Genomic DNA, 55467 nt, shown 5'->3' with positions numbered 1-55467 from the left:
GAAGCCTTGCCCGACAGCGCGGTGGTCGATGCCGAGCGTGCACGTTTGGCTGGACCTGACCGCAATGCCATGGGCTCGGTGCTCGGCGCCTTGTGCGAGGAGCTGGTGCGGGTCAAGGAGCGCCTCGACCTGTTCGTGCGCAGCGACCGCCAACACACCAACGACCTCGATGCCTTGCTGGCGCCACTGCGCCAGATCGCCGACACCTTGGCGGTGCTGGGCTTTGGCCAGCCGCGTAAGGTCATCATCGATCAGCTTGCGGTGGTGCTGAGCCTGGTGCAGGGCCAGCGCGAACCCAATGACGCGGTGTTGATGGATGTTGCCGGCGCCTTGCTCTACGTCGAGGCCACGCTGGCGGGCATGGTGGGCACCGTCGAGCCGGAAAGCCGTGAAGAAAGCCGCCTGCCTACCACCGACCTGACCCAGATTCATCAATTGGTGATCCGCGAATCCTGCCAATGCTTGCGTCAGGCCAAAGAGCTGGTGATCGATTGCCTTGAGGCCGATTGGGACCGCCAGCGCCTGGAGTCGCTGCCCGAGCTGCTCAGCCAGGTGCGCGGCGCGTTGGCGATGATTCCGCTGCCACGCGCGGCGAGCTTGATGCGTGGTTGCACCCACTATGTCGATGAACAGTTGATGACCAGCGCTGCGCCGCCGCCCGAAGCGCAGCTGGCGCATTTCGCCGACGTGGTCAGCAGCCTCGAATACTACCTGGAACGCATGCTCCAGGACCCCGACGCCGCCGGCGAACGCGTGCTGGAGCTGGCCACCCAAGGCCTGGCTGCACTCGGCTACCTGCCGGTCGAAAAGCCTTGGCGCCAAGCGCTGGTCGCGCCGGATGGGGCATTGTCGAGCGAGAGCGCGCCGAGCCAGTCCCAGTTCGATGCATTGGCCAGCCCCACGTCGCGCCTGAACCCACCCGCCCAGCACCGCCCCGGCAGCCTGCTGCCGCCGCCGGCCGGTGAAGCCTCCATCGACGATGAGCTGCGCGAAGTCTTCCTCGAAGAAACCGACGAAGTCCTCGACGTGTTGCATCGCTACTTGCCCAACAGCGCGGATAAAACCGCCCAAAGCGAGATGCGGCGTGCCTTCCACACGCTCAAAGGCAGCGGCCGGATGGTCCGCGCCCTGGTACTGGCCGAGCTGGCCTGGGCGGTGGAAAACCTGCTTAACCGCGTGCTCGAACGCAGCGTGGCGCTCGACGCCGAGGTGCAACACGTGCTGGATGAAGCCGTGGCCTTGCTGCCGGAGCTGATCGCCGACTTTGCGGCCGACGACCAACGCCAGCGCGACGAAGTCGACGCCCTGGCGGCCCGTGCCCACGCCTTGGCCAGCGGCACTCAACCGGTCGCAGAGCCCCATGACCCGATGTTGCTGGAGATCTTTCGCAACGAAGCCCAGAGCCACCTGGAAAGCCTCAACCACTTTCTGCAACAGGCCGCCGAGCATGTGCCGCTGCAAGTCAGCGATGAACTGCAACGTGCCCTGCACACCCTCAAGGGCAGCGCCTACATGGCCGGCGTGTTGCCGATGGCCGAACTGGCGCGACCGCTCGATCACCTGACCCGCGAATACAAGGCCCACCGCCTGCCGCTGGACCTGGATGAAGTGGAACTGCTGCTGGAAGCCGAAGGCCTGTTCCAGCGCGGGTTGCGTCAGCTGGACAGTGATCCGCTGGTGCCGATCAAGGGCGCGCCGGATTTGATCAGCCGCACGCAAAGCCTGCTCGACCAACAGCTGCAAGCCTTGCTCGACGCGCCCAACACCGGGCTGCGCATCAAGCGCGACCCGCAACTGATCAGCAACTTCCTGGCCCAGGGCATGGACATCCTGCTGGACGCCGAAAGCCTGCTGCGCCGCTGGCAGCAACACCCCGGCGAACGCCAGGAGCTGACCGCGCTGCTGGACGAATTGACCACCCTGGGCGAGGGCGCGCACCTCGCCGACCTGCACGCCATCGACGAACTCTGCGAAGCCTTGCTCGACCTCTATGGCGCTGTGGAAGAGAGCAGCCTGGCGGTCAGCGAACGGTTTTTCCATGAGGCCGAACAGGCCCATGAAGCGCTGATCAACATGCTCGACCAGCTGGCGGCCGGCCAGGAAATCAACCCGGCGCCGGCGCGGGTAGACGCCCTGCGCGAACTGCTGGATGAAGCCCTCGACCCGTCCGCCACCGGCCTGATCAAAAGCGACGGCGGGCGCGCCCCGAGCATTTCAGAACTGGGCGCCGCCACGGCCCGGTTGGGCCAGGACACGGCGATGGACGACGAGATCGTCGAGATTTTCCTGGAAGAGGCAGTGGACATCCTCGACAGTGCCGGGCAGTCGCTTAAACGCTGGCTGCTGGAACCGGACAGCGCGGCGCCGTTGTCGTCGTTGCAGCGTGACCTGCACACCCTCAAGGGCGGCGCGCGCATGGCCGAAATCGGCCCGATTGGCGACCTCGCCCATGAGCTGGAATGCCTGTACGAAGGCCTGGTGGACCGCCGCTACAGTTACTCGACCGAACTGTCCCAAGTATTGATGGCCAGCCATGAGCGGCTGGCCTTGCAGCTCGATCAATTGCAAGACCACCAACCCCTGAGCGACTCCAGTGATTTGATCGCTCAGTTGCGCGCGTTGCGCCAGAACAACGCGCCCGCCACTGCGCCCACAGAACCTGAAACCGCAGCGGCTGATCCCGAGTTGCTGGATATCTTCCTCGAAGAAGCCGCCGACATTCTCGACAGTTCAAGCAGCGCGTTGCTGCGTTGGCAGGCCGAGCCGAGCAATCGCCAGGAGGTGGAAACCTTGCTGCGCGACTTGCACACCCTCAAGGGCGGCGCGCGCATGGTCGAAATCGGGCCGATTGGCGATTTGGCCCATGAACTGGAGTTTCTCTACGAAGGCTTGTCTGCCGGTTTGCTCGCGCCGTCGCCGGAACTGTTCGCCTTGCTGCAAGGCTGCCATGACCGCCTGGCGCAGATGATCGACGCGGTGGCGGGCGGTTTGCCGGTGGGGTCGGTGGATAAACTCATCGAGCGCATCAGAAGCCTGGTGCACCCCGGTGATGAGCCGCTGGCGCCCGTAGCCTTGCCGGCCGGCAAGGCGGACGCGGCGGTGGACCCCGGCGCCGACATGGTGAAAATTTCCGCCGACTTGCTTGATGATCTGGTCAACCTAGCCGGTGAAACCTCGATCTTCCGTGGCCGTATCGAGCAGCAAGTCAATGACGCGCGTATCGCGCTCAACGAAGTCGAAACCACCATCGAGCGCATGCGTGACCAACTGCGCCGCCTCGACACCGAAACCCAGGGCCGCATTCTCAGTCGTCAGCAGGCCGAGGCCGAGCGCCTGGGTTATGAAGAGTTCGACCCGCTGGAAATGGACCGTCATTCGCAACTGCAGCAGTTGTCGCGTGCGCTGTCCGAATCGGCCTCCGACCTGCTGGACCTCAAGGAAACCCTCGACCGTCGCAACGGGGATGCACACAACCTGTTGCAGCAACAGGCGCGCATCAACACCGAGTTGCAGGAAGGCCTGATGCGCACGCGCATGGTGCCGTTCGAACGCATGCTGCCGCGCCTCAAGCGCATCGTGCGCCAGGTGGCGGAGGAGTTGGGCAAGGACGTTGAATTCGTGGTCGGCAATGCCGAAGGCGAGATGGACCGCAACGTGCTGGAACGCATGGTGGCGCCGCTGGAGCATATGCTGCGCAATGCCGTCGACCATGGCCTGGAGTCCCGCGAGGCGCGCGTATTGGCCGGTAAACCCGAGAAGGGCCGGATCAGCCTGGACCTGACCCACGAAGGCGGCGATATCGTCTTCGACATGCGCGATGACGGTGCCGGTGTGCCCCTGGACGCGGTGCGGCGCAAAGCGATCAAGCGCGGCCTGCTCGCACCTGATCAAGACATGAGCGACCGCGACGTGTTGCAGTTTATCCTGCAGCCGGGCTTTTCCACCGCCGAAAAAATCACCCAGATTTCCGGGCGCGGCGTGGGCATGGACGTGGTGCACGAAGAAGTGCGCCAGCTCGGTGGCTCGATGTTCATCGACTCGACGCCGGGTGCGGGCGTGCACTTTCGCATTCGCCTGCCGTTTACCGTGTCGGTCAATCGCGCGCTGATGGTGCAATGCGCGGACGACCAATATGCGATCCCGCTCAACACCATCGAAGGCCTGGTGCGCGTGCTGCCCCACGAGCTGGCCGGGCACTATCAGCAAGACCCGCCGCGCTATGAATACGCTGGTCAGCGCTATGAGTTGTTCTACCTCGGCGACCTGCTGCACACCGTCGCCCGGCCGAAACTGCTCGGCCAATACCAGCCAGTGCCGGTGTTGCTGGTGCAATGCAACGAGCGACGCGTGGCGGTGCACGTGGACGCCATGGCCGGTACGCGCGAGATCGTGGTCAAGGGCCTGGGGCCGCAGTTTGCCGGGGTGCAGGGTTTGTCCGGCGCGACCATCCTCGGTGATGGCCGTGTGGTGCTGATCATCGACTTGCTCGCGCACATCCGTGCACGCCAGCCAGCGTTGCCGGCGCAGTCGGTGGACGCGCCACTGGTCCTCAACGACCCGCTGAAAAAGCGCCCGCTGCTGGTGCTGGTGGTGGACGACTCGGTCACCGTGCGCAAAGTCACCAGCCGCCTGCTGGAGCGCAACGGCATGAACGTGCTCACCGCCAAAGACGGCATCGACGCCATCGCGCTGCTCGAAGAACACACCCCGGACCTGATGCTGCTCGACATCGAAATGCCGCGCATGGACGGCTTCGAAGTGGCGATTCAGGTGCGCAACGATCCCCGGCTGATGCGCCTGCCGATCATCATGATCACCTCACGCACCGGCCAGAAGCACCGCGATCGCGCCATGGCCATCGGCGTCAACGACTACCTCGGCAAGCCGTACCAAGAGTCGGTGCTGCTGGAAAGCATCGCCTACTGGAGCAAGTCCCATGCTTGACCACCGCACCAGCCAACTCACCGGTCTGCTGCTGCCCCTGGCCGACCGCCACTTGGTGCTGCCCAACGTCGCCATCGCCGAACTGATCGACTTCCAACGCGGCGAACCCGCCAGCGACGCGCCGCCGTGGTACCTGCGGCAAGTGACATGGCGCGATCGGCAATTGCCGCTGATCAGCTTTGAAGCCGTGTGCGGTGAAGCCAGCGTGACCGGCGAGCGCTCGCGGATTGTGGTGCTGAACGCGCTGGGCGGGCGGCCGACGTTGAAGTTTATTGCGATGGTGATTCAGGGGATTCCACGTTCGTACAAGTTGGATAGTCAGCTGAGTTATGTCGACGTGCCGCTGTGCCCGCTGGAACTGGCGGCGGTGCAGGTGGGCGAGCATGTGGCGAAAGTGCCGGATTTGATGGGGCTTGAAGCGTTGTTGGTCGAGTCCGGCCTCGCCTGAGCGTAATCCTTGAGAAGCCCCAATGTGGGAGCTGGCTTGCCTGCCATGGCGGAGTGTCAGTCACTGCATCAACAACTGACCCACCGCCATCGCAGGCAAGCCAGCTCCCACACTGAATTGTGTTCAATCGCGCAAACCGCTCAGTCGCCTCTTATGCTTTTTATCGTTTTCGGCGCGAACAGTGGATGTGTTATCAAATTCAATCAAACGTTAGGGTTTTCGTGACAAAAAATTGTCGTTGATGATCGTACCTTATCGCCATTTCGGATCTGCTAATGATGAGGGTTGATCGCTCACATGTCGGAATGGGATGGAGTTGCTGTAGGCGAGTTCTGCATTTGGATTAAGCGGGTTTTCAGGCCTGAGTGGAGTGGCTAGCTTCTGCGCTCCTCACTGCCTGCAAGGATCTGCAAATGGCCGTACCGTTAATGCCGCCCGGTGTTTCAATTTTTGAAAACATTGCGATATCTCGATGCAAACGTACTCATCTCAAACCGGGCTCGGCATTCGCCTATTCCTGGTTTTATTCTCAGGTCAGGGCTGCTGGCCCATGGAACTACAAGAGGCGAGGGCGCGAGTATGAGGCTTTTGGTAACTTTAATTACGGCGCTACGGGTACGGTGCTGGGCATTCCCGAGCATGTGTTGTTGCGAGCTGCTGGTGTGGCTCAAACCGCCGCAAAAACCACCCTTCCGGATTTTGGAACATGGTGGGGCGGTGAGCCTTTTGGTGATGACCCACGGGACCAATATTGGATAAGAAAAGGTATTGAATATGCAATTTCGCAAGGCCACTAAGCGCCTCATACCGTTTCTGCGTAATTGCCTGCTTGTGGTCTGCCTGATCTATATCGGGGGCGGTTGGATCCTGTCGCCGGGAACACCGGTCCTGGATGAAGTGGTGTTGAAGCATTCCTTGGGTAACGGCACCTCGATCTATGGTGCGCGAGACGGCCAGGGCGGTGCGACCGTAGGATTTTCCTACAGGTACTACGTCCATGAGGACTTGGGGAGTGATCAGGAAATACTCACCGCATTAGTATCTGCACATCCTTTTCTGAAAACCAAAGAGCCCGATGTTCAAGTGAGTGAGGAAGGCGGCGCGCTGCACCTGATTATTCAGGGGAGGGTGTATGAGTACCACAGCTATGCGCTGGAGGGACTTGGAACGGTCAAGGTGATGATGGCTTTGTGACGGGCCAGTCTTCGGATTTTTCCTGCAAGATTTCGGGCTGTGCATGAACTTGTTGTGGGTAGTCATGGCGGCTAGTCTTCGTCCCGTCATCGAAAAAACGGTGACACGGACGTGCAAGTCCGAGAAATCTGTTTAGGCGTTCAAGACGCCTAGATTCAAAGGCGTTCCTCAATGATTCGTTTAGGAACCGCACATCATGTCGAATTCGTCCTCGTCCAATATTTTCACCGTTAACCCCGATCAAAACACCGAAGCTCTACTGGTCAACGCCAGCGAAACTTTGTCCTCGCTTAACGCCATGACCTGCAATCTGGCCTTCAACCTGGACACCTCCCAGCGCGCAATCATGCTCGGCATTCAGCAAATGGCCGAGTTGAGTCAGTTGCTGGTCGATAGAGCGCTGGAACAAGTCAGCCCTGCACAGGAAGGTTAAATCGGTCCCTGTTTGGGACCGCTATCTAACAACCACCACCGAACAAATGTGGGAGCGGGCTTGCTCGCGAATGCAGGGTGTCAGTCGGTAAATGTGTAACTGACCCACCGCATTCGCGAGCAAGCCCGCTCCCACATTTTGAGCTTCATTCGGCTCGAATCCAGTATTTGCTGATTGAACATTTCCAATATCCCATCCCCTTAAAACTTGATCGTTCCCAAAAAGGGACCTATCGTTCCCTTTTTGGGACTCTTTGGCCGTTGCCATGCAAACCTTGCCGCTCAGTACTGCACTCTTCACCAACACCCAGCAGAAAGTGCTGGGCCTGCTTTTCGGCAAGCCCGATCAAAGTTTCTTCACCAATGAAATCGCGCGCTGGGCCCAGGTGGGCAAGGGCAGCCTTACCCGCGAGCTGGAGCGGTTGCAGCTGGCGGGCATCTTGAGCATGACGCGCCAAGGCAATCAGACCCACTACCAAGCCAACCCCCAATGCCCGATTTACTCGGAGTTGTTGGCTATCGTGCGCAAGACCCTGAGCCTCGACGAACCCTTGCGTAATGCATTGGCACCGTTCGCGGAGCAGATAACTTGGGCCTTTATCTACGGCTCAATCGCCAAGGGTGAGGCGCACTCATCCAGTGACATAGATCTGATGCTGATCGGCGAAAGCCTCAACTACAGTGAAGTCATGGAGCAGCTCATGCCGCTGGAAGAGCAACTGGGCCGCACCATCAATCCGACGCTTTACACCCCTCAAGACTGGATCGGCAAATGGAATGCCGGGAACAGTTTTGTGCAGCGGGTAGTGCAGCAGGACAAGATCAATCTGATCGGGGGCAACCCCCTGGAATCCATGGATGGACAGCAAGGCAAATCTGGAGAACCTGCAACGTAGCGGTGGCTTGAAGGCTGAGGCGCCGGATCGCAAGGAGTGTGATGGGCTGATGCGCTCGGCGCGGGATCGGTTAAGGGATGCGGGTAACCCACAGCTATCGTTTGCCAGTCGTTTCGACTTGGCCTACAACGCCGCCCACGCCATCGCGCTTACGGCCTTGCGCCTGCAAGGGTATCGTTCTGACAAACGCTATCTGGTCTTTCAATGTCTGATTCACTCCGCCGAGGTGAGCAGGGTGCAGGTGAGGTTACTGGCGTTATGTCATGAGCGCCGAAACCTGGCGGAATATGAAGGGTATATGGATGAGGACGAGGCGTTGCTGGGGCAGTTGATGGATGGTGCGACAGTACTGCTGAATGAAGTGGAAAACTTGTTGGCTGACCGTTGGTGACAATGATGCGATTTCCCTGAACACCACCGAACAAATGTGGGAGCGGGCTTGCCCGCGAATGCGGTGGGTCAGTTACTTATGTACCGACTGACACCCTGCATTCGCGAGCAAGCCCGCTCCCACATTTTGATCTTCATTTGGTCCTAGCTCAGCGATTGCTGACGATCCATTACTCCAGCCGTAACGATCCGCCTTCGGGCTTGATTGATACCCCCCACGTTCACTCCTAAGGTACAGCCCACGACAGCAAACCCCGTGGAGCGACCATGACTACAACCATCACCCCCGACTCGCGCTGGACGCGGCGGCGCGACGAGAAGCAGCGGCGCCTCGGGCTGGTCAAAAAGTACGCAGACGGGGCGGTGTTGCCCGGTGACAGAATCGTCGAGGCGCTGGAAGCGCTGATCCTCCCCGGCGACCGCGTGGTGCTGGAGGGCAACAACCAGAAGCAGGCCGACTTCCTCTCGCGCTCCCTGGCCAAGGCCGACCCGGCCAAGCTCCACGATTTGCACATGATCATGCCCAGCGTCGGGCGTTCCGAGCATTTGGACCTGTTTGAAAAGGGCATCGCGCGCAAGCTGGATTTCTCCTTTGCCGGCACCCAATCCCTGCGCATCAGCCAGTTGCTGGAAGACGGCCTGCTGGAAATCGGCGCGATCCACACCTACATCGAACTCTATGCGCGGCTGGTGGTGGACCTGATCCCCAACGTCGTGCTCTCGGCCGGTTTCATGGCCGACCGCGCCGGTAACATTTACACCGGTGCCAGCACCGAAGACACCCCGGCGTTGATCGAGCCGGCAGCATTCAGCGATGGCATCGTCATCGTGCAGGTCAACCAGTTGGTGGATGACGTCACCGATTTGCCCCGCGTCGACATCCCCGCAAGCTGGGTGGATTTTGTGGTGGTGGCCGACAAGCCTTTCTACATCGAGCCGCTGTTCACCCGCGACCCGCGCCATATCAAGCCGGTGCATGTGCTGATGGCGATGATGGCGATCCGTGGCATCTACGAAAAACACAATGTGCAGTCGCTCAACCACGGCATCGGTTTCAATACGGCCGCCATCGAATTGATCCTGCCGACCTACGGCGAGTCCCTCGGCCTCAAAGGCAAAATCTGCCGCAACTGGACCCTCAACCCGCACCCAACCTTGATCCCTGCCATCGAAAGCGGCTGGGTGGAAAGCGTGCATTGCTTCGGCACCGAACTGGGCATGGAGAACTACATTGCCGCCCGCCCGGATGTGTTCTTCACCGGCCGCGACGGCTCGATGCGCTCCAACCGCATGTTCTGCCAACTCGCCGGCCAGTACGCGGTGGACCTGTTTATCGGCGCCACCCTGCAAGTGGATGGCGACGGGCATTCCTCCACCGTGACCCGTGGCCGCCTTGCCGGGTTTGGTGGTGCGCCGAACATGGGCCACGACCCACGCGGTCGTCGGCATGGCACGCCAGCCTGGCTGGATATGCGCCACGACGACGCGCCGGAAGCCTTGCTCGAACGCGGCAAAAAACTCGTGGTGCAGATGGTCGAAACCTTTCAGGAGGGCGGCAAACCGACCTTTGTCGAGACCCTCGACGCGGTGGAAGTGGCGCGCAAAAGCGGCATGCCGCTGGCGCCGATCATGATCTACGGCGACGACGTCACCCACTTGCTCACCGAAGAAGGCATCGCCTACCTGTACAAGGCGCGTTCGCTGGAAGAGCGCCAGGCGATGATCGCCGCCGTCGCTGGCGTCACCGCCATCGGCCTGCGCCACAACCCCAAGGACACCGCGCGCATGCGCCGCGAAGGCCTGATTGCCTTGCCCGAAGACCTCGGCATCCGCCGCACCGACGCCACCCGCGAGCTGTTGGCCGCCAAGAGCGTGGCCGACTTGGTGGAGTGGTCCGGTGGCCTGTACAACCCGCCCGCCAAATTCAGGAGCTGGTAAATGCGCGCCCTCAAATTGCATGAACTCAGCCTGGCTGATCGCTTGGCAGACATGGCCGTCGACGCATTGATAGATGAGGCGGACTTGTCGCCCAAACCCGCCTTGGTGGACCGTCGCGGCAATGGCGCCCACAGCGATTTGCACCTGGGCCTGATGCACGCTTCGGCGCTGTCGCTGTGGCCGATGTTCAAGGAGATGGCGGAAGCCGCGCTTGAGTTCGGTGAAGTCGGTTTGCCCTTGCGCGAAGCCCTCGGGCGCATTGGCCGTGAAGGCGAGCAGGCGATGCTCACCACCACCAATGGCGTGAACACCCATCGCGGCGCGATCTGGGCGCTCGGTTTGCTCACTGCTGGGGCGGCGCTGGAACCACGCAGCGTCACGCTGACGGCGGCCAAGTTGGCCCTGCTCAACGACCGCTACGCCCCACAGCCGATGAGCCACGGCGCCCAGGTTGCACAACGCTACGGCGCACGCGGTGCCCGTGAAGAAGCGCAACTGGGCTTCCCGTCCGTGATGCAACGTGGCCTGCCGCAACTGCACAAGAGCCGCCAGCAAAACGCTGGCGAACAGAACGCCCGCCTGGACGCCTTGCTCGCCATCATGACCAACCTCGCCGACACCTGCGTGCTCTACCGCGCCGGCACCGAAGGCTTGCACGCCATGCAACGCGGCGCTCAAGCCGTACTGGACGCAGGCGGCAGCGCGACCCTCACCGGTCGCCGCCAATTGCACGAACTCGACGACCAATTACTGGCCCTGAATGCCTCCCCCGGCGGCGCCGCCGACCTGTTGGCCGCCTGCCTGTTTATCGACCGCCTCGACGGAGCGTTTTGATGGAAACCTTATCCTTTGAATTCCCCGCCGGGCAGCCGCCCAAAGGCCGTGCGCTGGTGGGTTGCGTCGGCTCCGGCGACCTGGAAGTGCTGCTGGAGCCGGGCACGCCCGGCACGCTGACCATCCAGGTGCAGACCTCGGTGAATGGCGCCGAACAACGCTGGCAGCATCTGTTCGAGCGGATCTTTCAGGAGCACACGCCACCCGCTTTGAAGATTGATATCCACGACTTCGGCGCCACGCCCGGCGTGGTGCGTTTGCGCCTGGAGCAAGGCTTCGAGGAGATCGGCCATGACTGACTTGCTCAGCAAACACAGCTTCGTGGAACTCGGTGCGCGGCAGCGGGCCAAGGCCTTGCTGGACGCCGGCACGTATCGCGAACTGATCGACCCCTTCCAGCGCGTGATGTCGCCGTGGCTCAGCCGCCAGGGCGTGGTGCCCCAGGCCGATGACGGCGTGGTGATCGCCAAAGGCAGCATCGCCGGAAGGCCGGTGGTGGTGGCCGCTATCGAAGGCAACTTCCAGGGCGGTAGCCTCGGTGAAGTCGGCGGCGCAAAAATGGCCGGTGCGCTGGAATTGGCGGCCGAAGACAACCGCAAGGGCATCCCGACCGGCGCGGTGCTGTTGCTGGAAACCGGCGGCGTGCGCCTGCAGGAAGCCAACCTTGGCCTCGCGGCGATTGCCGATATCCACGCGGCGATTGTCGACCTGCGCCAGTACCAGCCGGTAATCGGCGTGGTGGCGGGCAGTGTCGGCTGCTTTGGCGGCATGTCCATCGCCGCTGGGCTGTGCAGTTACCTCGTCGTCACCCGCGAAGCACGCCTGGGCCTGAATGGTCCGCAAGTGATCGAGCAGGAAGCCGGGCTGGACGAATACGACTCCCGCGACCGCCCGTTTATCTGGAGCCTCACGGGCGGCGAGCAGCGTTTCAACAGCGGCTTGGCCGACCGCTACGTGGCGGACGATGTGGCGCAGATCCAACAGACCGTTACCGAGCTGCTGCAACAAGGCTTGCCCACACAACAACGCAGCCGTCAGGTCGATTTCTACCTGGCGCGCCTGGCCGAGCTGGATGCTACGCCGCAGATCGACGCGGCGACGGTGCGCGACCTGTATCAAGGAGATCGCTCATGAGAGGCCTGCAGTGGTTCAACGCATTGAGTGCCGGCGCCACACCTGTGGATGGTTTGCCGGCCTCGCTGAAAGTCGCCGACGGCGTATTGGGTGAGCAAGCCGTGCGCTTCATCGCCGTGGTCACCGACGCGCACAACCGTTTCCCGCGGGCGCGCAATGGTGAGGTCGGCCTGCTCGAAGGCTGGGGCCTGGCCAAGGCCGTGGACGATGCCATCGCGCGCGGTGACAAGCGCCCGATCATCGCCATCGTCGATGTGCCCAGCCAAGCCTATGGGCGCCGTGAAGAAGCCCTCGGCATCCATCAGGCCCTGGCCGCCGCCGCCGACAGCTACGCCCGCGCGCGGTTGGCCGGCCACCCGGTGATTGCGCTGCTGGTGGGCAAGGCCATGTCCGGCGCGTTCCTCGCCCACGGCTACCAGGCCAACCGCCTGATTGCTCTGCGCGACCCCGGCGTGATGGTGCATGCGATGGGCAAGGCCTCGGCGGCGCGGGTGACCCTGCGCAGTGTCGAAGAGCTGGAAGCCCTGGCCGCCAGCGTGCCGCCGATGGCCTACGACATCGACAGTTATGCCAGCCTTGGTTTGCTCTGGGAGACGCTGTCGGTCAGCCAAATTGAACACCCTACGGCGGACGATGTGGTGCGCGTCAGTGATTGCCTGCTGCACGCCATCAACGATGTCGCGGGCCCCGATTTAAAAGGACGCCTGGGCGCCACCCACCGTGCCGCCTCCAGCCACGTACGCCAACTGCTGCGGGAGCAATGGTGAACGCTCACGATTTGCTTTGGGGTATGGCCCCGGCGCATCTGCCCGCCGACGCGCCGGCTTGGGTGGTGGAGGCGATCAACGCCGGCCATCCGGTGGTGGTGCGTCGCGCCATCGCCGAGCCGGGCCAGGTGGCCGTCGGCGTGCGCGGGCGTTTGCGTGAGCAGCGGTTTGCGACGGTGATGCCCATCGCGGCGGTGCAGCGGCGAGTAGTGCCCGAGGCACTGTGCGCTGTGACCTCATCACGGGATTTACCGGCGTTGCGCGCGCTCGATCTACTACGACCCGTGTTAGCGCAGCAGGCGTGGGGCGTCACCGGCAGCGCAGGTTTCGAGTTGGCCAGCGGAATTGAAGCGCTGCATGCGCAGAGCGACCTGGATTTGATCCTGCGCACGCCCCAGCGGCTGGAGCGCGGTGATGCCGAGGACTTGCTGGCGATTCTGGACACCGCGCCATGCGCCGTGGACCTGCAACTGCAAACCCCGTTTGGCGCCGTCGCCTTACGCGAATGGTCGGGTGGTTCACGCCGTGTGCTGCTCAAAACCTGCAGCGGCGCGCACCTTGTGCTCGACCCGTGGCAGGCCGTGGCATGAGCAGCCTTCTGGTGTTTCCGGGGCAGGGCGCCCAGCGTACGGGCATGCTTCGCGCGCTGGCGGCCGACGTTCTGGAAGAAGCCAGTGATGCCTTGGGTGAAGACGTTCGCCTGCTCGATTCGGCGCAAGCCTTGGCGAGTACGCGCGCTGTTCAACTGTGCCTGCTGATTGTCGGCGTGGCCCATGCCCGTCAGCTGCAACACGCGCCCGATTATGTGGCGGGCCTGTCCATCGGTGCCTACCCGGCGGCCGTTATCGCGGGCGCCCTGGGGTTTGCCGACGCGGTAAAACTGGTCAGCCTGCGCGGCGAGCTGATGCAACACGCTTATCCCCAAGGCTACGGGATGACCGCAATCATCGGCCCTGAGTTATCCACAGTCGAAAAAATACTGAGCGAAATCCACAGCCCGCAAACGCCGGTGTACCTGGCCAACATCAACGCCGACAACCAAACCGTCATTGCTGGCAGCGATGAAGCGATGAAGCGCGTCGCGGCGCGCATCAAGGGCAACGGCGTCGCCAAGCGCCTGGCCGTCAGCGTGCCGTCCCATTGCGCGCTGCTGGAGGCGCCTGCCCAGGCGCTGGCGCAAGCATTCGTTGCGCTCAAGGCGCCGCGCATTACTTACCTGAGCAGCACCCGCGCGCGGCCGATTCACAACCCCGAGCAACTGCGCGACGACCTGGCCTTCAACATGTGCCGCATCGTCGATTGGCGCGGCACCGTGCAAAGCGCCTACGAGCGTGGCGTGCGCCTGCAAATCGAGCTGCCGCCGGGCGCGGTGCTCACTGGCCTGTCACGCCGCGTGTTCGAGCAGGGCACGGTGATCGCCTGCGAAGGCGCGCGCCCGGACACCTTGCAGGCCCTGCTGCAAGAGGAGGAGCGCCGCCACCGATAAAGCACCACCCAAGGCTTTCGAAGCACAAAAACAACAATTTCGATGAAGCACTTTGAGGACAACAACGATGATTATTTATGGTGTGGCCTTGTTGGCGATCTGCATGTTGGCGGGTGTGATCCTCGGCGACATGCTCGGCGTGTTGCTGGGCGTCAAATCCAATGTGGGCGGAGTCGGGATCGCCATGATCCTGCTGATCTGCGCGCGCTTGTGGATGCAAAAACACGGTGGCATGACCAAAGACTGCGAAATGGGCGTGGGCTTTTGGGGCGCCATGTACATCCCGGTGGTGGTGGCGATGGCCGCGCAACAAAACGTCGTGACCGCGCTGCACGGCGGCCCGGTCGCGGTGCTGGCGGCCATCGGTTCGGTGGTGGTCTGCGGCTGCACCATTGCGCTGATCAGCCGCACGCACAAGGGCGAACCCTTGCCCGCCGAAGAGCCGCTGATCGCTGCTGCGGGAGGTCGCTGATATGTGGCCTCTGATCGAAAAAGGTTTGGAAAATAACAGCCTGGTCACCGCGTTTGCCTTTGTCGGTGTGGTGATGTGGGTTTCCGTGGTGCTGTCCAAGCGCCTGACGTTCGGGCGCGTTCATGGCTCGGCGATTGCCATCGTGATCGGGCTGGTGTTGGCCTGGGTCGGCGGCACGCTCACCGGCGGGCAAAAAGGCCTGGCGGACATGGCGCTGTTCTCCGGCATCGGCTTGATGGGCGGCGCGATGCTGCGCGATTTCGCCATTGTTGCCACCGCGTTTGAAGTGCAAGCCACCGAAGCGCGCAAAGCCGGGCTGATCGGTGTGATTGCGTTGCTGCTCGGCACCATCCTGCCGTTTATTGTCGGCGCGAGCATGGCCTGGGCGTTTGGCTATCGCGATGCGATCAGCATGACCACCATCGGCGCGGGCGCCGTGACCTACATCGTTGGCCCTGTGACCGGTGCGGCGATTGGCGCGACCTCGGATGTGATGGCGCTGTCGATTGCCACGGGGCTGATCAAGGCGATTCTGGTGATGGTCGGCACGCCGGTGGCGGCGCGCTGGATGGGCCTGGATAACCCGCGCTCGGCGATGGTGTTTGGTGGGCTGGCCGGCACGGTGAGTGGGGTCACGGCGGGGTTGGCGGCGACGGATCGGCGGTTGGTGCCGTATGGGGCGTTGACGGCTACTTTCCATACCGGGCTGGGGTGTTTGCTTGGGCCTTCGTTGTTGTACTTCATTGTGCGCGGGATCGTTGGCTAACCCCGTAATTCAAGTTGATTGGTCTGGCCTCTTCGCGAGCAAGCCCGCTCCCACATTTGGAATGCATTTCAAATGTGGGAGCGGGCTTGCTCGCGAAAGCGGTTTGTCAGGTTGGCACCTGGCGGTTGGCATACATCCGACACTCCGCCAACAACGCCAGCAAATTCGGATCACGCTCCTTGGCCTTCAAAAACACCACGCCAATGTGCTGCTGCAAGCGGTAGCGTGATTGCAGGGGTATCAGCTTCACACGGTTCTCATACACCGCCGCAATCCGCCCCGGCAGCAGTGCATAACCCACGCCCGAACTGACCATGCTCAACAGCGTGAAGATGTCATTGACCTGCATCGCCACCTTCGGCTCAAACCCCGCCTGCTTGAACACCCGGTTGCCATCCTGGTGCGTGGCGAAGCCTTGGGTGAGGGTGATGAAGGTTGCGTCGCGCACATCGGCCAGGTCGATTTCCTGCTCGCGATCGAAGGGTGAGTCGGCCGGGGTGGCGAGGAAGATGTCGTCGGTGAACAGCGCGATCTGTTCGCAGTCCGGGTCGTTGGCGCGTTCGTCGAGGGAGATCAGGATCGCGTCGACTTCCATGTTCTTGAGCTTGTAGAGCAGGTCGAAGTTGGAGCCCAGGATCAGGTCGATATTGAGTTCGCTGCGCCTGATTTTCAGGCCCATGATCAACTGCGGTACGGTTTTGACCGTCAGCGAATACAGCGAGCCGAGCTTGAAGCGCTCAGCCGAGAACCCCGCAGCTTCGCGGGTCAGGCGCACGCTGTCGACCACGTCGGCCACCAGCTTTTGCGCGCGCTCTTCCAGCACGTAGGCGCTTTCCAGCGGGGTGAGGTTGCGCCCTTCGTGTTTGAACAGCGGGCAGCGCAGCGCGTTTTCCAGCGAGTGGATGGCGCGGTGCACGCTGACGTTGCTGGTTTGCAACTCGGCAGCGGCGCGGGCCAGGTTGCCGGTGCGCATGAACGCCAGGAAGATCTCGAGCTTCTTGAGGGTGAATTCTTCGTCGATCAGCATGGCCGTGGCTCTTAGTCGAATGCCCTCGATTGTGCCCCTAAAACCAGTTCACTCCCAGCCATGCACTGCCCAGGCCCAGCAGCACGCCGCAGATGATCAGCCAGATCGCGTTGAGCCGCGTGTAATACACCACCGCGGCGCTGGCCAGGGTCAGCACCAGGCTGGTCGCGTTGTTTTCCAGGCTGTTCATCAGGATGTAGGTCGAGGCGAGGATCAGGCCGATGGAGATCGGCAGCAGGCTGCGTTTAACCCGTTGCACCCACGGCGTTCGGGTGTGCCGTTCCAGCCAGCCGGCGCCCAGGTAAGCCAGCACCGAACAGGGCACCAGCTTGGCCAATAGCGCCACCAGCGCGCCAGGCAAGCCCGCCGCCTGTTGGCCGATGAACACCAGGAACATGCCGTTGGGCCCTGGCAACGCCTGGGACAGGGCGAAGAAGGCGACAAATTGCGCGTCGGTGATCCAGTGCATGTCGACCACGGTGTAGCGATGGATATCGCCGATGGCCACCGTGTTGCCGCCAATCGCCATCAACGACCACAGCGCGCATTGGATCATCAGGTGCAGCAGGACGGTTTGCATCAGCCGGCCACCTTGTTCGAACCGATAAAGCTCAAGGCCAGGGAGCTGGGAATGCAGATCAGCAAGACCATCCACAGCGGCAACACAAAGACGGCCATCAATACGAAGGTCAACACGAAGGCGCTGTAGTTGGCGAGCGTGCGCGGCATGGCCTTGAGCAGGCGCAGCGTGGTGCCGAGCATCAAACCCGTGGCAATCGGCATCACCGCGCCGAAGATCTGCTGTACCACGTCGTGACTCCACCACTTGGCATAGGCAAATCCGGCGAGCACGGTGATCAACGAGGGGAACAGGTACAGCCCACAGACGGTCACAACCGCACCGGGCAAGCCATGCAGGCGCCGCCCGTAGATGATGCCAACGTTGGCGATATTCGGGCCGGGGAAGAACTGGCCGGTGGTCAGCAGCTCATTGAAGCTTTGCTCGCTGACCCAGCGACGGCGGTCGACCATCATCTGCCGCGCCCAGGGCATCACGCCGCCAAAGCCGAACAGGCCGACCATGGCAAAGTTGTAAAACAGCTGCCATAGGCTGGGATGAGGCGGGGCGGGTTCTAGCTCGGGCATGGCAATTACCGATAGGACGCTTTTACGTGGGCGCTGGCTTGCCTGCGATTGCGGCGTAACAGTCGAAAGAGAGGTTGAATGTTAGGCCCTTATCGCAGGCAAGCCAGCGCCCACAGGATGAAGCGAATCATCTATGGACGTGGGTATTTGGGCAAATGAAGAAAGGGTGTTACCTGATATGGGTAGGGTGGCGTCAGAATGCTCAAGGTGGTAACCGTTATGCGAGGTGAGTGACACATGTATCACGGGGAACGATTTAACGCCTGGAGCCATTTGGCCGGGGCGGTTGCAGCTTTTGTAGGCGCAGTGTGGATGTTGGTGGTGGCAAGCCTGGACGGCAGCCCCTGGAAGATTGTCAGCGTGGCGATTTATGGTTTTACGCTGCTGGTGCTGTACAGCGCGTCCACCGTGTACCACAGCGTGCGCGGGCGACGAAAAGAGATCATGCAGAAGGTCGACCACTTTTCGATCTACCTGTTGATCGCGGGCAGCTACACGCCGTTTTGCCTGGTGACGCTGCGCGGGCCGTGGGGTTGGACACTGTTCGGAATCGTGTGGGGGCTGGCGGTGATCGGCATCCTGCAGGAGATCAAGCCGCGCTCCGAGGCGCGCATCCTGTCGATTGTGATTTACGCGGTGATGGGCTGGATCGTGCTGGTGGCGGTCAAGCCGCTGATTGCCGCGTTGGGCACGGCGGGGTTTGTATGGCTGGCTTCGGGCGGGGTGTTGTACACCGTCGGGATTATCTTTTTTGCCTTGGAAGATCGCCTGCGCCACTCCCATGGCATCTGGCACTTGTTCGTGATCGGCGGCAGCCTGCTGCATTTTGTGGCGATCATGCATTACGTGCTCTAACAGGCGACGCGGGCAAAAACTGTGGGAGCGGGCTTGGGTGGGAGCGGGCTTGCTCGCGAATGCGGTGTATCAGTCGCTGGATGCGTTGAATGACACACCGCATTCGCGAGCAAGCCCGCTCCCACACTGGTTGGGTGGTGTTATCACAAGCGTTCTAGCCGTTCACGGGCGCGCTTGCCGAAAATCTGCAGCAGGCTGGCCAGCATATGCGGCGGCGGCTCATCGGCGCGGGTCAGCGCGTACAGGGTGATCGGCAGCGGCGGGGTGAGCGTGCGGATGCAGGTGGTGGCCGTCGATGCGCCGAGGGCGGTGAAGGGATCGATCACGGTCAGGCCGGCGCCGGACTCCACCATGGCCCGGGCCAGGGAATAAGTCTGGACAGAAATGGTCACTCGTGGCGGCGGGTCGACGTTTTCCAGGTAGCTGTCGAGCTTTGCCGCCAAGGGGTCGGCACTGGACAGGCCAATCAACGGCGCACCCGCCAGGTCAGCCAGTGGCAACGGTTTGCTCATCTCGGCCTCAGGCCAGTAACCCTTGGAAGCCAACGCCACCAGCACCCCGTTGGCCAACACTTGTGTGGTTAAACCCGGATGGCCGGAGAAGTTGAGCGTCAGCGCCAGGTCGATCTCACGCATCAACAGCTTCTGCACCAGCTCACGGCTGTGGTCGCTGGACAGCTCGCAGGCGATGTCCGGGTAGGCGCGCTTCCACTCCAGAATCGAAGGCGGCAGCAGTGACAATGCCAGGGCAGGGATCGCGCCAATGCGCACACTTTGGCCCGGTTCGCGGCGCAAGCTCTTGGCCAGCCGCCGCACACCTTGCAGGCTCTCGGTGACTTTCTCGACTTCGCGTTCCAGCGCCAGGGCTTCCGGGGTGGGCTGCAGTTTGCCGCGCACGCGCAGAAACAGCGGGAAACCCAGTTGCAGCTCGGCGTGCTGCAACACCTTGGTCACCGCCGGTTGCGAGACGTGCAGCAACTGCGCGGCGGCGCTGACCGAGCCGGTCTGGCGGATGGCCTGGAAGATTTCGATATGACGCAAGCGCATGGCACGTCCATAACCTTTGTTTATAGGTGAGCCATCTTTATTCATTGTCGGTGGCCTGTCACCTGCCCATAGGCTTGAGGCCTGTCAATTCAATTGTGGGTGAGGGGAATGGCCAAGCGGGTTTGCATCATCGGCGGCGGTGTCATCGGTCTGGCGAGTGCATACGCCTTGGTGCGCGCGGGCCATGAGGTCACGGTGATCGACGCGCGCGACAGCCTGGGCAGCGAAACCAGTTTTGCCAACGGCGGGCAACTGTCTTACCGCTATGTCGCGCCGCTGGCCGACGCCGGCGTGCCCCTGCAAGCGCTGGGCTGGATGCTGCGTGGGGACTCGCCGTTGACCCTGCGCCCGCGTCTCGATCCCCGGCAATGGCGCTGGATGGCATCCTTCCTGGGCGCCTGCCGGGGTTCGGTGAACAAGCGTAATGCCGCTCACCTGCTGCGCCTGGCGTCTTTGAGCCAGGCCACCTTGCAGCAATGGCGCGAGGATGATCGCCTGGACGGCTTCGACTGGCGGCGCAACGGCAAGCTGGTGACCTTTCGCAGGACCGGCACCTTTGAGCTTGCGCGCAGCAAGGTCACCGATTTTCTGCAACAGCAGGTGCTGTCGGCCGCCGAGTGCGCGCGCCTGGAGCCGGCGCTGGTGGGGGATGGTTTTGTCGGCGGTATTTACACGCCAAATGAAGAGGTCGCAGATTGCCATGCCTTCTGCCAACGACTGGCCGCGCGGCTTGAGGCTTCCGGGCGCTGCTCGTTTTTGCTTGGCCGCAAGGTCACGGGACTACGTCACGGCGACGGTGCGGTGCAGGCCATCGATCTAGGCGATGAAATGATGCCGGTGGACCAGCTTGTAATCGCTGCCGGGCATCGCAGCGCCGAGTTAGCGTTGCCGGGCCTGGCCCTTGCGCTGTATCCGCTCAAAGGCTACAGCCTGAGCGTGCCGATTGGCGCGCAGCACCAGGCGCCGAATGTGAGCATCACCGACTACGACCGCAAGATCGTCTACGCGCGGATCGGCGAGCAGCTGCGAGTCGCCGCCATGGTGGATATTGTCGGTTTCGACGCCCGCCTTGAGCCCAAGCGCCTGGCGCTGATCAAACGCCAGGCGCTGGAGACCTTTCCCCATGGCGGCGATTACGCCCAGGCGGTCGAATGGGCCGGCATGCGCCCGGCCACGCCGACCGGTGTGCCGCTGATTGGCGCGAGTGCTTATCGCAATCTGTGGCTGAACCTTGGCCACGGTGCGCTCGGCTTCACCTTGGCCTGTGGCAGCGGCCAACTGCTGGCCGAGCTGATCGGCGAGCATGCGCCTTCCATTGATATGCAGGGCCTGGCGCCCCGCGCGGCTTGATTCGTCACACCACCAACGGAGAATAACAATGAAAAAAATCCTGTTGACCGGCTGCACCCTGGGGCTTTTGTTGGGCGCTCAGGCTCAGGCGACTGAAGCACCTCTGGACGGCACGTTGGGCAAGATCGCCAGCGCCATGTCCATCACGCTGGGTTATCGCGATGCGTCTGTGCCGTTTTCCTACGTAGGTGACAACAGCGGCCAACCCATGGGCTATTCAGTGGAGTTGGCGAGCAAGATCGTCGAGCGCATCCAGCAGAAAATCGGCGTGGCCGACCTTGGCGTGAAGTACACCCTGGTGACGTCCCAGACCCGCATCCCGCTGGTGCAGAACGGCACTGTGGACCTGGAATGCGGCTCCACCGGGGTGACCGCCGAGCGCCAGAAACAGGTGGCGTTTTCGTACGGGTTTATCTACGTGAAGGGCCAGTTGCTGACCGCCAGGGACAGCGGCATCCACGGGTTTGACGACCTCAAGGGCAAGAACGTGGTGACCACCGCCGGCACCACCAATGAGCGGTACCTCAAGCACTACAACGCCGAACACAAAAGCAATATGTCGGTGATCAGTGCCAAGGACCACGGCGAAGCCTTCAAGATGCTCGAGACCGGCCGCGCGGCGGCGTTTTACATGGACGATGCGCTGCTCTACGGCGAGCGCGCCAAGGCCCGCGACCCGCACCGCTGGGTAGTGGTGGGCAAGGAGCAGTCGCGGGAGATCTACAGCTGCATGGTGCGCAAGGACGACCCGCAGCTTCTGGCGGTGGTCAACGAGACGCTGGCTGACCTTTACCGCTCCGGGGAAATCAACGGGATTTACCAGCGCTGGTTTGAGCAGCCGATCCCGCCCAAGGGCTTGAACCTGCAATTCCCGATGACGGCTGAGTTGAAGGCGATTATTGCCAAGCCGGTCAGTGACCCGGTGGACTGACAACCCAATCCAAAATGTGGCAGCGGGTTTGCTCGCGAAGGCGGTGTGTCAGTTGATAAACAGGCTGACTGATCCACCGCATTCGCGAGCAAGCCCGCTCCCACATCGGGTTAGGGTTTGCACAGCGGGGTTAGAAGTCGCCCCACAGTTGCTGGGCGACGGCCAGCGCCACCACTGGCGCCGTCTCAGTGCGCAGCACGCGCGGGCCGAGGCGGGCGGCGTGGAAGCCGGCGCTTTGGGCGGTGTCGACTTCGTTATCGGTCAAGCCACCTTCAGGCCCGATCAAAAACGCCAGGCTGGCAGGCTTGGCATGGCTGATCATCGGCGCGGCCACCGGGTGCAGCACCAGCTTCAACTCCGCCTGGGCCTGCTTCAACCAGTCTGCCAGCAGCAGCGGCGGATGAATCACCGGCACCGTCGAACGCCCGCATTGCTCGCACGCGCTGATCGCCACCTGGCGCCAGTGCAGCAGGCGTTTGTCGGCGCGCTCGTCCTTGAGGCGCACTTCGCAGCGGTCGCTGAAGATCGGCGTGATTTCATTCACGCCCAGCTCGGTGGCTTTCTGAATCGCCCAGTCCATACGCTCGCCCCGGGACAAGCCCTGGCCGAGGTGGATGTGCAGCGGCGATTCGCTCTGGCCTGCGAGACTTTGCGTGAGCTGCACGCTGACGCGTTTTTTACCGACCTCCAGCAACGTGCCCAAAAACTCCTGGCCGGAGCCGTCGAACAGTTGCACGGCATCGCCTTCGCCCATGCGCAATACACGGCTGATGTAGTGGGCCTGGGCTTCGGGCAGTTCGTGCTCGCCAAGGCTCAGCGGGGTATCGGTGAAAAAGCGGGACAGTCTCATTTCTGTTCTCTGGAAAACTTAAGTAGGTGCTATCAGCCCGGATCACGAAAGCCTGGGTGGAAGTCTTTCGGCACCGCAACACTGACTTTATCGTTGGTGGCGATATCGATGCCTTCACTGGCCACTTCAGCCAAAAAGTCGATCTGCTCCGGCGTGATCACATACGGCGGCAGGAAATACACCACGCTGCCCAGCGGCCGCAACAGCGCGCCGCGCTCCAGGGCATGTTCGAAGACCTTCAGGCCACGGCGTTCCTGCCACGGGTAGGCGGTCTTGGTGGCTTTGTCCTGGACCATCTCGATGGCCAGCACCATGCCGGTCTGGCGCACTTCCGAGACGTGCGGGTGGTCCGCCAGGTGCGCGGTGGCGGTGGCCATGCGCTGGGCCAGCGCCTTGTTGTTTTCGATGACGTTGTCTTCTTCGAAAATATCCAGGGTTGCCAGGGCCGCCGCGCACGCCAGCGGGTTGCCGGTGTAGCTGTGGGAGTGCAGGAAGGCGCGCAGGGTCGGGTAGTCGTCGTAGAAGGCGTCGTAGACATCGTCGGTGGTGACCACGGCGGCCAACGGCAGGTAGCCACCGGTGAGGGCCTTGGACAGGCACAGGAAGTCCGGACGGATGCCGGCCTGTTCACAGGCGAACATCGTGCCGGTACGGCCGAAGCCCACAGCGATTTCGTCGTGGATCAGGTGCACGCCGTAGCGGTCGCAGGCCTCGCGCAGCAGCTTGAGGTACACCGGATGGTACATGCGCATGCCGCCAGCGCCCTGGATCAGCGGTTCGACGATCACGGCGGCGACGGTGTCGTGGTTTTCGGCGAGGGTCTGTTCCATGGCCAGGAACATGTTCCGGGAATGTTCTTCCCAGCTCATGCCGTCGGGGCGCAGGTAGCAGTCCGGGCTCGGCACCTTGATGGTGTCCAGCAGCAAGGCCTTGTAGGTTTCGGTGAACAGCGGCACATCGCCTACCGACATCGCGGCGATGGTTTCGCCGTGGTAGCTGTTGGTCAGGGTCACGAAGCGCTTTTTGTTCGGCAGGCCGCGGTTGAGCCAATAGTGAAAGCTCATCTTCAGCGCGACTTCGATGCACGACGAACCGTTATCGGCGTAGAAGCAGCGGGTCAGGCCTTCGGGCGTCATTTTGATCAGGCGTTCGGACAGCTCGATCACCGGCTGGTGGCTGAAACCGGCGAGGATCACGTGTTCCAGTTGGTCGACCTGATCCTTGATGCGCTGATTGATGCGCGGGTTGGCGTGCCCGAATACGTTGACCCACCAGGAACTGACCGCATCGAGGTAGCGCTTGCCTTCGAAGTCTTCCAGCCACACGCCTTCACCGCGCTTGATCGGGATCAGCGGCAGTTGCTGGTGATCTTTCATTTGGGTGCAGGGATGCCACAGCACCGCGAGGTCGCGTTGCATCCACTGGTTATTCAAGCCCATCGGTTATCTCCTCGAAGCGGTCCTGCGGCCGGCGCAGGCGTAACAATCGCGCAAGCCTATGCAATGCCAGGCGGTGCCACAACCCATTACGGATGAATTGGCAGTAAACGCGGGACGGTCTGTCACGTTTCTCAGGAATAGTCCTTAATCCATTGTTAACGTACTGTGCATAACCTCTTGATCGTATTTCTCGATATTTCAAAGCGAAATTTTCCGCTTTAATTCGATAGGTAAATCGCTAGTCTTGGGCACAGTTCTTACGGGATTTGGGACATGCAGCTACGTAATTCACCGGCCCGCTATGGTTGGGTCAGCATGGTTTTGCACTGGGGCGTGGCCCTGGTGGTGTTTGGTTTGTTCGCGCTGGGCCTGTGGATGGTCGGTCTCGACTACTACAGCGCCTGGCGCAAAGACGCGCCCGACCTGCACAAGAGCATCGGCATCACGCTGTTCGCCATCATGCTCGTGCGCATCGTCTGGCGTTTGGTCAGCCCGCCACCACCGCCGCTGGCCAGCTACAGTCGTTTGACCCGTTTGGGCGCTGCGTTTGGCCATGCGTTCCTGTATCTCGGGCTGTTTGCCGTGATGATTGCCGGTTACCTGATTTCCACCGCAGACGGTGTCGGTATCCCGGTGTTTGGCCTGTTTGAGATTCCTGCCGTGGTTTCCGGGCTACCGGACCAGGCAGACACCGCCGGTGTGGTGCACTTGTACCTTGCCTGGGTGTTGGTGGTCTTTGCCGGTTTGCACGGCGTGGCTGCATTGAAACACCACTTTATCGATCGTGATGCGACCCTCCTGCGAATGCTGGGGCGCAAAGCCTGATGTTCAACCTCGACTCACAAGGAATAGAAAGCATGTTGAAAAAGACACTCGCCGCTCTGGCAATCGGTTCTGCTCTGCTGTCCGCCGGTTCAGCGATGGCCGCTGACTACGTGATCGACAAAGAAGGCCAGCACGCCTTCGTCGACTTCAAGATCAGCCACTTGGGCTACAGCTACATCACCGGTACCTTCAAGGACCTGGACGGCAAGTTCAGCTTCGACGCTGCCAAGCCTGAAGACGCCAAGATCGAAGTGAACGTGCGCACCGCCAGCGTGTTCACCAACCACGCCGAACGTGACAAGCACATCGCCAGCAAAGACTTCCTGGACGTTGCCAAGTTTGCCGACGCCAAGTTCGTGTCCACCAAGGTCACGCCAACCGGCAAGAATGCTGATGGCAAAGTCACTGCTGACGTAGCAGGCGACCTGACCCTGCTGGGCGTGACCAAGCCCGTAGTGGTCAAGGCCACGTTCCTGGGTGAAGGCAAGGATCCATGGGGCGGCTACCGTGCCGGCTTCGAAGGCACCACCACCATCAATCGCCAGGACTTCGGCAAGCAGATGGACCTGGGTCCAGCGTCCAACTCGGTTGAGTTGTACGTGACGTTTGAAGGTGTGAAAGCGAAGTAATTTTCGCCTCGCACACAAAAATGCCCCGCATCTTTGGATGCGGGGCATTTTTTATGGCGCGTTGAAAATCAGCGGTTGCGGGTCAGCAACGCCGGTTTTTCACCACGAGGACGGCCTGGCAGTTGATCCAACTGCTCGGGTGTCGGGAAGCGGTCAGCCTTCGACTCCTTGTGGATGATCTTCGGCGCCGGGCCACCGCGCGGGTTCTGCACGGCAGGTTCGGACGAGCGTGGCTGGTCGTCACGGGCCGGGCGGCGGTTGTTGCTGCGCGAGTCTTCGCGACGGGCTTGACCGTCACGCGGTGCGCCATTGCGTGGGCCGCTGCGTTTGGCAGGTGGCGTGCCGGTGGTGCCGCCGCTGCTGTTGCGCGGACCATTCTGACGGCCGCCCTGCGGCTGGCCGCCACGTGGAGCGGCTGCGCCTGCACCCTGTGCCGGTGCACCTGGACGACGGCCACGGCCCTGGGCCGGTTTGGCCTGAGGCACGTAGTCGACGCGGTTACCGAAGTTGTCCACGTCGTCGTCGAGGAACTCGTCCGGGGCGCGGTCGGCGGCGGCGCGTGGCGGCTGGCTTGGCTGGCGCTGTTCGCGGGCCGGGGTGCCTTCGCGCGGCTTTTGCTCACGGGCTGGGCGTTCGCCACGGCCGTTGGTGGGCGCTTTGTCCTTGCCGCCTTTGTCCTTGCCTTTGTCGCGACGGCCACCGCCACCACCGCCGCCGTTCGGGCCATCGCCCTTCGGACCGCGTGGGTTGCGTGGGTTACGCACATCCGGACGCTCGCGCACTTCAGGCTTTTCAGCCTCTACGGCGCTGGCATCGAAGCCCATCAGGTCGCCGTCGGCGATTTTCTGCTTGGTCATGCGCTCGATGCTTTTCAGCAGTTTTTCTTCGTCCGGGGCGACCAGAGAAATGGCCTCGCCCGAACGCCCGGCACGGCCAGTACGGCCGATACGGTGCACATAGTCTTCGTCGACGTTTGGCAGCTCGAAGTTGACCACGTGTGGCAGTTGGTCGATATCCAGGCCGCGCGCGGCGATGTCGGTGGCGACCAGGATGCGCACTTCACCGGCCTTGAAATCGGCCAGGGCTTTGGTGCGCGCGTTCTGGCTCTTGTTACCGTGGATGGCGACGGCGGTGAGGCCGTGTTTGTCCAGGTACTCGGCCAGGCGGTTGGCGCCGTGCTTGGTGCGGGTAAACACCAGCACTTGTTCCCAGGCGCCGGCGGTGATCAGGTGGGCCAGCAGCGCACGCTTGTGGCTGGCAGCCAGGCGGAATACGCGTTGCTCGATCCGCTCGACCGTGGTGTTCGGCGGCGTGACTTCGATGCGTTCCGGGTTGTGCAGCAGCTTGCCGGCCAGGGCTGTGATGTCCTGGGAGAACGTTGCCGAGAACAGCAGGTTCTGACGTTTGGCCGGCAGGCGCGCGAGGACCTTTTTCACGTCATGGACAAAGCCCATGTCGAGCATGCGGTCGGCTTCGTCCAGCACGAGGATTTCCACGTGGGACAAGTCAACGCTGCCTTGGCCGCACAGGTCGAGCAAACGACCCGGGCAGGCGACCAGCACGTCAACACCGCGGGACATGGCCTGAACCTGTGGGTTCATGCCGACGCCGCCGAAGATGCAGGCGCTGACGAACTTCAAGTCGCGGGCATACAGCTTGAAGCTGTCGTGCACTTGGGCGGCGAGTTCGCGGGTAGGGGTCAGGACCAGTACGCGCGGTTGGCGCGGGCCGTGACGCTGGGATTTGTCCGGGTGACCGTTGGGGAACAAGCGCTCCAGAATCGGGAGGGCGAAACCACCGGTTTTACCAGTACCTGTCTGAGCCGCAACCATCAGGTCGCGACCTTGCAACACGGCGGGAATGGCCCGCTGTTGCACCGGAGTAGGCTCGGTATAGCCCGCTGCCTCGATGGCGCGGACTAAAGCCTCGGAGAGACCGAGGGAAGCAAAGGACATGAGTAATCCTGTTTTAGTTAGGGCTTGGCCCAAAGGGATAATCTTGCCGGGCGTGAATGGCGCTTAGGGGAGCGCAACCCCGTCCGGTCCTGCTGCGTCTGGCGGGCACTCCACCGGCTCGCGCGGGCTGAAAGCTGCGCAGTAGCTGGGTTAGGTGCCTTTTTCAAGACCTCAGCGGCCGGGCGTGAGCCTGGCGGAAAGGCCGGAGTATAACAGAGCAATCACGGCGCGCTGCTTTCCTGCTGCTCAACGGTGTGTTCAGAGGCCGTAATGGCCTGGATTCCGCCGTATTTTGCGCTCAAGTCGGCGTAGGCCGGCTCTTGTTTGAAGCGCTTAAGCTCGGCGGCGAAGCGCTGCACCAGCAAGTCCATGCCGGCGCCACGGCGCACGGCAAGAAACTGCGGCTGGCGGCTGACTACCACGGGCGCCTGGCTGACCTTGCCCTCCAGGCCCATGGCCTTGATCACATGCTGGCCCACTCGGCGGTCCGTAATGACCAGATCGATGCGCCCCAGCGACAGCTTGCCGAAGTTGGCCTCATGACTGGGCGCCGGCTCGCGGTTGAACAAGGTCGACTCGCTGAAATCTTCGCCATAGAGGTAGCCAGGGGATGTACCGACGGTGAGCCCGCGCAAATCATCGAGGGTTTCGGCCGGATGAGGGCGGTCGTTGGCGTAGAACAGCACGAATTCGACATCCGACAGCGGCTCGCTGGGGTAAAGCAGCAGGGCGTCGCGCTCATGGCTGTGAAAGATGTCCAGTGCGCCATCGGCGTGGCCTTGGTCGAGCATCGCCAGGCAGCGCTTCCAGGGCAGGAATTGCCATTGCACGTCCACGCCCAGGCGTTGGAACACGGTCACCGTGGTTTCGTAATCCAGCCCGCGCATGCTGCCTTTGTCGTCGTAGACGTAGGGGGCCCAGGGCTCGGTGACAATGCGCAGTTTCTCACCGTAAGCGGTGAGGCTCAGGCAAGTAAAAAACACAGCAGTCAACAACTTGAGAATGACAGGCATGCCCTGAGGTTACGACGCTCTTGCGCTAAAGAGAAGCTCTGGCGCAAGCATTCGCGGGCACGTTGATGTGGCGCATTTAAAACAAAAAGGCCCTCGTATTGACGGGGGCCTTTGAGTCACGGAGCAAGCCTCAGCGTGGCAGCTTGAGGTTGTTCCAGATGGCCAGGCTCGGTTCGGCCTGGTTCAGGGTGTAGAAGTGCAACCCTGGCGCGCCACCTTGCAGCAGTTGTTCGCACATCTGGGTGATGACCTGCTCGCCAAACGCCTGGATGCTCTTGACGTCGTCGCCATAGGCTTCCAGTTGCTTGCGCACCCAGCGCGGGATTTCAGCGCCGCAAGCGTCGGAGAAGCGCGCCAGCTTGCTGTAGTTGGTGATCGGCATGATGCCCGGCACGATCGGGATGTTCACGCCCATGGCCCGTACACGCTCGACGAAGTAGAAATAGCTGTCGGCGTTGAAAAAGTACTGGGTGATCGCGCTGTCGGCGCCGGCGTTGGCCTTGCGCACGAAATTCTGCAGGTCGTCTTCGAAATTGCGTGCCTGGGGATGCATCTCCGGGTACGCCGCCACTTCGATATGGAAGTGATCGCCGCTTTCTTCACGGATGAAGCTCACCAGGTCATTGGCGTAGCGCAGCTCACCGCTGGCCATGCCCATGCCGGACGGCAAATCGCCACGCAGGGCGACGATGCGCTTGATGCCGGCTTGCTTGTACTGGGTCAGCAGGCCGCGCAGGTCGGCTTTGCTGTCGCCCACGCACGACAAGTGCGGAGCGGCGGGAACTTTGACTTCGCTTTCCAGCTGCAACACGGTGTTGATCGTGCGATCACGGGTCGAACCGCCGGCGCCGTAGGTGCAGGAGAAGAAGTCGGGGTTGTAACTGGCCAACTGCTTGGCGGTCGCCATCAGTTTTTCATGCCCAGCATCGGTCTTGGTCGGGAAGAACTCGAAGCTGTAGCGACGGTCTTGGGACATGGTAATACCCTTGAAAACTCATAAAACCGGGAGATGTACGCCGTCAATGTGGGAGGGGGCTTGCCCCCGATGACGATGTATCAGTCGACATAGTTGTTAACTGACATTCCGCTATCGGGGGCAAGCCCCCTCCTACATTAGAAGCCCGCTCCCACAAGGGGAGCAGGCAGCAGGCATATCAGTAGCGGTAAGCGTGCGGCTTGAACGGGCCTTCAACCGTCACGCCGATGTAGTCGGCCTGGGTCTTGGTCAGTTGAGTCACTACGCCGCCAAAGCCGCGGACCATTTCCAGGGCCACTTCTTCGTCGAGTTTCTTGGGCAGCACTTCCACGGTCAGGCGCTCGGCTTTCTGGGCTGGCGACAGGTCGGCGTACTTCTGGCCGAACAGGAAGATCTGCGCCAGAACCTGGTTGGCGAACGAGCCGTCCATGATGCGGCTTGGGTGGCCAGTAGCATTGCCCAGGTTAACCAGACGGCCTTCAGCCAGCAGGATCAGGTAGTCGTCGTTCTGTGGGTCAAAATCGCCAGCGCCGGTGCGGTGAACCTTGTGCACCTGCGGCTTCACTTCTTCCCATGCCCAGTTCTTGCGCATGAAAGCGGTGTCGATTTCGTTGTCGAAGTGACCGATGTTGCACACCACAGCGCGCTTTTTCAGGGCTTTGAGCATGTTCGCGTCGCAAACATTCACGTTACCGGTGGTGGTCACGATCAGGTCGATCTTGCCCAGCAGGGCCTTGTCGACGCTCGCTTCGGTGCCGTCGTTCTGGCCGTTGATGAACGGCGAAACCACTTCGAAGCCGTCCATGCAGGCTTGCATGGCGCAAATCGGGTCAACTTCGGAGACTTTAACGATCATGCCTTCCTGACGCAGGGACTGGGACGAACCCTTGCCCACGTCGCCGTAGCCGATCACCAGGGCTTGCTTGCCCGACAGCAGGTGGTCGGTGCCGCGCTTGATGGCATCGTTCAGGCTGTGACGGCAGCCGTACTTGTTGTCGTTCTTGCTCTTGGTCACCGAGTCGTTGACGTTGATGGCCGGGATTTTCAGCTCGCCCTTGGCCAGCATGTCCAGCAGGCGGTGCACGCCGGTGGTGGTTTCTTCGGTCACGCCGTGGACGCGGTCGAGGATCTGCGGGTACTTCTTGTGCAGCAGCTCAGTCAGGTCGCCGCCGTCGTCGAGGATCATGTTGGCGTCCCATGGCTTGCCATCTTTGAGGATGGTTTGCTCCAGGCACCACTCGTACTCTTCTTCGGTCTCGCCTTTCCAGGCATAGACCGCGATGCCGGCAGCAGCGATAGCAGCAGCGGCCTGGTCTTGAGTCGAGAAAATGTTGCAGGACGACCAACGCACTTCGGCGCCCAGCGCGACCAGGGTCTCGATCAGCACGGCCGTCTGGATGGTCATGTGGATGCAGCCGAGAATCTTCGCGCCCTTGAGCGGTTGCTCAGCGGCGTATTTGCGACGCAGGCCCATCAGGGCAGGCATTTCGGATTCGGCGATAAAGGTTTCGCGACGGCCCCAGGCAGCGAGGGACATGTCGGCGACTTTGTAGTCGGTGAAATCTGCAGGCGTGATTACAGCGCTCATGAAGAGCCTCCATTCGTAGTGTGCGAATGGGCGCCGTTGTGCGTTTAGTATCAAACCCGATAAACCAGGCCTGACAACGCCCCATCCGAGCCTGACAGGTCGAGCCTGCTGCAGCGCCCCTCGGACAGGTGGCGGGAGAACGGTATCAATCAGAGATGACCGTTTTGAAGCGGTGGCGATTATAGCTGTGTGCGCCAGACTTCCCAAGCCTTTCTGTCGGGCATATGAAGATCGCTCATGGGCTTGATAGGCAATGGCTCATAGAGCTTGGGCCTGGGCTCTGCCATGATGTTGCCCATCATTTCGCAATACGCTTTGGAGTGACCATGAACTTCCACACCCGCAAATGGGTAAAACCCGAAGACCTCAACCCCAACGGCACCCTGTTCGGCGGCAGCCTGCTGCGCTGGATCGACGAAGAAGCGGCCATTTACGCGATTGTGCAATTGGGCAACCAGCGCGTGGTGACCAAATACATCTCCGAGATCAACTTCGTCAGCGCCTCGCGCCAGGGCGACATCATCGAGCTGGGCATCACCGCCACCGAGTTCGGCCGCACCTCGATCACCCTGACCTGCGAAGTGCGCAACAAGATCACGCGTAAAAGCATCCTGACCGTAGAAAAAATGGTCTTCGTCAACCTCGGCGAAGACGGCTTGCCGGCGCCCCACGGTCGCACTGAGATCAAGTACGTGAAAGACCAGTTCCAGGAAGACGGCATCAAGGACTAATCCTGCCGCTGGCCAGTGAACGCTATTGATAGGTCAAAGGTCGTACCTGAACAACGCCCCCCGTTCAGGTATCACCATGGCTACGCAAGCAGACGGCAAGACCCCTAACCTGTCGCAGGAAGAACAGCACGACGTCGACAAGAACCAGCCGCCCCGCGCGGCGGTTCTGCATGAAATCATCCGCACCCAGGGCGATCAGGAACTGGAACGCACCGTGGCCGCATTGTGGTGGTCGGCGCTGGCCGCCGGCCTGACCATGGGCCTGTCGTTGATGGGCATGGGCCTGCTCAATTCGCGGCTACCGGACGGCGAAGGGTTCAAAGTGATCGCCAGTTTCGGGTACTGCGCAGGTTTCCTGGCGGTGATCCTCGCCCGTCAGCAGTTGTTTACCGAAAACACCCTGACGGCCGTGCTGCCAGTGATGAGCAAGCCAACCCTGGCCAACGCCGGACGCTTGCTGCGCCTGTGGACAGTGGTGCTGGTGGGCAACCTGTGCGGCACCTTGCTGGTGGCGTATGTGATGCTGCATTTGCCGATCTTCGACACCAAGACCGACATGGCCTTCCTCGAAATCGGTCGCAAAGTCATGGAAAACGACCCCGGCCAGATGTTCGCGAAGGGCATTATTTCCGGCTGGATGATCGCCACCATGGTGTGGATGATCCCGTCCATGGAAAGCGCGAAAATGTTCATCATCATCCTGATTACCTACCTGATGGCGCTGGGTGACTTCACCCATATCGTCGTCGGGTCGGCGGAAGTCTCGTACCTGGTGTTTGCGGGCGAACTGCCGTGGAAGGATTTCTGGCTGGTGTTCGCCGGGCCGACGCTGGCGGGCAACATCATCGGCGGCAGTTTCATCTTCGCGCTGATCAGCCACGCACAGATTCGCAGCGAAAACAGTTTACCGGGCGAGACCGCAGACCCGCGCCACCCCCAGCAGGTCAACAAAGAGCGGTAAGCCGATTCGTCATAAATGAATGGCAAAGTCGCTGCGCGGCTTTCCATTCATGAAAGAAGGATCTTTATGCGGGCTTCCCCTTTTTTACGGGTGCGCAATGGGTGCGCGCTGATCGTGGCGCTGGGCGTGTTCGGCATGGCGCAGGCCAGGGACGATGCGGCGGATCGCTCGGTGACCATCGAAAAGAATACTCAACATTACGTGATCAACGCCGACGGCAGTTATGTGCTGCAGGCCGATAAGGTCACGTTGATCAACGAAGAGCGAGCCATCAGATTCAGTGCCCAGCAGGCGGTCAGTTACAACCGCTCGCTGGACAGCCTGGAGATTGTCGAAGCCTTCACGCTCAAGCCCGACGGGCGCAAAGTGAGGGTCACCGCGCCGCAGATCAGGGAGCAGCAGGAGCAGGCGTCGGCGAATGCCCCGATGTTTCAGGACTCACGGGTCAAAGTGGTGATTTTTCCTGAGGTGGCGGTAGGGGATCGTCTGAGCCTGCGCTACACCCGAACGCGCAAGACGGCGTTATTCCCTGGCGAGTTCACCGACTTCGCCACGCCGAGCCTGAGCCAGACCCAGGATTACAGCCTGACCTATGACCTGCCGGCCGACAAACCCTTGTATGCCGAGGCTCGGGGTTTCAAGGCGGGCCCTGCGCAGGCCACGGCCGGGCGCAAGGTCTACCGTTGGGACTATGTGCCGGTTGACAAACTCCGACCTGAGCAGAGTGCTGTGGCCTACACCGATTATGGCCAAATCCTCGCCGTTTCGACCTTTGCAAACTACCAAGACCTGGCCAAAGCGTACCAGGCACGGGCCCAGGTCGAGGTGACGCCGCAAATCACTGAGTTGGCGCACACGCTCACGGCCGACCAGCCGACGCCTCGGGCCAAAGCCCTGGCGCTCAGTGACTGGGTGCGCAAGAACATCCGTTATGTGGCGGTGTACATCGATGCCGGCGGCGTGGTGCCACACTCGGCGCAGTCCGTGCTGAATAACCGTTACGGCGACTGCAAGGACCATGTGGCCTTGCTCGAAGCCATGCTAAAGGCCGTCGCCATCGACAGCTCGCCGGCGCTGATCAACCTGGGCAATGCCTACACCTTGCCCACGGTGGCCGCGTTACGTGTGATCAACCATGTGATCACCTATGTGCCCAGCCTTGACCTGTACCTGGACTCTACCGCCCGTTTCATCGCCGCCGGTTACCTGCCGCTGCAGGACCTGGACAAGCCAGTGTTGTTGACGCGCACCGGCGAGATGGCACGTACCCCGGCCACTCAAGCTGGCAAGTTGTCCAGTGAGTTGGTGTTCAAGATCGATGACACCGGCGCGGCGGATTTTACCCAAACGTCTCTGGCCGAAGGTTGGCGCACGGAAGCGATGCGTTTTGGTATCAGGTCGCTGCCGCCGACGGAGCGTGAGCAGATCATTCAGAAAACGCTACGCAGCCATGGCCTGACGGGCAGCGGTGCGCTGCAAACAGATGCACTCGACGGGGATGCGTCCGGCTTCAACACCACGTTGGCCGGGCGCGCGGAAAACCTCGTGAACTTGCCGGGGCCGATCGGCGTGCCGGCCCTCAGTCGGCTGGGCAGCAATATTGCTCAGGACGTGCAGGCCCTGTCGGTGGAAAAGGAGCGGCTGCAGAACTTCAGCTGTTTCGCCAACCGAAGTATTGAAGAGGCCCGCTTCGAGTTTCCCGAAGGGGTGAATATTCTGGCGGTGCCCAAGACCGTTTCGCTTAAGGGCGCGGATGTTACCTACGACGCCCATTACGAGCGCAGCGGCAACACCGTACTGGTTTCCCGCACCCTGGCGTTCAGTCATCCCGAAGCGGTGTGCAGCCCAGCGTGGTTCAAGGCGATGCAGCCGATGATCGAGGCGATGTTCAATGACCTGAAAAGCCAGATCATTGTGCAGACCCTCTGACCGTAATGCGGGCGGCGAAGTCAGCTCGCCGCCCGCGTCCATCAGTGGGTCTCGGCCTGCGGAGCCGGTTCATCCTTGGTCACGTGTTTGACCAGCTTGCCGATGCTCAAACCCTGCAGCAGGATCGACGACAGCACCACGATGTAGGTGATGCTCAGCAACAAGTCGCGCTCCGGCCCCAACGGCAAGGCCAGTGCCAATGCTACCGACACCCCGCCACGCAAGCCGCCCCAGGTAAGGATGCGGATAGTGCCGCGCGGTACGGTGCGCCAGCGGCGCAGCAACAGGATCGCCGGGGCCACGGTCAGCAGGCGCGAAAGCAGGATCGCTACCGCCAGCAAACTGGCCGCCAATACGTGCAGCCAGTTGAACGGCAACAGCAACAGCTCCATGCCGATCAACGCGAACAGCAGGGCGTTGAGCATGTCATCGAGCAACTCCCAGAAACCGTCCAGGTAGCGTCGGGTCATGTCGTTCATCGCCAGCTTGCGGCCCAGGTTGCCGATGATCAGGCCGGCAACCACCATCGCAATCGGTGCCGAGACGTGCAGTTCGGTGGCCAGCGCCGAGCCGCCGATCACCAGCGCCAAGGTCAGCATGACCTCAATCTGGTGCTGCTCGATGCTTTTGATCATCAAGTACACCAGGTAGCCGATCAGCCCGCCGAACACCACGCCGCCAATCGCTTCATGGGCGAACAGCATGGCCGTGGCGCCGACGGTTGGCGTTTCACCCAACTGCGCGATGCCCAACAGCACGGTAAACACCACGACCGCGGTGCCGTCATTGAACAGCGATTCGCCGACGATGGTGGTTTTCAGCGGTTTCGATGCGTTGGCCGTTCGCAGCACGCCCAGCACCGCAATCGGGTCGGTGGGCGAGATCAGCGCGCCGAACAGCAGGCAGTAAAGGAAGCTCACGTGCCAGCCAAACAGGGCAAAAATGTAAAACGCCAGGCTGCCGATAACCACGGTGGCAATCAACACGCCAAAGGTTGCCAACAGACCGATGGGCCAGCGATAACTGCGCAAGTCATTCAGGTTGACGTGCAAGGCGCCGGCGAACAGCAGGAACGAAAGCATCCAGTTCATCAACAGATCGCCAAAGTCGATCTGGCCGATCAATTGCTGAATACGCTCCTCCAGGCCTGGGTAGCCGATGAAGCTCAGGCCTTGCAGGATTAGTGAGAACAGCAGGGCGGTGACCATCACGCCAATGGTGGGCGGCAGGCCGATAAAACGGAAGTTCACATACGTGAGCAGGGTGGTGAGGCAAATGAAGGCGGCGACAAGTTCAAGCATCCGGGGTCCTTGGAAGGTGGAGTGTGCGTTGGTTAATGGGTGGATGGACCGCAGCAGTGGCGGGATGTTGCAGGCCATGGGGCAAAAGGCCGGTAGAACCTTTGGCGGTGGCGCGGTTCATAGCGGTTAAGTGCGGTGTGGCATTTTTAGTGCTAAAACTCTAACCGCTGGCTAAAACTACAAAAGGAATCAGTGATGACGGTGGCTTTCTGGTGTGTGTTGATCGCAATTTTCCTGCCTTATCTGTGCACGGGTGTGGCCAAGTTCAGCGGCGGCAAGTTCGGGCCTCGGCAGAACCATGACCCTCGGGCTTTCCTGGACACCCTCGATGGGTTCGCCAAGCGCGCTCACAGTGCACAACTCAACAGCTTTGAAGTGACGCCGGCGTTTGCGGCGGCAGTGATCATTGCGCACTTGGCCGGCACGGCGTCACTGGTGACCATCAATGTGCTGGCGGTGCTGTTTATCACCAGTCGGCTGCTGTACATCATTTGCTACCTGGCGGACTGGGCGATGCTGCGTTCGCTGGTCTGGGCATTGGGCATGGCATTGATTGCGAGTTTCTTTTTTGTCTCGATCTAAGGCCTGATGCAATTTCTCGTGTGAGCTGGCTTGTTGTGCCGAGCCCGTTTGTCGTGCCGAGCGGAATGGGTGTGCGAGCGGGCTTGTGGTGGCGAGCGGGCTTGCCCCGCGTTGGGGCGCGAAGCGGCCCCACTAAAAGCGCCGAGTTCTTTCAGAAAGAACGCGGTGTGTATTTTTAGGGCCGCTTCGCAGCCCAACGCGGGGCAAGCCCGCTCGCCACATCAATCCCGCTCGCCACATTAGGTCTGCTAGCCACACCAGCCCGCTCGCCACACACGCGTGCTCAGCACCATGAGTCGCGCCTACCGGTAAGCACTCAGATACCGGCAGGTGCATCCGGCACGTGTGGCAGCGCTGCGCCTTTGGGCCACAACATCCAGATCTGGCCCTGCTGCTTCATATTCCCCGCCAACTCGCCCGCTGCATCACCGGTGCCCCAGAACAAGTCTGCGCGCACTTCGCCGGTGATTGCACCGCCGGTGTCCTGTGCGGCCACGGGCCGGGCAATGGGCGAGCCGTCAGGTTTGGTGGTCGACAGCCATAACAGGCTGCCCAGCGGAATCACCTTGCGATCCACCGCCACGCTGTAGCCCGCCGTCAGCGGCACATTCAGTGAGCCGCGCGGGCCTTCATTGCTGTCCGGACGCGCGCTGAAAAACACGTAGCTGGGGTTGCTCGCCAGCAGTTGTGGAATACGTTGCGGGTTAGCCTTGGCCCAGGCGCTGATGGCGCCCATGGTCACGTCTTCTTTTTTCAGCTCGCCTTGCTCCACCAGCCAACGGCCGATCGGGCGGTACGGGTAACCGTTCTGGTCGCCATACCCCACACGCAGTTGGCGCCCGCCGGCGAGTTGAATGCGGCCCGAGCCCTGAATCTGCAAGAACTGCAGGTCCATCGGGTTGGTCAGCCAGGCAATCGGCTTGGCGGTGGAGCCCTGGCCGTTGATGGTGCTGGCGTCGTCATATGGCTTGAGCACACGCCCTTCGAGGCGGCCGCGCAGGCGCTTGCCCTTGAGTTCCGGGTAGATGCTTTCCAGGTTGACGATGATCAGGTCATCCGGCACCCCGTACACCGGCACATGGGCAGTGGCGGTTTCGGTCAGGCTGCCGGGGTAGACCGGTTCGTAGTAGCCGGTGATCAGGCCGTTCGGCGTGTTGTCGGCCGAGCGCAGGCCGAACACGTCCAGGCGCTCCTTGAGAAAGCTGCGCACCGCCGGGGCGTTGCCCGGCACACTGGTCGCTGCTGCGCAGGTCGCACCCCAGATCGGGTCGGCCTTCAGGCGTTGGCAGGCGCTGCGCCAGGACTCAAACCCGGCCAGCAGGTCGCTGTCGGAAACAGCCGGCAAGGCTTCCCACGGTGCACTCACATACGTGGCGACGGCATGGGGTTTAACGGTTTCATCTTTGCCGGCGTCTTTGTTGCCATCGCAGCCGGCCAGCAGTGCAATGATCGGCAGAGCCCACGCCAGGCGGCGGCTCCAGGGTTTCAAGGTGACATTCATACAAACACTTCCTGAAGCGATTGCCCGCGCCGCAGCGCGTTTGGGCAACCCTTATTATTAATAGGGCTATTGGTCTTTACGGGCGGGGCGAGGATACTGGCCGCCGTTCCCGTGACCTGAAGCCATCATGACTTTTAAAAGACTGACCGTTGTATTGCTGGCCTGCCTGACGTTATCCGCTTGTGGCGGTGTTGATCCGAATTCACCCCTGGGTCAGCGCAAGGCAATCTTCAAGCAAATGCTCAAGACCGGCGAAGACCTGGGCGGCATGTTGCGTGGGCGCATCCCTTTCGATGGCGCGAAGTTCGCCGAAGGCGCGGTCAAGCTTGACGCGTTGTCCCACGAACCGTGGAAGCATTTCCCGAGCGTGCGCGAAGAAGATCACACCAGCGCCAAGGACAGCGTGTGGCAACAGCAGGCACGGTTCCAGGCGTTGGCCCGAAACCTTGAAACGGCCACCGGTGAACTGGTGATCGCCAGCCAGGTGCAGCCTTACAAAGCCAGCAACCTGGGGCCTGCGGTGCAGAAAGTCGAAGATGCCTGCACGGCTTGCCATAAACAGTTTCGGGATCACTGACCGGGTTTACTGGTCGAGTTCTTCAACAGCGTCCTGCAGCTCTTTGCGTGACTGCGCCAACTTGTCCTTACGCTTGTTGATCTTGTCTGCGTCACCCTTTTTCATCGCCTTGTCGAGGTCGGCCTGACGGCGGCTGACTTCGTGCTTGGCGTCGAGCACCTTGTTTTCGCGTTCTTTCCTCAGGGATGCGTCGGTGCAGTTGGCGGTGACTTCGCTCAGGGCTTTTTCCAGGCCAGCCTGTTGTTGGCTGTTGCCGTGGGCCTTGGCTTGTTCGATCTGAGCGCTGATGGCTTGGCGCTTGGCGGCGCAGCCGGTGAGTTCCGGCACCTCTTCAGCGGCCAGCAGGGGTGTCGCCATGAAGCTTGCAACCGTTAACAAGGCAAAAGGGGCAAGAAATTTCATAAAGGCTCCAGGGTGCAATCAAATGGCAGGATGAATTCTGCCGTTGGTTAAAAAATGGTCGGGCCAGGTTAGAACCCTTCTATCCCCGCCTCGCGGAGTGTCTGAGCCAACGCCTGTACTTGCGGGTCGCGAAAAAAGGCGCTCAATTGCGCTGCGCGGCCCGGGCCGATGCCATCGGTGGCCAGCCAGGCCTGGGTGTCTCTGGCGGCCAGGGTCTGCCAGCCGCCGTTCAGGTCGTTACGTGCCGAGGGCGGTACACCCAAGGCTTTGAGCCATTGTGCAAAGGGACGTTGCCGAGCGTATTGAATGCTATCGAGCACCCGCGCGCGGCTGCGTTCGCCGAAGCCGTCAATGTTAGCAAGCTCTGCCGCATCCAGGGTCAACCAATCGAGAATGCCGGCGATTAGACCGGCCTGGATCAATATGTTCCAGGTTTCGCGGCCAATATGCGGCATGGCCAGGCCTTGGTTGCCGCTCAGCCAGGTCAGGCGGGCCAGCAATTGCTCCTCGCAACCAGGGTCCAGTTGCCAACAGCTCAAGGCGTGAAAATTACGCGCATCGGGCACTCGTACTTCCACCCTGTTCTCGTTGCGCAGGATCACGTGTTCCAAGCGGGGGATAACATGGCCGGCAAGGCTGATGGACACCTGATCGCCGGGGCGAATATCCAGCACTTGCCAGCGTTTCAGGGAGCCGACGCTCACGCGGTGGATGTGCCGGTCATCCAGCCGTACCGGCTCCAGCTCAAGAATGGGCGTGATACGCCCGGTGCGGCCGATGTTGAACCGCACGTTACGCACCAGCGCGAGTGCCTTGGCGGCCGGGTATTTCCAGGCGACCGCCCAGTAGGGAGCGCTGGCTTGCCAGCGTTTGCCGGGCGCATGCGCAGCCTGGTGCAATACCACGCCATCGCTGGCAAACGGCAGGGGATGGTTGTACCAGTAACTGCGCCAGTGTGAGGCTTCAGCGATGTTTTGGATGCGCTGGCTGTAGCGATGGCTATCGGTGAAGCCCCAGCGTGAGAGGGTGGTCAGGCGCTCGTTGAAGTCGGTCGGGCCGTCAGGCCAGGCCCAGACAAAAAGCCCGATCCCCGCGGCATCGGTGTCGCTCAACTGAAGGCGGTTCATCAACCCGGCCATCTTGCTGCGAGCATTCAGCCCGCCCTGTGTCGCCTGCACATGAGCGTCGAGGCGCCAATAGAGTTCGCCTTGCAGCACCAGGTCGATGGGCTCCGGCAGTTGCTGGACAATCCCGGGGATCCGGCGTGCGGTAGTCGACCAATCCTGGCCGAAGCGTCCGTCACCCCGGCTGATAAGCCGGCTCAATCGGCCCTGGCGATAGACCAGCGTCACCGCGACACCATCGACCTTGGGTTGAATCCATACGTCTTGCCGCGTCCTGAGCCATTCATCGACAGCCTGCTCATCCAGTAACTTTTCAAGGCCGGTGTGCGCGACCGGGTGAGGCCGTGTGCCCCGCGAACTCGCGAGTGGCTTGTCAGCCGTCAGGCTGTTTTTGGGGAAACACGTTCGCCAGTGGTCCAGGCGGTGGCGCGCCTGATCGTAGAGTTCATCGCTCACCGGGGATTGGCCGAGCCGGTGGTAGCTGTCATCCCACAGCGTGATCTGCCTGGCCAGCGCGCCGACCTGTGATCGGGCGTCCTCGGGACAGTCTTCTGCCCACACCAGAAAGGGCAAGGCACTGAGTAACAGAGCAATCAATAAACGCATCATGAGCATCCTTGCTCGGAAGGGGCGCCCAGCCTAAGTGATCCAGGCGGCCACAAAAAAGCCCCGACAGCGCGGGGCTTTTTACCGGGTGTTTCGAATTACTTGAACAGGCCGCCCAACGCTTTCACCGCGTCGTTCTTATCCATCTTGGCTTCCTGTGTTTGCTGCCTGGCGTCGACTTTGGCTTAAGACTCGGCCAGTTTGTTACAACCTTTGTTGACCTGCTCTCGTGCGCCTTTAAAAGCCTTCACGCTCAGCACGTCGTTCTTGGCCTGCGCCACGTCAACTTTGCTTTGCAGGTCTTTGGCGTGTGGCTGGCAGTCGCCGGGTTTGTCGCTCAGTCGGGTACTCAGGGCGCCAAATGTGTAATGCCTGTTGCGCAGGCAATAAAAAGCCCCGCCGGCGAACCCGGCGGGGCTTTTGGGGTAGCGCGTGCTTACAGGCCGGCGGCCGTGCGCAGGTCGTTGGCGCGGTCGGTTTTTTCCCAGGTGAACGTGGTGAAGGTGTCGTCGCCGACAGTCTTCTGCGCAGGGGTACGGCCGAAGTGGCCGTAGGCTGCAGTTTCCTGGTACATCGGGTGCAGCAGGTCAAGCATGGTGGTGATCGCGTATGGACGCAGGTCGAAGATCTCGCGCACCAGCTTGACGATTTTGTCGTCGCTGATCTTGCCGGTGCCGAAGGTATTCAGCGAGATCGACGTAGGCTGGGCTACACCGATAGCGTAGGAAACCTGGATCTCGCACCGCTCGGCCAGGCCGGCCGCGACGATGTTCTTGGCCACATAACGACCGGCGTAGGCCGCCGAGCGGTCAACCTTGGACGGGTCTTTGCCCGAGAACGCGCCGCCGCCGTGACGGGCCATGCCGCCGTAGCTGTCGACGATGATCTTGCGGCCGGTCAGGCCGCAGTCGCCCACCGGGCCACCGATGATGAACTGGCCAGTCGGGTTGATGTGGAACTGGGTGTCCTTGGTCAGCAGTTCGGCCGGCAGCACGTGCTTGACGATCAGCTCCATCACGCCTTCGCGCAGGTCGGCGTAGGACACGTCCGGGTTGTGCTGGGTCGACAGTACAACGGCGTCGATACCCACGACTTTGCCGCCTTCGTAACGGCAGGTCACCTGGGACTTGGCATCCGGACGCAGCCACGGCAGCAGGCCGTTTTTGCGGGCCTCGGCCTGACGTTGCACCAGCTGGTGCGAGAAGGTGATCGGCGCCGGCATCAGCACCTCGGTTTCGTTGCTGGCGTAGCCGAACATCAGGCCCTGGTCGCCAGCGCCCTGATCTTCAGGCTTGGCGCGGTCCACGCCCTGGTTGATGTCGGGCGACTGCTTGCCGATGATGTTCATCACGCCGCAGGTCGCGCCGTCGAAGCCGACGTCGGAACTGTTGTAGCCAATCTTGGTGATAACGTCGCGCACGATCTGTTCCAGATCGACCCACGCGGTGGTGGTGACTTCACCGGCGATGATCGCCACGCCCGTTTTCACCAGAGTCTCGCACGCCACACGGGCGAACTTGTCTTCAGCAATGATGGCGTCCAGCACCGCATCAGAAATCTGGTCGGCGATTTTGTCCGGATGCCCTTCAGACACGGACTCGGAGGTGAAAAGGGAGTATTCGCTCATCTCGATGTTTTCCTGATATTTACCGATGGTGAGTGTCGCCAGCCGGCCGCTGAAAATGGCGGACCTGAATCTGGAAACCATTACGTAAACCTACATAGAGGCTTTCCCCGGGAACGAGTCCCGCAGCGGTGGCCCAACGGGCCAGATCGTCCTGTTCAAAACCCAACCAGAGATCACCGCAGGCCTCCTTGGCCCAATTCTGGTTGTGGCTGCATAAATCTGTGACCAGCAGGCTACCGCCGGGTTGCAGCAAATTTGCCATCTGCTTGAGGGCGTCGGCGGGGGTGGCGAAATGGTGCAAGACCATGTTCAACACCACGCAATCGGCCCGCAGGTTTGTGTCGTTCAACGCGTCCGCCAGCTGCAGGCTGACATTGCCCAGCGCCTCGCGCTCGCACAACTGGCGCGCCAGTTCGAGCATCGCCGGGCTGTTGTCCAGCGCCGTCACCTGCTTGAAGCGGCGCGCCAGCTCCGGCAGGAAACCGCCATCGCCAGGGCCGACTTCCAGCGCCGTGGCCGAATGACTGAAGCCCAGTTTGTCCAACAGCGCCAGTACGCTTTCGCGGTATTGCGGCAAGCCGGCAATCAGGTCTTGTTGGGCGCGAAACTTCTCGGCGACCCGTGAGAAAAAATCCTGGCTGGCGGCAGCGCGTTGTCCGTGAACTTGGCTGATGCGCGACTGCACGTCGCCGGGCAAGCTCAAGCTGTCCACCTCTTCCAGCAGCGCGGCGTGCAGTTTGCCGCCGAGCAGCTCGGTGTGGGGCAGGGCGCGGCGGTAAAAAATCGCATTGCCCTCGCGGCGGGTGGCCACCAGGTCAGCCTGGGCCAGGACCTTCAAATGGTGGCTCATGCCGGACTGGCCAATGGCGAAGATCTGCGCCAGTTCCAGTACGCCGAAAGAGTCGTTGGCCAGTGCGCGCAATACGTTCAGGCGTAACGGATCACCAGCGGCCTTGCACAAGGCTGCCAGTTCATCGCCGTCGTCAGGACGCAGGGAGGGCACGGGTAGGTTCATAAGGCCAGCAGTCTAGTGACGGGTGGATATCCCCGCAAGGCCAATATCAAAAAGTTTTGATATTGGTCGATAATCGGTAGTTATAAGCAGCCGCTATAACCTTTAGACGAAGCGGTCAGGCTTTTCTGCAAGCGATTAGCGGGCAATCCGCAGGAAAAACACCTCAAGTGACTATCTGTGATTGCCCGCAGGCGGTGGCTGAGGGAAAATGCCGATCCTTTTTTCCGTTTCTTTTAAGCAACCCCAGGAGATCAGCGATGCCCAGCCGTCGTGAGCGTGCCAACGCCATTCGTGCCCTCAGCATGGATGCCGTGCAAAAAGCCAACAGCGGCCATCCCGGTGCCCCGATGGGCATGGCGGATATCGCCGAGGTACTTTGGCGTGACTACCTGAAACACAATCCGAGCAACCCGTCGTTCGCCGACCGTGACCGCTTCGTGCTGTCCAACGGCCATGGCTCGATGCTGATCTATTCGCTGCTGCACCTGACCGGCTACGACGTCACCATCGATGACCTCAAGAGCTTCCGCCAGTTGCACAGCCGCACCCCGGGTCACCCGGAATTCGGCTACACCCCAGGCGTCGAGACCACCACCGGTCCGCTGGGCCAGGGCCTGGCCAATGCTGTCGGCTTCGCACTCGCTGAAAAAGTCCTGGGCGCGCAGTTCAACCGCCCTGGTCACAACATCGTCGATCACCACACCTATGTGTTCCTGGGTGATGGCTGCATGATGGAAGGCATTTCCCACGAAGTGGCTTCCCTGGCCGGTACCCTGGGCCTGGGCAAGCTGATTGCCTTCTACGATGACAACGGCATCTCCATCGACGGCGAAGTCGAAGGCTGGTTCACCGATGACACCCCGAAGCGTTTCGAAGCCTACAACTGGCAAGTGATCCGCAACGTCGACGGCCACGATCCGGAAGAGATCAAGACCGCCATCGACACCGCCCGCAAGAGCGAGCAGCCGACCCTGATCTGCTGCAAGACCACCATTGGTTTCGGCTCGCCGAACAAGCAAGGTAAAGAAGACTGCCACGGCGCCCCACTGGGTGACGCGGAAATCGCCCTGACCCGTGAAGCGCTGAAGTGGAACCACGGCCCGTTCGAAATCCCGGCTGACATCTATGCCGAGTGGAACGCCAAGGAAAAAGGCCTGGCGACCGAAGCCGAGTGGGACCAGCGTTTTGCGGCCTACTCCGCCGAATTCCCTGAGTTGGCCAACGAACTGGTACGCCGCCTGGCCGGTGACCTGCCTGCCGACTTCTCGGAAAAAGCCTCGGCCTACATCGCCGAAGTGGCGGCCAAGTGCGAGACCATCGCCAGCCGTAAAGCCAGCCAGAACACCCTGAACGCCTTTGGCCCGTTGCTGCCTGAGATCCTCGGCGGTTCGGCTGACCTGGCCGGTTCCAACCTGACCCTGTGGAAAGGTTGCAAAGGTGTCTCGGCCGAAGACGCCAGCGGCAACTACATGTACTACGGCGTGCGCGAGTTCGGCATGAGCGCCATCATGAACGGCGTGTCCCTGCACGGCGGCCTGGTGCCTTACGGCGCAACCTTCCTGATGTTCATGGAATACGCGCGCAACGCCGTACGTATGGCCGCGCTGATGAAAAAGCGCGTGATCCATGTGTACACCCACGACTCCATCGGCCTGGGCGAAGACGGCCCGACGCACCAGCCGGTCGAGCAACTGACCAGCCTGCGTACCACACCTAACCTGGATTGCTGGCGCCCAGCCGACGCGGTCGAATCTGCCGTGGCCTGGAAGCACGCCATTGAGCGTAAGGACGGCCCTTCGGCGCTGATTTTCTCGCGTCAGAACCTGCAGCACCAAGTGCGTACCGACGCGCAGATCGCTGCGATCAGCCGTGGTGGCTACGTGCTCAAGGACTGCGTTGGCGAGCCGGAGCTGATCCTGATCTCCACCGGTTCCGAAGTCGGCCTGACCGTTCAGGCCTACGACAAGCTGACGGCCCAGGGCCGCAACGTGCGCGTTGTGTCCATGCCGTGCACCAGCCTGTTCGAAGCCCAGGACGCCGACTACAAGCAATCGGTTCTGCCGTTGCAGGTCAGCGCGCGTATTGCCATCGAAGCGGCTCACGCCGACTACTGGTACAAGTACGTGGGCCTGGAAGGCCGCGTGATCGGCATGACCACCTATGGTGAGTCGGCGCCGGCGCCAGCGTTGTTCGAAGAGTTCGGTTTCACCCTGGAAAACATCCTGGGTCAGGCTGAAGAGCTGCTGGAAGACTAAGGCTGTAGATTGAGGTGCTTGTTCTGGCCTCTTCGCGAGCAAGCCCGCTCCCACATTAGATCGGGTTCACATGGTTTGAATTGTGAACCCATTCCAAATGTGGGAGCGGGCTTGCTCGCGAAAGCGGCGGTACATTCACCCTATTACCAAGGTAATCGAGAACCCCATGCCCCAACCGCGTCCCTACAAAGTTGCACTCAACGGCTACGGCCGCATTGGTCGTTGCGTCTTGCGTGCTCTGTTTGAGCGAGGGGCGGCGGCCGGGTTTGAAATTGTCGCGATCAACGATTTGGCCGACATGGCCAGCATCGAATACCTGACACGCTTTGACTCCACCCATGGCCGGTTTCCCGGCGAAGTGCGCGTTGAAGGCGACTGTCTGCATATCAATGGCGACTGCGTGAAAGTCCTGCGCAGTGCCACCCCCGAGGGCATCGACTGGGCGGCGCTGGGCGTCGACCTGGTGTTGGAATGCTCCGGTGCTTACCACACCCGTGCCGATGGCCAGCGTTTTCTCGACGCCGGCGCACCGCGTGTGCTGTTTTCCCAGCCGATGGCCAGCGAGGCGGATGTCGACGCCACCATCGTCTACGGCATCAACCAGGATTGCCTGACCGGCAATGAACTGCTGGTGTCCAACGCCTCCTGCACCACCAACTGCAGCGTGCCGCTGTTGCGCCTGCTGGATCAGGCGATTGGCCTGGATTATGTGTCGATCACCACGATTCACTCGGCGATGAACGACCAGCCGGTCATCGACGCCTATCACCACGAAGACCTGCGCCGCACGCGTTCGGCCTTCCAGTCAGTGATTCCGGTGTCTACCGGCCTGGCGCGAGGTATCGAAAGATTGTTACCGGAACTTGCCGGGCGAATTCAAGCCAAAGCCGTACGGGTGCCGACGGTGAACGTGTCTTGCCTGGACATCACCATGCAGACTGTCAGCGACACTGACGCGACGGAGGTCAACCGGATTCTGCGCGACGCCGCCACCAGCGGCCCGCTCAAGGGTTTGCTGGCCTACACCGAGTTGCCGCATGCCAGTTGCGATTTCAACCATGACCCGCATTCGGCGATTGTCGATGCCAGCCAGACCCGCGTTTCCGGCCCCAGGCTGGTGAACATCCTGGCTTGGTTCGACAACGAATGGGGGTTTGCCAACCGAATGCTGGATGTTGCCGAACATTATCTGCACATCGCCTCCACACAACCTCAACAGTAATTCAGGAACTGCGACCCATGACCGTGTTGAAGATGACCGACCTCGATCTGCAAGGTAAGCGCGTACTGATTCGCGAAGACCTCAACGTCCCAGTCAAGGACGGTGTTGTCACCAGCGATGCGCGAATCCTGGCCTCGCTGCCGACCATCAAGCTGGCCCTGGAAAAAGGCGCGGCCGTGATGGTCTGCTCCCACCTGGGTCGTCCGACCGAAGGTGAGTTCTCCGCCGAAAACAGCCTCAAGCCGGTAGCCGACTACCTGAGCAAGGCCCTGGGCCGCGACGTGCCGCTGGTGGCTGACTACCTGGGCGGCGTTGACGTCAAGCCAGGCGACATCGTGCTGTTCGAAAACGTGCGCTTCAACAAAGGCGAGAAAAAGAACAGCGATGAACTGGCCCAGCAATACGCGGCCCTGTGCGACGTGTTCGTGATGGACGCCTTCGGCACCGCGCACCGCGCCGAGGGTTCGACCCATGGCGTGGCCAAGTTCGCCAAAGTCGCCGCCGCCGGCCCGCTGCTGGCCGCAGAACTGGATGCACTGGGCAAGGCCCTGGGCGCTCCGGCGCAGCCAATGGCGGCCATCGTGGCCGGTTCCAAAGTCTCCACCAAGCTCGATGTGCTCAACAGCCTGAGCCAGATCTGCAACCAGTTGATCGTCGGCGGCGGCATTGCCAACACCTTCCTGGCCGCAGCCGGCCACCCGGTGGGCAAGTCCCTGTACGAGCCGGACCTGCTCGACACCGCGCGCGCCATCGCGGCCAAAGTCAGCGTGCCGCTGCCGGTGGACGTAGTCGTGGCCAAGGAGTTCGCTGAAAGCGCCGAAGCCACCGTCAAGCTCATCGCTGACGTGGCCGCCGACGACATGATCCTGGACATCGGCCCGCAAACCGCAGCCAACTTCGCTGAACTGCTGAAGTCGTCCAAGACCATTTTGTGGAACGGCCCGGTGGGCGTGTTCGAGTTCGACCAGTTCGGCAACGGCACCAAAGTATTGGCCCACGCCATTGCTGAAAGCTCGGCATTCTCCATCGCCGGCGGTGGCGATACCTTGGCGGCCATCGATAAATATGGCGTTGCTGACCAGATCTCCTACATTTCTACCGGTGGCGGCGCGTTCCTCGAATTCGTCGAAGGCAAAGTGCTGCCGGCCGTTGAAGTGCTGGAAACTCGAGCCAAAGGCTAAGGCTCGTGATCCGGAAAAGGAGTATTCCCATGATCAAGTCGTTGGCACTGGTGATCGCAGCGGGCCTGTTGGCCGGCTGCGGCAGCACGCCAAGCGCGAAGCCTGCCGCTGCAGAGCCTGCGCCTACGCAGAAAAAGAGCTGCTACCAGGCTGACTGGCAAGCCGAAACCATGCCGGTGATCAACAAGCGCATCGGCAACGAGCGGCTTGAGCAATACGACGCCGCGCCCAACGGTCAGGAACAGGGTTGCCCTTGACGGGTCTGATCAACTAACCGACAGCTTTGGCGGCCTTTAGGGTCGCCGTTCGAGGATTGGCAATGAAAGGCGTTTTCGCCCTGGCAGCCCTGGCCTTGTTGGCCGGCTGCAGCAGCATGAACATGTTCAACAAGGCAGAGCCGGCCTACAAGTGGACCACCTGGACGTGCGACAGCAAGGCCGAGGTCAACTGGCGCTTTGCCAACCAGGCGCGTTCCGAGGTGGATGTACGCCTCGGCGGTTCCGACCAGGTTTATCGTCTTAAACAGGACGTTGCTGCCTCGGGCGTGCTGTACAGCAACGACCAGTTGGCGTTTCACCAAAAAGGTGAGGAAGGCCTGATTTACTGGGTCGCCACCGATGATTTGATTGGGCGAGGCTGCAAGGCCCAGTAGTGAGCCCAATGAAAATCAAATGTGGGGGGTGGGCTTGCCCGCGATGACGGTGGGTCAGTTACCGAAGATGTCGGCAGACAAATCGCCATCGCAGGCAAGCCAGCTCTCACATTGATCGGGTTTCAAATTGGAGCTTGTGTCAGGTCCGTCACTGCAATAACGATTCAGCAGGCCAAGCCTTAACCCCTTGATCTGCAATAACTTGAATAGCAGCCGCCGCTACGGCAGGCTTGCACGATTAACGACCCACGATCGGGAGAGACAACACAATGGCACTTATCAGCATGCGTCAAATGCTGGACCACGCAGCCGAGTTCGGCTACGGCGTCCCAGCCTTTAACGTCAACAACCTTGAGCAGATGCGCGCCATCATGGAAGCCGCTGACAAGACCGACTCCCCAGTGATCGTTCAGGCTTCGGCCGGTGCCCGCAAATACGCCGGTGCCCCTTTCCTGCGTCACCTGATCCTGGCCGCCATCGAAGAATTCCCGCACATCCCGGTGTGCATGCACCAGGACCACGGCACCAGCCCTGACGTGTGCCAGCGCTCCATCCAACTGGGCTTCAGCTCGGTGATGATGGACGGCTCCCTCGGCGAAGACGGCAAGACCCCAACCGACTACGAGTACAACGTACGCGTGACCCAACAAACCGTGGCCATGGCTCACGCCTGCGGCGTTTCGGTTGAAGGCGAGCTGGGCTGCCTGGGTTCGTTGGAAACCGGCATGGCCGGCGAAGAAGACGGCATCGGCGCTGAAGGCGTGCTGGACCACAGCCAGATGCTGACCGACCCGGAAGAAGCCGCTGACTTTGTGAAAAAGACCCAAGTGGATGCCCTGGCCATCGCCATCGGCACCAGCCACGGCGCTTACAAGTTCACCAAGCCACCTACCGGCGACGTGCTGGCGATCGACCGCATCAAGGAAATCCACAAACGCATCCCTAACACCCACCTGGTGATGCACGGTTCTTCCTCGGTACCGCAAGAGTGGCTGGCGATCATCAACCAGTACGGTGGCGACATCAAAGAGACCTACGGCGTGCCGGTTGAAGAAATCGTCGAAGGCATCAAGTACGGCGTGCGCAAGGTCAACATCGACACCGACCTGCGCCTGGCGTCCACCGGTGCGATGCGTCGCCTGATGGCCACCAACCCGAGCGAATTTGACCCACGTAAATTCTTCGGTGCCACTGTGACCGCGATGCGTGACGTGTGTATCGCTCGTTACGAAGCGTTCGGTACGGCCGGTAATGCTTCGAAGATCAAGCCGATCTCCCTGGAAGCGATGTACCAGCGTTACCTGAAAGGTGAGTTGAACGCCAAGGTGAACTGAGCCTCAGGCGTTTAAACAAAAAGCCCGCAGCAATGCGGGCTTTTTTGTGGCCGGGATTTGACCCTTGTGCGTTGCGCCGAGCTGATTCGCCACAGGGTTGCCCTGCTAATTCAGATTGCCTGTGGGTGCCGGGCTTGCCCGCGACGCGGCGTGTCAGTGACCGAATGGGTTGGCTGACAGTCCGCCATGGCGGGCAAGCCCGGTTCCCACAGGGATCAGCGGCGTGCTTAAACGCGAATAATCCGTGGAGTCGTAGGGCCAGGCCTGCTTGAAATCAGGCGACACTCATTCGTGATCAATATCCAGCTTCGCAAACGTCACCCGTGCGCCTTCCTTGCTGTTGCCACTGTTGTCCTGCACATACGCGCCGGCCTTGAAATACAGCGGTTTGGCGCCCCACGCGGCACCAATGCGCTCATTCCACTGGCCGTCAGCGGCCTCGACGGTCAGCAGCCCGGCTTTATTGAGGTTGATCACGTAGGTGAAACTCTTCTCCAGCGGCACATTGGAGGCCACGATAATCACGCGGCCTTCATCCTCGTCCGGGCGCATGCGCACTTTGGCGACAATGTTGCCGGTCTGGGTTTTTTCCTTGAATTGATATTCGAGCTTGATCAGGGGTTTCTGGCTGTCATAGGCGTGGATCTGACCGATGACTACTTTGCCGCTCGAGGGCACCTGGTTGACGGCCAGGGTGGCGCGCAGAAAATTGTCGGCGTCGGGGTAAGTCCAGTTACGCAGACGCCCGTCGGCATAGGTTTCGCGCAATTCGCTGCGCGGGTAGACGGCGTTTTCTGTGCGCGTGCCGGTCACGGGTGTCCAGAATTGCACGTCGCTGCCTTCGGCCTGGAAATATTGGTCCTTGAAGCCGCTTAGCAGTTTCGGAGTGTCGATGGTCGTGGGCGGCGAGCCGACCGGAATGCTCAGGTTCCAGGTGGAAAGGTCGATCATGGTGTTGGCCTTTTTACAGAGGTGAGGCTTTGGCCCAGGGGCCATTCACGTTCTTTATAGGCGGTGATCGTCCGGTTGTTAAACAATTGCTGGCAATTTATTGGCGTCAGAGGAGTGCCAAAAAGCCATGTTTCCCATGGGGCGTGGGCTGTAGCGCTTGACCGTTAGTCGGCTTCCTGAGCTTTGGCGCAATGATGGCACCCGCGTCACTTCTGCTTTTTTAGAACCGGGGCTAGAGTGAGGCCTCAGTGTTTGTCCGGTTTTTATATCAGAAGTGACCGGTACAGCCCTTCAAGGAAGAGACGTAGCATGGATTGCGCTCCACACCCCGGCGATGGTAGTTCGGTTCTTCTGGTGGTTGATGACTACCCGGAAAACCTCATCAGCATGCGTGCGCTTTTGCAGCGTGAAGATTGGCACGTGATGACCGCGGCTTCCGGGCTGGAAGCGTTGGAGTTACTGCTCGCGCACGAAGTCGACCTGGTCTTGCTGGATGTGCGCATGCCCGGCATGGATGGCTTTGAGGTTGCGCGCCTGATGCGTGGCAGCCAACGCACGCGCATGACGCCAATTATCTTCCTGACCGCCCATGCCCAGTCGCCTGCCTCTGTATTGGAAGGCTATGCCAGCGGCGCCATTGATTACCTGTTCAAACCCTTCGACCCACACATTCTCAAGCCCAAGGTGCAGGCGTTGCTGGAACACCAGCGCAACCGCCGTGCCTTGCAGCGCCTGAGCCATGACCTGGAGTCCGCGCGCGCCTTTAACGCCTCGGTGCTCGACAACGCCGCCGAGGGCATTCTGGTGGTGGGCGAGGGCAGTGTGATCCAGTACGCCAACCCGGCCATTTCGCGGCTGCTGAATGCGACCATGGCCGAGTTGCAGGGCGAAAGCTTTTTGAGCTTCCTGCAAAAACCCCATGTGCCGGCCTGGCTGGGGTTCGCGATGTACGAGGCGTATCGCAAAGGCGAGACATGGCGCCAGCACGACGCCATTTTGCGCACCAGTCGCGGCCAGCAGGTGCCGGTGGCATTGTCCTGCGCGCCGTTACCCGCCGAGCAGAAGGCTATGGTCGTGACGGTGCTGGACATGTCCGAGGTGCGCCATTTGCACCAGCAGTTGGAGTTCCAGGCGGTGACCGACCCGTTGACCGGCCTGCTGAACCGGCGCGGCTTCCACCAGGCAGTGGAAAACACGTTGCTGCGCAGCGAGCGAACCGAGCAATCGCTGGTGCTGCTCTACCTGGACCTCGACGGCTTCAAGCGGGTCAACGATTCGTTGGGCCACGACGCGGGAGACCGGGTGTTGCGCTGGGTTTCCGAGCAAATGCAGGCGTGTCTGCGTTCCTACGACATTCTTGGGCGCATGGGCGGGGATGAGTTCACCGCATTGGTGGAGCTGGAATTCCCGGAACAGGCGGCGAAGATTTCGGAAAAACTGATCGAACGCGTGTCGGTGTGTCAGCAGGTCGACGGTTTGGATGTGATGCTTGGCGTCAGCATTGGCATTGCGACCTTCCCGGACTGCGGCTCGGACCTCAATGGCCTGCTGCGCGCGGCCGACATCGCCATGTACGAAGCCAAGCGTGCGGGGCGTCAGCAATATCGCTATTACGATCAGGAAATGAACGGCCGCGCCCGCTCGCGTCTGATGCTTGAAGACAGCGTGCGTACCGCGATTCAAAACAAGGATTTCACCTTGGTGTACCAGCCCCAGGTCTCGCTGGAGGACGGGCGCTTGCGTGGCGTCGAGGCGTTGTTGCGCTGGCAGCACCCGAGCGTCGGCGATGTGCCGCCGGGCTTGTTTTTGCCGTTGCTTGAAGAGGCGCGGCTGATCAGCCAGTTGAGCGCCTGGATTTACCAGCAGGTCGCCGCCCAACGTCAGGCCTGGCAAACCAGCTTCGATGAAGAACTGGTGCTGAGCGTGAGCCTGAGCAGCAGTCAGTTCAACATGCCCAACCTGGCCGGCCAACTGCAGCAGGTCCTTGAGCGACATGGGTTGCAGGCGCGGCAGCTGGAGGTGGAAATCAGTGAAGACAGCCTGATGAGCAACCTTGATGAAACCAACAAGCAGCTCAAGTTGTTGCGGCGGATCGGCGTGCGTATCGCCCTGGATGACTTCGGGTTAGGCCAGTGTTCGCTGGCCCATCTGCGTGACCTGGAGTTCGATACGTTGAAGCTGGACCCGCAATTGGTGGCGCGTCTGCCGGGTTCGGTGCGGGACGCCGCGATGGCGCGCAGCATCATCCAGTTGTGCGGGCATTTTGATGTGTTAGTGATCGCCGAGGGCGTGGAAACACTCGAACAGGCGCAATGGCTGAAGGCCAATGGTTGCTCGTTCGTCCAGGGGCCATGGGCGGCCCAGCCCTTGATTGCTGAGGAAGTGGCCGATTGGTCTCACCCCCGTCTGCTTTAGATTCGCTACACTGGCGCCCATTCGAACCCTGTTGCAGACCCCATGACCGCGCTGAAATACCTCCAGGCTTACCCCGCAGCGCTCCGGGAGCAAGTGCGCCAGATGATCGCCAAGGATCAGTTGGGCGCCTACCTGGAGCAACGCTACCCCGAGCGCCATGCGGTGCAAAGTGACAAGGCGTTGTACAGCTATGCCCTGGCCTTGAAGCAGGAACACCTGCGTAACGCGCCGGCCATCGACAAAGTGCTGTTCGACAACCGCCTGGACCTGACCCACCGCGCCCTGGGCCTGCACACCACGATTTCACGGGTGCAGGGCGGCAATCTCAAATCCAAGAAAGAGATTCGCATCGCGGCGTTGTTCAAAGAAGCGGCGCCGGAATTTCTGCGCATGATCGTTGTGCACGAACTGGCGCACTTCAAGGAATCGGACCACAACAAGGCGTTCTACAAACTCTGCGAATACATGATGCCCGGCTACCATCAGGTGGAATTCGACCTGCGGGTGTACCTCACGTATCGCGACTTGCAGGGCAAGCCCTAACCTCACCAGGCGACCAAGCATGGACGTGAGCAAGACCAAAAGCAGTTTCTATCGCCGCCTGTACGTGGCGTACCTGATCGACAGCGGGCTGGCCAGCAGCGTCCCGGCGTTGACCGACGCCACCGGGATGCCGCGGCGCACGGCGCAGGACACGATTGCGGCATTGGCCGACCTGGATATTCTGTGTGAGTTCGAGCAGGAAGACGGCGCGCGCAATCATGCCGGGCGCTACCGGATTCGCAGCTGGGGGGCGATCGACCGCAAGTGGATCGAGGCGAATCTGGGGGCGATCAAACAGGTGTTGGGTTATCCCTGAATGTGGCGATTATTGCGCTGACGCCTTCGCGAGCGAGCCCGCTTCCACATCCACCGCGTTTCTAAGGGTGAACACGGTTAAATGTGGGCGCTGGCTTGCCTGCGATGGCGCCCTTACTGACGCCGCATGCCAATGTGCGGAATATCGTCCTCCAGGTATTCCTCACCCTCCGCCACAAACCCGTACCGCCCGTAATACCCCTGCAAATGCGCCTGGGCTGACAGAAAAATCGGCGTTTCAGGCCAGATGTCGTCAATGCGCTTGAGGGCTTCTTCCATCATTTGATGGCCCAGCCCGGTGCCGCGTGCCACTGGCGCGACGATCACTCGGCCGATCACCACATCACCGCCCTGGGATTCCGGGTCCAGCAGGCGCAGGTAGGCCACCAGTTCGTCGTCTTTCCAGGCCATCAGGTGGTGGGTATCACCCGAAAGGTCCTGCCCGTCGAGGTCCGGGTACACGCACTGCTGTTCAACAACAAAGACCTCGCTGCGCAAGCGCAGGAGGGCGTACAGCTGGTCCTTGCCCAAGTCTTCCTGGTGTTTGCAGACCCAATTAACCGTCATGGTGTGTTCTCTTGTTAATGGCTGTTGCCGATAGTAAGCGTGACGGTCACGACTGTCTAAATTCAGCATTTTTGTGAATGGCGTCAATTTGCCATCATTCAGTGCGAGCGCGGCCCGGTTCTTTGTGTAATCTGCAATGCAGGCTCATTGATGAGCTACTGTTATCAGGCCACCGCCTGCCCGCCAAGGACTTTAAGCATGCCGCGATTTTCTCGTGCCGTTGCTTTGATAGGAGTGTTGTTGCTGGCCACGCCAGCGGTCGCACAACGTCTGCGTTTGGTAGCGGATGCCTGGCCACCGTTTACCGATTCGACATTGATCAACGGTGGGCTGGCCACCGACATT

General features: G+C 61.3%; 54 protein-coding genes, 1 pseudogene and 1 riboswitch (2 of these 56 only partly in view). Of the genes and pseudogenes, 36 read left to right on the top strand and 19 right to left on the bottom strand.

The genetic code is table 11. The annotated features are described in order from the left end of the window. The 16 genes from AACU78_RS07690 to madM all read left to right on the top strand — a co-directional run. Window positions 1–4944, top strand: partial view of a hybrid sensor histidine kinase/response regulator gene (locus AACU78_RS07690; protein ID WP_106575666.1) — the 3' portion only. The gene continues 873 nt to the left of window position 1, outside the view; only the last 4944 of its 5817 coding nucleotides appear in the window; its start codon lies beyond the left edge, outside the window; it ends in the stop codon at window positions 4942–4944. Continuing rightward, window positions 4937–5392, top strand: coding sequence for a chemotaxis protein CheW (locus tag AACU78_RS07685; RefSeq protein ID WP_053258465.1), 456 nt, complete (start codon window positions 4937–4939; stop codon window positions 5390–5392). The genes AACU78_RS07690 and AACU78_RS07685 overlap by 8 nt, the downstream gene beginning before the upstream one ends. Before the next feature lie 413 nt (window positions 5393–5805). Further along, window positions 5806–6189: a polymorphic toxin type 44 domain-containing protein gene (locus tag AACU78_RS07680; protein ID WP_106575665.1), complete on the top strand. Its 384-nt coding sequence runs from the start codon at window positions 5806–5808 to the stop codon at window positions 6187–6189. Beyond that, window positions 6167–6586, top strand: coding sequence for a hypothetical protein (locus AACU78_RS07675; RefSeq protein WP_106575664.1), 420 nt, complete (start codon window positions 6167–6169; stop codon window positions 6584–6586). The genes AACU78_RS07680 and AACU78_RS07675 overlap by 23 nt, the downstream gene beginning before the upstream one ends. Before the next feature lie 196 nt (window positions 6587–6782). Continuing rightward, a complete protein-coding gene (locus AACU78_RS07670; RefSeq protein ID WP_106575663.1) occupies window positions 6783–7019 on the top strand; it encodes a DUF6124 family protein in 237 nt (78 codons plus the stop codon). Window positions 7020–7284: 265 nt separating this feature from the next. Beyond that, complete coding sequence (locus AACU78_RS07665) at window positions 7285–7914, top strand: nucleotidyltransferase domain-containing protein (RefSeq protein WP_106575662.1); 630 nt, start codon at window positions 7285–7287, stop codon at window positions 7912–7914. Continuing rightward, window positions 7877–8305, top strand: coding sequence for a hypothetical protein (locus tag AACU78_RS07660; RefSeq protein WP_106575661.1), 429 nt, complete (start codon window positions 7877–7879; stop codon window positions 8303–8305). The genes AACU78_RS07665 and AACU78_RS07660 overlap by 38 nt, the downstream gene beginning before the upstream one ends. 266 nt (window positions 8306–8571) lie before the next feature. Continuing rightward, entirely contained in the window at window positions 8572–10242 is a 1671-nt protein-coding gene (gene mdcA / locus AACU78_RS07655; RefSeq protein WP_106575660.1) for a malonate decarboxylase subunit alpha, read from the top strand. Next, window positions 10243–11076, top strand: coding sequence for a triphosphoribosyl-dephospho-CoA synthase (locus AACU78_RS07650; protein WP_106575659.1), 834 nt, complete (start codon window positions 10243–10245; stop codon window positions 11074–11076). Then, window positions 11076–11375 carry a malonate decarboxylase subunit delta gene (locus AACU78_RS07645; RefSeq protein ID WP_056857713.1) on the top strand — a complete coding sequence of 100 codons (300 nt, stop codon included), beginning with the start codon at window positions 11076–11078 and terminating at the stop codon, window positions 11373–11375. Before AACU78_RS07650 ends, AACU78_RS07645 begins: the two co-directional genes overlap by 1 nt. Beyond that, window positions 11368–12210: a biotin-independent malonate decarboxylase subunit beta gene (locus tag AACU78_RS07640; RefSeq protein WP_106575658.1), complete on the top strand. Its 843-nt coding sequence runs from the start codon at window positions 11368–11370 to the stop codon at window positions 12208–12210. Before AACU78_RS07645 ends, AACU78_RS07640 begins: the two co-directional genes overlap by 8 nt. After that, window positions 12207–12977: a biotin-independent malonate decarboxylase subunit gamma gene (gene mdcE, locus AACU78_RS07635; RefSeq protein ID WP_106575657.1), complete on the top strand. Its 771-nt coding sequence runs from the start codon at window positions 12207–12209 to the stop codon at window positions 12975–12977. Before AACU78_RS07640 ends, mdcE begins: the two co-directional genes overlap by 4 nt. Next, window positions 12971–13567 carry a malonate decarboxylase holo-ACP synthase gene (locus AACU78_RS07630; protein ID WP_106575656.1) on the top strand — a complete coding sequence of 199 codons (597 nt, stop codon included), beginning with the start codon at window positions 12971–12973 and terminating at the stop codon, window positions 13565–13567. The genes mdcE and AACU78_RS07630 overlap by 7 nt, the downstream gene beginning before the upstream one ends. Then, on the top strand, window positions 13564–14463 hold the full coding sequence (gene mdcH / locus AACU78_RS07625; protein ID WP_106575655.1) for a malonate decarboxylase subunit epsilon: 900 nt from the start codon (window positions 13564–13566) through the stop codon (window positions 14461–14463). The genes AACU78_RS07630 and mdcH overlap by 4 nt, the downstream gene beginning before the upstream one ends. Window positions 14464–14530: 67 nt before the next feature. Next, window positions 14531–14935 (top strand): malonate transporter subunit MadL, encoded by a 405-nt coding sequence (gene madL, locus AACU78_RS07620; protein ID WP_106575654.1) that lies wholly within the window; start codon window positions 14531–14533, stop codon window positions 14933–14935. Window position 14936: 1 nt separating this feature from the next. Continuing rightward, window positions 14937–15701 (top strand): malonate transporter subunit MadM, encoded by a 765-nt coding sequence (madM, locus tag AACU78_RS07615; RefSeq protein WP_106575653.1) that lies wholly within the window; start codon window positions 14937–14939, stop codon window positions 15699–15701. 106 nt (window positions 15702–15807) lie between these two features. Here madM and AACU78_RS07610 read toward each other — a convergent pair whose 3' ends face one another. The 3 genes from AACU78_RS07610 to AACU78_RS07600 are packed head-to-tail and all read right to left on the bottom strand — an operon-like array spanning window position 15808 to window position 17874. Beyond that, entirely contained in the window at window positions 15808–16728 is a 921-nt protein-coding gene (locus AACU78_RS07610; RefSeq protein ID WP_106575652.1) for a LysR family transcriptional regulator, read from the bottom strand. A gap of 37 nt (window positions 16729–16765) precedes the next feature. Next, window positions 16766–17308: a chromate transporter gene (locus tag AACU78_RS07605; protein WP_106575651.1), complete on the bottom strand. Its 543-nt coding sequence runs from the start codon at window positions 17306–17308 to the stop codon at window positions 16766–16768. After that, entirely contained in the window at window positions 17308–17874 is a 567-nt protein-coding gene (locus AACU78_RS07600; RefSeq protein WP_106575650.1) for a chromate transporter, read from the bottom strand. The genes AACU78_RS07605 and AACU78_RS07600 overlap by 1 nt, the downstream gene beginning before the upstream one ends. A gap of 237 nt (window positions 17875–18111) precedes the next feature. Between AACU78_RS07600 and trhA the strand changes: the two genes are divergently transcribed. Further along, window positions 18112–18729: a PAQR family membrane homeostasis protein TrhA gene (trhA, locus tag AACU78_RS07595; RefSeq protein ID WP_106575649.1), complete on the top strand. Its 618-nt coding sequence runs from the start codon at window positions 18112–18114 to the stop codon at window positions 18727–18729. A 143-nt stretch (window positions 18730–18872) separates the two neighbouring features. Here trhA and AACU78_RS07590 read toward each other — a convergent pair whose 3' ends face one another. Next, complete coding sequence (locus AACU78_RS07590; RefSeq protein WP_106575648.1) at window positions 18873–19775, bottom strand: LysR family transcriptional regulator; 903 nt, start codon at window positions 19773–19775, stop codon at window positions 18873–18875. 108 nt (window positions 19776–19883) lie between these two features. On the opposite strand from AACU78_RS07590, the gene AACU78_RS07585 reads away from it, so the two are divergent. Continuing rightward, entirely contained in the window at window positions 19884–21125 is a 1242-nt protein-coding gene (locus AACU78_RS07585; protein WP_106575647.1) for a D-amino acid dehydrogenase, read from the top strand. Window positions 21126–21153: 28 nt separating this feature from the next. Continuing rightward, the gene (locus AACU78_RS07580) at window positions 21154–22056 is read left to right on the top strand and encodes a transporter substrate-binding domain-containing protein (RefSeq protein ID WP_106575646.1); all 903 of its coding nucleotides are present in this window, start codon (window positions 21154–21156) and stop codon (window positions 22054–22056) included. 130 nt (window positions 22057–22186) lie between these two features. On the opposite strand, the gene AACU78_RS07575 is transcribed toward AACU78_RS07580, so the two are convergent. Then, entirely contained in the window at window positions 22187–22906 is a 720-nt protein-coding gene (locus tag AACU78_RS07575) for a 16S rRNA (uracil(1498)-N(3))-methyltransferase (protein ID WP_106575645.1), read from the bottom strand. Between the two features lie 32 nt (window positions 22907–22938). Further along, the gene (locus AACU78_RS07570; RefSeq protein ID WP_106575644.1) at window positions 22939–24345 is read right to left on the bottom strand and encodes an adenosylmethionine--8-amino-7-oxononanoate transaminase; all 1407 of its coding nucleotides are present in this window, start codon (window positions 24343–24345) and stop codon (window positions 22939–22941) included. Between the two features lie 273 nt (window positions 24346–24618). On the opposite strand from AACU78_RS07570, the gene AACU78_RS07565 reads away from it, so the two are divergent. After that, window positions 24619–25170, top strand: coding sequence for a cytochrome b (locus AACU78_RS07565; RefSeq protein WP_106575643.1), 552 nt, complete (start codon window positions 24619–24621; stop codon window positions 25168–25170). A gap of 32 nt (window positions 25171–25202) precedes the next feature. Continuing rightward, window positions 25203–25799 carry a YceI family protein gene (locus AACU78_RS07560; RefSeq protein WP_106575642.1) on the top strand — a complete coding sequence of 199 codons (597 nt, stop codon included), beginning with the start codon at window positions 25203–25205 and terminating at the stop codon, window positions 25797–25799. A 68-nt stretch (window positions 25800–25867) separates the two neighbouring features. On the opposite strand, the gene AACU78_RS07555 is transcribed toward AACU78_RS07560, so the two are convergent. From AACU78_RS07555 to ahcY, 4 genes are all read right to left on the bottom strand, one after another. Then, window positions 25868–27754 (bottom strand): DEAD/DEAH box helicase, encoded by a 1887-nt coding sequence (locus tag AACU78_RS07555; protein WP_106575641.1) that lies wholly within the window; start codon window positions 27752–27754, stop codon window positions 25868–25870. Window positions 27755–27975: 221 nt separating this feature from the next. After that, window positions 27976–28767, bottom strand: coding sequence for a substrate-binding periplasmic protein (locus AACU78_RS07550; RefSeq protein ID WP_106575640.1), 792 nt, complete (start codon window positions 28765–28767; stop codon window positions 27976–27978). 130 nt (window positions 28768–28897) lie between these two features. Continuing rightward, window positions 28898–29743 (bottom strand): methylenetetrahydrofolate reductase [NAD(P)H], encoded by an 846-nt coding sequence (gene metF / locus AACU78_RS07545; RefSeq protein WP_106575639.1) that lies wholly within the window; start codon window positions 29741–29743, stop codon window positions 28898–28900. A gap of 178 nt (window positions 29744–29921) precedes the next feature. After that, complete coding sequence (ahcY, locus tag AACU78_RS07540) at window positions 29922–31331, bottom strand: adenosylhomocysteinase (protein WP_106575638.1); 1410 nt, start codon at window positions 31329–31331, stop codon at window positions 29922–29924. Between the two features lie 21 nt (window positions 31332–31352). Next, window positions 31353–31459, bottom strand: a riboswitch (S-adenosyl-L-homocysteine riboswitch). 198 nt (window positions 31460–31657) lie between these two features. On the opposite strand from ahcY, the gene AACU78_RS07535 reads away from it, so the two are divergent. From AACU78_RS07535 to AACU78_RS07525, 3 genes are all read left to right on the top strand, one after another. Next, window positions 31658–32062, top strand: a complete 405-nt coding sequence (locus tag AACU78_RS07535; protein WP_064454506.1) for an acyl-CoA thioesterase — start codon at window positions 31658–31660, stop codon at window positions 32060–32062. A gap of 76 nt (window positions 32063–32138) precedes the next feature. Then, window positions 32139–33023 carry a formate/nitrite transporter family protein gene (locus tag AACU78_RS07530; protein WP_106575637.1) on the top strand — a complete coding sequence of 295 codons (885 nt, stop codon included), beginning with the start codon at window positions 32139–32141 and terminating at the stop codon, window positions 33021–33023. A 66-nt stretch (window positions 33024–33089) separates the two neighbouring features. Further along, window positions 33090–34952 (top strand): DUF3857 domain-containing transglutaminase family protein, encoded by a 1863-nt coding sequence (locus AACU78_RS07525; RefSeq protein WP_106575636.1) that lies wholly within the window; start codon window positions 33090–33092, stop codon window positions 34950–34952. A gap of 41 nt (window positions 34953–34993) precedes the next feature. Here AACU78_RS07525 and AACU78_RS07520 read toward each other — a convergent pair whose 3' ends face one another. Beyond that, complete coding sequence (locus tag AACU78_RS07520) at window positions 34994–36253, bottom strand: cation:proton antiporter (RefSeq protein WP_106575635.1); 1260 nt, start codon at window positions 36251–36253, stop codon at window positions 34994–34996. Between the two features lie 195 nt (window positions 36254–36448). Between AACU78_RS07520 and AACU78_RS07515 the strand changes: the two genes are divergently transcribed. Further along, window positions 36449–36835 (top strand): MAPEG family protein, encoded by a 387-nt coding sequence (locus AACU78_RS07515; RefSeq protein WP_106575634.1) that lies wholly within the window; start codon window positions 36449–36451, stop codon window positions 36833–36835. A gap of 316 nt (window positions 36836–37151) precedes the next feature. On the opposite strand, the gene mltA is transcribed toward AACU78_RS07515, so the two are convergent. Next, complete coding sequence (gene mltA / locus AACU78_RS07510; protein WP_106575632.1) at window positions 37152–38336, bottom strand: murein transglycosylase A; 1185 nt, start codon at window positions 38334–38336, stop codon at window positions 37152–37154. Between the two features lie 127 nt (window positions 38337–38463). Between mltA and AACU78_RS07505 the strand changes: the two genes are divergently transcribed. Further along, the gene (locus AACU78_RS07505) at window positions 38464–38913 is read left to right on the top strand and encodes a c-type cytochrome (RefSeq protein WP_106575631.1); all 450 of its coding nucleotides are present in this window, start codon (window positions 38464–38466) and stop codon (window positions 38911–38913) included. Between the two features lie 6 nt (window positions 38914–38919). Here the strand turns inward: AACU78_RS07505 and AACU78_RS07500 are convergent, their stop codons facing one another. From AACU78_RS07500 to AACU78_RS07480, 5 genes and pseudogenes are all read right to left on the bottom strand, one after another. Beyond that, window positions 38920–39315 carry a DUF1090 domain-containing protein gene (locus tag AACU78_RS07500; RefSeq protein WP_106575630.1) on the bottom strand — a complete coding sequence of 132 codons (396 nt, stop codon included), beginning with the start codon at window positions 39313–39315 and terminating at the stop codon, window positions 38920–38922. A gap of 68 nt (window positions 39316–39383) precedes the next feature. Next, a complete protein-coding gene (gene ligB, locus AACU78_RS07495) occupies window positions 39384–41048 on the bottom strand; it encodes an NAD-dependent DNA ligase LigB (protein ID WP_106575629.1) in 1665 nt (554 codons plus the stop codon). 95 nt (window positions 41049–41143) lie between these two features. Then, a pseudogene (locus AACU78_RS07490) lies at window positions 41144–41404 on the bottom strand (hypothetical protein); the annotation flags it as partial. 77 nt (window positions 41405–41481) lie between these two features. Then, window positions 41482–42672, bottom strand: a complete 1191-nt coding sequence (metK, locus tag AACU78_RS07485) for a methionine adenosyltransferase (protein ID WP_099234792.1) — start codon at window positions 42670–42672, stop codon at window positions 41482–41484. Window positions 42673–42691: 19 nt separating this feature from the next. Then, complete coding sequence (locus AACU78_RS07480) at window positions 42692–43687, bottom strand: ArsR/SmtB family transcription factor (protein WP_106575628.1); 996 nt, start codon at window positions 43685–43687, stop codon at window positions 42692–42694. Between the two features lie 257 nt (window positions 43688–43944). Between AACU78_RS07480 and tkt the strand changes: the two genes are divergently transcribed. The 6 genes from tkt to fba all read left to right on the top strand — a co-directional run bounded on the left by tkt (window position 43945) and on the right by fba (window position 50331). Next, window positions 43945–45942, top strand: a complete 1998-nt coding sequence (tkt, locus tag AACU78_RS07475) for a transketolase (protein WP_106575627.1) — start codon at window positions 43945–43947, stop codon at window positions 45940–45942. A 166-nt stretch (window positions 45943–46108) separates the two neighbouring features. Continuing rightward, on the top strand, window positions 46109–47164 hold the full coding sequence (epd, locus tag AACU78_RS07470) for an erythrose-4-phosphate dehydrogenase (protein WP_106575626.1): 1056 nt from the start codon (window positions 46109–46111) through the stop codon (window positions 47162–47164). Between the two features lie 17 nt (window positions 47165–47181). Continuing rightward, window positions 47182–48345 (top strand): phosphoglycerate kinase, encoded by a 1164-nt coding sequence (locus tag AACU78_RS07465; protein WP_106575625.1) that lies wholly within the window; start codon window positions 47182–47184, stop codon window positions 48343–48345. A gap of 29 nt (window positions 48346–48374) precedes the next feature. Next, the gene (locus tag AACU78_RS07460; protein ID WP_106575624.1) at window positions 48375–48602 is read left to right on the top strand and encodes a hypothetical protein; all 228 of its coding nucleotides are present in this window, start codon (window positions 48375–48377) and stop codon (window positions 48600–48602) included. 62 nt (window positions 48603–48664) lie between these two features. After that, entirely contained in the window at window positions 48665–48997 is a 333-nt protein-coding gene (locus tag AACU78_RS07455) for an MliC family protein (RefSeq protein WP_106575623.1), read from the top strand. A gap of 269 nt (window positions 48998–49266) precedes the next feature. Beyond that, window positions 49267–50331, top strand: a complete 1065-nt coding sequence (fba, locus tag AACU78_RS07450) for a class II fructose-bisphosphate aldolase (protein WP_003177554.1) — start codon at window positions 49267–49269, stop codon at window positions 50329–50331. A gap of 285 nt (window positions 50332–50616) precedes the next feature. Here the strand turns inward: fba and AACU78_RS07445 are convergent, their stop codons facing one another. Next, window positions 50617–51282, bottom strand: coding sequence for a polysaccharide lyase family 7 protein (locus AACU78_RS07445; RefSeq protein ID WP_106576070.1), 666 nt, complete (start codon window positions 51280–51282; stop codon window positions 50617–50619). 309 nt (window positions 51283–51591) lie between these two features. Here AACU78_RS07445 and AACU78_RS07440 point away from each other — a divergent pair, with 309 nt between their 5' ends. Genes AACU78_RS07440 through AACU78_RS07430 form a run of 3 tightly spaced genes read left to right on the top strand, consistent with a single transcriptional unit; the run spans window position 51592 to window position 54556 of the window. Next, on the top strand, window positions 51592–53697 hold the full coding sequence (locus AACU78_RS07440; protein ID WP_106575622.1) for a putative bifunctional diguanylate cyclase/phosphodiesterase: 2106 nt from the start codon (window positions 51592–51594) through the stop codon (window positions 53695–53697). A gap of 42 nt (window positions 53698–53739) precedes the next feature. Continuing rightward, window positions 53740–54240, top strand: coding sequence for a M48 metallopeptidase family protein (locus AACU78_RS07435; RefSeq protein WP_106575621.1), 501 nt, complete (start codon window positions 53740–53742; stop codon window positions 54238–54240). A gap of 19 nt (window positions 54241–54259) precedes the next feature. After that, window positions 54260–54556, top strand: a complete 297-nt coding sequence (locus AACU78_RS07430; protein ID WP_106575620.1) for a winged helix-turn-helix domain-containing protein — start codon at window positions 54260–54262, stop codon at window positions 54554–54556. A 113-nt stretch (window positions 54557–54669) separates the two neighbouring features. Here AACU78_RS07430 and AACU78_RS07425 read toward each other — a convergent pair whose 3' ends face one another. After that, window positions 54670–55122, bottom strand: coding sequence for a GNAT family N-acetyltransferase (locus AACU78_RS07425; protein WP_106575619.1), 453 nt, complete (start codon window positions 55120–55122; stop codon window positions 54670–54672). 198 nt (window positions 55123–55320) lie between these two features. Here AACU78_RS07425 and AACU78_RS07420 point away from each other — a divergent pair, with 198 nt between their 5' ends. Continuing rightward, window positions 55321–55467, top strand: the beginning of a protein-coding gene (locus AACU78_RS07420) for a substrate-binding periplasmic protein (protein ID WP_106575618.1). The gene runs 591 nt beyond the window's last position; only the first 147 of its 738 coding nucleotides appear in the window; it begins with the start codon at window positions 55321–55323; its stop codon lies off the right edge, out of view.

The sequence above is a fragment of the Pseudomonas sp. R9.37 genome (assembly GCF_963878885.1).
Classification (GTDB): Bacteria; Pseudomonadota; Gammaproteobacteria; order Pseudomonadales; family Pseudomonadaceae; genus Aquipseudomonas.
The sequence above is the reverse complement of the archived record's forward strand: the minus strand, read 5'-3'. Positions and strand labels throughout refer to the sequence as shown.

Bases quoted from the DNA above. Each gene is read 5' to 3' on its own strand.
- AACU78_RS07685 (WP_053258465.1), top strand. From the start codon at position 4,937: ATGCTTGACCACCGCACCAGCCAACTCACCGGTCTGCTGCTGCCCCTG.
- AACU78_RS07680 (WP_106575665.1), top strand. From the start codon at position 5,806: ATGGCCGTACCGTTAATGCCGCCCGGTGTTTCAATTTTTGAAAACATT.
- AACU78_RS07675 (WP_106575664.1), top strand. From the start codon at position 6,167: ATGCAATTTCGCAAGGCCACTAAGCGCCTCATACCGTTTCTGCGTAAT.
- AACU78_RS07670 (WP_106575663.1), top strand. From the start codon at position 6,783: ATGTCGAATTCGTCCTCGTCCAATATTTTCACCGTTAACCCCGATCAA.
- AACU78_RS07665 (WP_106575662.1), top strand. From the start codon at position 7,285: ATGCAAACCTTGCCGCTCAGTACTGCACTCTTCACCAACACCCAGCAG.
- AACU78_RS07660 (WP_106575661.1), top strand. From the start codon at position 7,877: ATGGACAGCAAGGCAAATCTGGAGAACCTGCAACGTAGCGGTGGCTTG.
- mdcA (WP_106575660.1), top strand. From the start codon at position 8,572: ATGACTACAACCATCACCCCCGACTCGCGCTGGACGCGGCGGCGCGAC.
- AACU78_RS07650 (WP_106575659.1), top strand. From the start codon at position 10,243: ATGCGCGCCCTCAAATTGCATGAACTCAGCCTGGCTGATCGCTTGGCA.
- AACU78_RS07645 (WP_056857713.1), top strand. From the start codon at position 11,076: ATGGAAACCTTATCCTTTGAATTCCCCGCCGGGCAGCCGCCCAAAGGC.
- AACU78_RS07640 (WP_106575658.1), top strand. From the start codon at position 11,368: ATGACTGACTTGCTCAGCAAACACAGCTTCGTGGAACTCGGTGCGCGG.
- mdcE (WP_106575657.1), top strand. From the start codon at position 12,207: ATGAGAGGCCTGCAGTGGTTCAACGCATTGAGTGCCGGCGCCACACCT.
- AACU78_RS07630 (WP_106575656.1), top strand. From the start codon at position 12,971: ATGGTGAACGCTCACGATTTGCTTTGGGGTATGGCCCCGGCGCATCTG.
- mdcH (WP_106575655.1), top strand. From the start codon at position 13,564: ATGAGCAGCCTTCTGGTGTTTCCGGGGCAGGGCGCCCAGCGTACGGGC.
- madL (WP_106575654.1), top strand. From the start codon at position 14,531: ATGATTATTTATGGTGTGGCCTTGTTGGCGATCTGCATGTTGGCGGGT.
- madM (WP_106575653.1), top strand. From the start codon at position 14,937: ATGTGGCCTCTGATCGAAAAAGGTTTGGAAAATAACAGCCTGGTCACC.
- AACU78_RS07610 (WP_106575652.1), bottom strand. From the start codon at position 16,728: ATGCTGATCGACGAAGAATTCACCCTCAAGAAGCTCGAGATCTTCCTG.
- AACU78_RS07605 (WP_106575651.1), bottom strand. From the start codon at position 17,308: ATGCAAACCGTCCTGCTGCACCTGATGATCCAATGCGCGCTGTGGTCG.
- AACU78_RS07600 (WP_106575650.1), bottom strand. From the start codon at position 17,874: ATGCCCGAGCTAGAACCCGCCCCGCCTCATCCCAGCCTATGGCAGCTG.
- trhA (WP_106575649.1), top strand. From the start codon at position 18,112: ATGTATCACGGGGAACGATTTAACGCCTGGAGCCATTTGGCCGGGGCG.
- AACU78_RS07590 (WP_106575648.1), bottom strand. From the start codon at position 19,775: ATGCGCTTGCGTCATATCGAAATCTTCCAGGCCATCCGCCAGACCGGC.
- AACU78_RS07585 (WP_106575647.1), top strand. From the start codon at position 19,884: ATGGCCAAGCGGGTTTGCATCATCGGCGGCGGTGTCATCGGTCTGGCG.
- AACU78_RS07580 (WP_106575646.1), top strand. From the start codon at position 21,154: ATGAAAAAAATCCTGTTGACCGGCTGCACCCTGGGGCTTTTGTTGGGC.
- AACU78_RS07575 (WP_106575645.1), bottom strand. From the start codon at position 22,906: ATGAGACTGTCCCGCTTTTTCACCGATACCCCGCTGAGCCTTGGCGAG.
- AACU78_RS07570 (WP_106575644.1), bottom strand. From the start codon at position 24,345: ATGGGCTTGAATAACCAGTGGATGCAACGCGACCTCGCGGTGCTGTGG.
- AACU78_RS07565 (WP_106575643.1), top strand. From the start codon at position 24,619: ATGCAGCTACGTAATTCACCGGCCCGCTATGGTTGGGTCAGCATGGTT.
- AACU78_RS07560 (WP_106575642.1), top strand. From the start codon at position 25,203: ATGTTGAAAAAGACACTCGCCGCTCTGGCAATCGGTTCTGCTCTGCTG.
- AACU78_RS07555 (WP_106575641.1), bottom strand. From the start codon at position 27,754: ATGTCCTTTGCTTCCCTCGGTCTCTCCGAGGCTTTAGTCCGCGCCATC.
- AACU78_RS07550 (WP_106575640.1), bottom strand. From the start codon at position 28,767: ATGCCTGTCATTCTCAAGTTGTTGACTGCTGTGTTTTTTACTTGCCTG.
- metF (WP_106575639.1), bottom strand. From the start codon at position 29,743: ATGTCCCAAGACCGTCGCTACAGCTTCGAGTTCTTCCCGACCAAGACC.
- ahcY (WP_106575638.1), bottom strand. From the start codon at position 31,331: ATGAGCGCTGTAATCACGCCTGCAGATTTCACCGACTACAAAGTCGCC.
- AACU78_RS07535 (WP_064454506.1), top strand. From the start codon at position 31,658: ATGAACTTCCACACCCGCAAATGGGTAAAACCCGAAGACCTCAACCCC.
- AACU78_RS07530 (WP_106575637.1), top strand. From the start codon at position 32,139: ATGGCTACGCAAGCAGACGGCAAGACCCCTAACCTGTCGCAGGAAGAA.
- AACU78_RS07525 (WP_106575636.1), top strand. From the start codon at position 33,090: ATGCGGGCTTCCCCTTTTTTACGGGTGCGCAATGGGTGCGCGCTGATC.
- AACU78_RS07520 (WP_106575635.1), bottom strand. From the start codon at position 36,253: ATGCTTGAACTTGTCGCCGCCTTCATTTGCCTCACCACCCTGCTCACG.
- AACU78_RS07515 (WP_106575634.1), top strand. From the start codon at position 36,449: ATGACGGTGGCTTTCTGGTGTGTGTTGATCGCAATTTTCCTGCCTTAT.
- mltA (WP_106575632.1), bottom strand. From the start codon at position 38,336: ATGAATGTCACCTTGAAACCCTGGAGCCGCCGCCTGGCGTGGGCTCTG.
- AACU78_RS07505 (WP_106575631.1), top strand. From the start codon at position 38,464: ATGACTTTTAAAAGACTGACCGTTGTATTGCTGGCCTGCCTGACGTTA.
- AACU78_RS07500 (WP_106575630.1), bottom strand. From the start codon at position 39,315: ATGAAATTTCTTGCCCCTTTTGCCTTGTTAACGGTTGCAAGCTTCATG.
- ligB (WP_106575629.1), bottom strand. From the start codon at position 41,048: ATGATGCGTTTATTGATTGCTCTGTTACTCAGTGCCTTGCCCTTTCTG.
- metK (WP_099234792.1), bottom strand. From the start codon at position 42,672: ATGAGCGAATACTCCCTTTTCACCTCCGAGTCCGTGTCTGAAGGGCAT.
- AACU78_RS07480 (WP_106575628.1), bottom strand. From the start codon at position 43,687: ATGAACCTACCCGTGCCCTCCCTGCGTCCTGACGACGGCGATGAACTG.
- tkt (WP_106575627.1), top strand. From the start codon at position 43,945: ATGCCCAGCCGTCGTGAGCGTGCCAACGCCATTCGTGCCCTCAGCATG.
- epd (WP_106575626.1), top strand. From the start codon at position 46,109: ATGCCCCAACCGCGTCCCTACAAAGTTGCACTCAACGGCTACGGCCGC.
- AACU78_RS07465 (WP_106575625.1), top strand. From the start codon at position 47,182: ATGACCGTGTTGAAGATGACCGACCTCGATCTGCAAGGTAAGCGCGTA.
- AACU78_RS07460 (WP_106575624.1), top strand. From the start codon at position 48,375: ATGATCAAGTCGTTGGCACTGGTGATCGCAGCGGGCCTGTTGGCCGGC.
- AACU78_RS07455 (WP_106575623.1), top strand. From the start codon at position 48,665: ATGAAAGGCGTTTTCGCCCTGGCAGCCCTGGCCTTGTTGGCCGGCTGC.
- fba (WP_003177554.1), top strand. From the start codon at position 49,267: ATGGCACTTATCAGCATGCGTCAAATGCTGGACCACGCAGCCGAGTTC.
- AACU78_RS07445 (WP_106576070.1), bottom strand. From the start codon at position 51,282: ATGATCGACCTTTCCACCTGGAACCTGAGCATTCCGGTCGGCTCGCCG.
- AACU78_RS07440 (WP_106575622.1), top strand. From the start codon at position 51,592: ATGGATTGCGCTCCACACCCCGGCGATGGTAGTTCGGTTCTTCTGGTG.
- AACU78_RS07435 (WP_106575621.1), top strand. From the start codon at position 53,740: ATGACCGCGCTGAAATACCTCCAGGCTTACCCCGCAGCGCTCCGGGAG.
- AACU78_RS07430 (WP_106575620.1), top strand. From the start codon at position 54,260: ATGGACGTGAGCAAGACCAAAAGCAGTTTCTATCGCCGCCTGTACGTG.
- AACU78_RS07425 (WP_106575619.1), bottom strand. From the start codon at position 55,122: ATGACGGTTAATTGGGTCTGCAAACACCAGGAAGACTTGGGCAAGGAC.